The sequence below is a fragment of the Roseobacter sp. SK209-2-6 genome, from assembly GCF_000169455.1.
Classification (GTDB): Bacteria; Pseudomonadota; Alphaproteobacteria; order Rhodobacterales; family Rhodobacteraceae; genus Pseudophaeobacter.
In genome coordinates, this window is sequence record NZ_AAYC01000016.1 from 1 (window position 1) to 57,671 (window position 57,671).

At 55.0% G+C, this 57,671-nt stretch carries 51 protein-coding genes (1 of these 51 running past the window's edge); 17 read left to right on the top strand and 34 right to left on the bottom strand.

Annotated features, from left to right (window positions below; genetic code table 11):
* The 8 genes from RSK20926_RS19340 to RSK20926_RS19375 form a co-directional block, all read right to left on the bottom strand.
* Window positions 1-856: caspase family protein (locus tag RSK20926_RS19340; RefSeq protein WP_008209321.1), on the bottom strand; the 856-nt coding region annotated here is incomplete at its 3' end.
* 127 nt (window positions 857-983) lie between these two features.
* The gene (locus RSK20926_RS19345; protein ID WP_008209322.1) at window positions 984-1,310 is read right to left on the bottom strand and encodes a hypothetical protein; all 327 of its coding nucleotides are present in this window, start codon (window positions 1,308-1,310) and stop codon (window positions 984-986) included.
* A gap of 2 nt (window positions 1,311-1,312) precedes the next feature.
* Complete coding sequence (locus RSK20926_RS19350; protein WP_037255889.1) at window positions 1,313-1,699, bottom strand: response regulator; 387 nt, start codon at window positions 1,697-1,699, stop codon at window positions 1,313-1,315.
* Window positions 1,700-1,732: 33 nt separating this feature from the next.
* Window positions 1,733-2,599, bottom strand: coding sequence for a CheR family methyltransferase (locus RSK20926_RS19355; protein ID WP_008209324.1), 867 nt, complete (start codon window positions 2,597-2,599; stop codon window positions 1,733-1,735).
* Entirely contained in the window at window positions 2,599-3,084 is a 486-nt protein-coding gene (locus tag RSK20926_RS19360; protein WP_008209325.1) for a chemotaxis protein CheW, read from the bottom strand. Before RSK20926_RS19360 ends, RSK20926_RS19355 begins: the two co-directional genes overlap by 1 nt.
* Window positions 3,068-5,263: a chemotaxis protein CheA gene (locus tag RSK20926_RS19365; protein WP_008209328.1), complete on the bottom strand. Its 2,196-nt coding sequence runs from the start codon at window positions 5,261-5,263 to the stop codon at window positions 3,068-3,070. The genes RSK20926_RS19360 and RSK20926_RS19365 overlap by 17 nt, the downstream gene beginning before the upstream one ends.
* Before the next feature lies 1 nt (window position 5,264).
* Window positions 5,265-5,639, bottom strand: coding sequence for a response regulator (locus tag RSK20926_RS19370; protein WP_008209329.1), 375 nt, complete (start codon window positions 5,637-5,639; stop codon window positions 5,265-5,267).
* The gene (locus RSK20926_RS19375) at window positions 5,636-5,923 is read right to left on the bottom strand and encodes an STAS domain-containing protein (protein ID WP_008209331.1); all 288 of its coding nucleotides are present in this window, start codon (window positions 5,921-5,923) and stop codon (window positions 5,636-5,638) included. Before RSK20926_RS19375 ends, RSK20926_RS19370 begins: the two co-directional genes overlap by 4 nt.
* 415 nt (window positions 5,924-6,338) lie before the next feature.
* Here RSK20926_RS19375 and RSK20926_RS19380 point away from each other — a divergent pair, with 415 nt between their 5' ends.
* The 6 genes from RSK20926_RS19380 to modC all read left to right on the top strand — a co-directional run bounded on the left by RSK20926_RS19380 (window position 6,339) and on the right by modC (window position 13,096).
* Window positions 6,339-8,699 (top strand): methyl-accepting chemotaxis protein, encoded by a 2,361-nt coding sequence (locus RSK20926_RS19380; RefSeq protein ID WP_008209333.1) that lies wholly within the window; start codon window positions 6,339-6,341, stop codon window positions 8,697-8,699.
* A gap of 148 nt (window positions 8,700-8,847) precedes the next feature.
* Window positions 8,848-9,789, top strand: coding sequence for a CheB methylesterase domain-containing protein (locus tag RSK20926_RS19385; RefSeq protein WP_050773137.1), 942 nt, complete (start codon window positions 8,848-8,850; stop codon window positions 9,787-9,789).
* Between the two features lie 23 nt (window positions 9,790-9,812).
* Window positions 9,813-10,388 carry a chemotaxis protein CheD gene (locus tag RSK20926_RS19390; protein ID WP_037255895.1) on the top strand — a complete coding sequence of 192 codons (576 nt, stop codon included), beginning with the start codon at window positions 9,813-9,815 and terminating at the stop codon, window positions 10,386-10,388.
* A 161-nt stretch (window positions 10,389-10,549) separates the two neighbouring features.
* Window positions 10,550-11,296: a molybdate ABC transporter substrate-binding protein gene (gene modA, locus RSK20926_RS19395; protein ID WP_008209339.1), complete on the top strand. Its 747-nt coding sequence runs from the start codon at window positions 10,550-10,552 to the stop codon at window positions 11,294-11,296.
* Between the two features lie 4 nt (window positions 11,297-11,300).
* Window positions 11,301-11,996: a molybdate ABC transporter permease subunit gene (gene modB / locus RSK20926_RS19400; protein WP_037255897.1), complete on the top strand. Its 696-nt coding sequence runs from the start codon at window positions 11,301-11,303 to the stop codon at window positions 11,994-11,996.
* Window positions 11,996-13,096, top strand: coding sequence for a molybdenum ABC transporter ATP-binding protein (gene modC / locus RSK20926_RS19405; RefSeq protein WP_008209343.1), 1,101 nt, complete (start codon window positions 11,996-11,998; stop codon window positions 13,094-13,096). The genes modB and modC overlap by 1 nt, the downstream gene beginning before the upstream one ends.
* 24 nt (window positions 13,097-13,120) lie before the next feature.
* Here modC and RSK20926_RS19410 read toward each other — a convergent pair whose 3' ends face one another.
* The 8 genes from RSK20926_RS19410 to bhcA form a co-directional block, all read right to left on the bottom strand.
* A complete protein-coding gene (locus RSK20926_RS19410) occupies window positions 13,121-14,140 on the bottom strand; it encodes a transporter substrate-binding domain-containing protein (RefSeq protein WP_008209345.1) in 1,020 nt (339 codons plus the stop codon).
* Window positions 14,141-14,149: 9 nt separating this feature from the next.
* A complete protein-coding gene (locus tag RSK20926_RS19415) occupies window positions 14,150-15,232 on the bottom strand; it encodes a LysM peptidoglycan-binding domain-containing protein (protein ID WP_037255937.1) in 1,083 nt (360 codons plus the stop codon).
* 152 nt (window positions 15,233-15,384) lie between these two features.
* A complete protein-coding gene (locus RSK20926_RS22210) occupies window positions 15,385-16,215 on the bottom strand; it encodes a hypothetical protein (RefSeq protein WP_157133187.1) in 831 nt (276 codons plus the stop codon).
* 287 nt (window positions 16,216-16,502) lie between these two features.
* Window positions 16,503-17,375 (bottom strand): LysR family transcriptional regulator, encoded by an 873-nt coding sequence (locus tag RSK20926_RS19425; RefSeq protein WP_232281932.1) that lies wholly within the window; start codon window positions 17,373-17,375, stop codon window positions 16,503-16,505.
* A gap of 150 nt (window positions 17,376-17,525) precedes the next feature.
* Window positions 17,526-18,491, bottom strand: coding sequence for an iminosuccinate reductase BhcD (bhcD, locus tag RSK20926_RS19430; protein ID WP_008209354.1), 966 nt, complete (start codon window positions 18,489-18,491; stop codon window positions 17,526-17,528).
* Window positions 18,492-18,666: 175 nt separating this feature from the next.
* The gene (gene bhcC / locus RSK20926_RS19435) at window positions 18,667-19,830 is read right to left on the bottom strand and encodes a 3-hydroxy-D-aspartate aldolase BhcC (protein WP_008209356.1); all 1,164 of its coding nucleotides are present in this window, start codon (window positions 19,828-19,830) and stop codon (window positions 18,667-18,669) included.
* A 16-nt stretch (window positions 19,831-19,846) separates the two neighbouring features.
* Window positions 19,847-20,815 carry a beta-hydroxyaspartate dehydratase BhcB gene (gene bhcB, locus RSK20926_RS19440; protein WP_008209358.1) on the bottom strand — a complete coding sequence of 323 codons (969 nt, stop codon included), beginning with the start codon at window positions 20,813-20,815 and terminating at the stop codon, window positions 19,847-19,849.
* On the bottom strand, window positions 20,815-22,005 hold the full coding sequence (bhcA, locus tag RSK20926_RS19445) for an L-aspartate--glyoxylate aminotransferase BhcA (RefSeq protein ID WP_008209359.1): 1,191 nt from the start codon (window positions 22,003-22,005) through the stop codon (window positions 20,815-20,817). Before bhcA ends, bhcB begins: the two co-directional genes overlap by 1 nt.
* A 167-nt stretch (window positions 22,006-22,172) precedes the next feature.
* Here bhcA and bhcR point away from each other — a divergent pair, with 167 nt between their 5' ends.
* On the top strand, window positions 22,173-23,015 hold the full coding sequence (gene bhcR / locus RSK20926_RS19450) for an HTH-type transcriptional regulator BhcR (RefSeq protein ID WP_037255942.1): 843 nt from the start codon (window positions 22,173-22,175) through the stop codon (window positions 23,013-23,015).
* 214 nt (window positions 23,016-23,229) lie between these two features.
* Complete coding sequence (locus RSK20926_RS19455; protein ID WP_037255901.1) at window positions 23,230-25,323, top strand: molybdopterin oxidoreductase family protein; 2,094 nt, start codon at window positions 23,230-23,232, stop codon at window positions 25,321-25,323.
* Window positions 25,324-25,426: 103 nt separating this feature from the next.
* Here RSK20926_RS19455 and RSK20926_RS19460 read toward each other — a convergent pair whose 3' ends face one another.
* The 11 genes from RSK20926_RS19460 to RSK20926_RS19510 all read right to left on the bottom strand — a co-directional run bounded on the left by RSK20926_RS19460 (window position 25,427) and on the right by RSK20926_RS19510 (window position 36,982).
* Window positions 25,427-26,227 carry a hypothetical protein gene (locus RSK20926_RS19460; RefSeq protein ID WP_008209363.1) on the bottom strand — a complete coding sequence of 267 codons (801 nt, stop codon included), beginning with the start codon at window positions 26,225-26,227 and terminating at the stop codon, window positions 25,427-25,429.
* Window positions 26,227-26,610 (bottom strand): hypothetical protein, encoded by a 384-nt coding sequence (locus tag RSK20926_RS19465; protein ID WP_008209364.1) that lies wholly within the window; start codon window positions 26,608-26,610, stop codon window positions 26,227-26,229. Before RSK20926_RS19465 ends, RSK20926_RS19460 begins: the two co-directional genes overlap by 1 nt.
* A 70-nt stretch (window positions 26,611-26,680) precedes the next feature.
* Entirely contained in the window at window positions 26,681-27,643 is a 963-nt protein-coding gene (locus RSK20926_RS19470; RefSeq protein WP_008209365.1) for a dynamin family protein, read from the bottom strand.
* Window positions 27,640-29,733 carry a dynamin family protein gene (locus RSK20926_RS19475; RefSeq protein WP_008209366.1) on the bottom strand — a complete coding sequence of 698 codons (2,094 nt, stop codon included), beginning with the start codon at window positions 29,731-29,733 and terminating at the stop codon, window positions 27,640-27,642. The genes RSK20926_RS19470 and RSK20926_RS19475 overlap by 4 nt, the downstream gene beginning before the upstream one ends.
* A 64-nt stretch (window positions 29,734-29,797) precedes the next feature.
* Entirely contained in the window at window positions 29,798-30,997 is a 1,200-nt protein-coding gene (locus tag RSK20926_RS19480; protein WP_037255905.1) for a hypothetical protein, read from the bottom strand.
* Window positions 30,994-31,938 (bottom strand): PP2C family protein-serine/threonine phosphatase, encoded by a 945-nt coding sequence (locus tag RSK20926_RS19485; protein ID WP_008209370.1) that lies wholly within the window; start codon window positions 31,936-31,938, stop codon window positions 30,994-30,996. Before RSK20926_RS19485 ends, RSK20926_RS19480 begins: the two co-directional genes overlap by 4 nt.
* Window positions 31,922-33,271: an FHA domain-containing protein gene (locus tag RSK20926_RS22215; protein ID WP_008209371.1), complete on the bottom strand. Its 1,350-nt coding sequence runs from the start codon at window positions 33,269-33,271 to the stop codon at window positions 31,922-31,924. Before RSK20926_RS22215 ends, RSK20926_RS19485 begins: the two co-directional genes overlap by 17 nt.
* A 43-nt stretch (window positions 33,272-33,314) precedes the next feature.
* Window positions 33,315-34,442 carry a serine/threonine protein kinase gene (locus RSK20926_RS19495; RefSeq protein WP_008209372.1) on the bottom strand — a complete coding sequence of 376 codons (1,128 nt, stop codon included), beginning with the start codon at window positions 34,440-34,442 and terminating at the stop codon, window positions 33,315-33,317.
* A 487-nt stretch (window positions 34,443-34,929) separates the two neighbouring features.
* Complete coding sequence (locus tag RSK20926_RS19500; RefSeq protein ID WP_037255911.1) at window positions 34,930-35,736, bottom strand: metal ABC transporter permease; 807 nt, start codon at window positions 35,734-35,736, stop codon at window positions 34,930-34,932.
* The gene (locus RSK20926_RS19505; RefSeq protein ID WP_037255912.1) at window positions 35,733-36,503 is read right to left on the bottom strand and encodes an ATP-binding cassette domain-containing protein; all 771 of its coding nucleotides are present in this window, start codon (window positions 36,501-36,503) and stop codon (window positions 35,733-35,735) included. The genes RSK20926_RS19500 and RSK20926_RS19505 overlap by 4 nt, the downstream gene beginning before the upstream one ends.
* A gap of 2 nt (window positions 36,504-36,505) precedes the next feature.
* Window positions 36,506-36,982 carry a Fur family transcriptional regulator gene (locus tag RSK20926_RS19510; RefSeq protein WP_008209375.1) on the bottom strand — a complete coding sequence of 159 codons (477 nt, stop codon included), beginning with the start codon at window positions 36,980-36,982 and terminating at the stop codon, window positions 36,506-36,508.
* Window positions 36,983-37,090: 108 nt separating this feature from the next.
* On the opposite strand from RSK20926_RS19510, the gene RSK20926_RS19515 reads away from it, so the two are divergent.
* Window positions 37,091-38,128 carry a zinc ABC transporter substrate-binding protein gene (locus RSK20926_RS19515; protein WP_008209376.1) on the top strand — a complete coding sequence of 346 codons (1,038 nt, stop codon included), beginning with the start codon at window positions 37,091-37,093 and terminating at the stop codon, window positions 38,126-38,128.
* A gap of 77 nt (window positions 38,129-38,205) precedes the next feature.
* On the opposite strand, the gene RSK20926_RS19520 is transcribed toward RSK20926_RS19515, so the two are convergent.
* Together RSK20926_RS19520 and amaB are read right to left on the bottom strand one after the other, a co-directional pair.
* On the bottom strand, window positions 38,206-39,483 hold the full coding sequence (locus RSK20926_RS19520) for an NAD(P)/FAD-dependent oxidoreductase (protein ID WP_037255914.1): 1,278 nt from the start codon (window positions 39,481-39,483) through the stop codon (window positions 38,206-38,208).
* Window positions 39,473-40,975, bottom strand: coding sequence for an L-piperidine-6-carboxylate dehydrogenase (amaB, locus tag RSK20926_RS19525; protein ID WP_008209380.1), 1,503 nt, complete (start codon window positions 40,973-40,975; stop codon window positions 39,473-39,475). Before amaB ends, RSK20926_RS19520 begins: the two co-directional genes overlap by 11 nt.
* A 142-nt stretch (window positions 40,976-41,117) precedes the next feature.
* Here amaB and RSK20926_RS19530 point away from each other — a divergent pair, with 142 nt between their 5' ends.
* From RSK20926_RS19530 to RSK20926_RS19545, 4 genes are all read left to right on the top strand, one after another.
* Window positions 41,118-42,014, top strand: coding sequence for a LysR family transcriptional regulator (locus tag RSK20926_RS19530; RefSeq protein WP_008209383.1), 897 nt, complete (start codon window positions 41,118-41,120; stop codon window positions 42,012-42,014).
* A gap of 1 nt (window position 42,015) precedes the next feature.
* On the top strand, window positions 42,016-42,924 hold the full coding sequence (locus RSK20926_RS19535; protein ID WP_008209385.1) for a LysR substrate-binding domain-containing protein: 909 nt from the start codon (window positions 42,016-42,018) through the stop codon (window positions 42,922-42,924).
* 86 nt (window positions 42,925-43,010) lie between these two features.
* The gene (locus tag RSK20926_RS19540; protein WP_008209387.1) at window positions 43,011-44,219 is read left to right on the top strand and encodes a pyridoxal phosphate-dependent aminotransferase; all 1,209 of its coding nucleotides are present in this window, start codon (window positions 43,011-43,013) and stop codon (window positions 44,217-44,219) included.
* An 86-nt stretch (window positions 44,220-44,305) separates the two neighbouring features.
* Entirely contained in the window at window positions 44,306-45,451 is a 1,146-nt protein-coding gene (locus RSK20926_RS19545; protein WP_037255921.1) for a trans-sulfuration enzyme family protein, read from the top strand.
* 5 nt (window positions 45,452-45,456) lie between these two features.
* On the opposite strand, the gene RSK20926_RS19550 is transcribed toward RSK20926_RS19545, so the two are convergent.
* From RSK20926_RS19550 to RSK20926_RS19565, 4 genes are all read right to left on the bottom strand, one after another.
* Window positions 45,457-46,182 carry an aspartate/glutamate racemase family protein gene (locus RSK20926_RS19550; protein ID WP_008209391.1) on the bottom strand — a complete coding sequence of 242 codons (726 nt, stop codon included), beginning with the start codon at window positions 46,180-46,182 and terminating at the stop codon, window positions 45,457-45,459.
* A gap of 12 nt (window positions 46,183-46,194) precedes the next feature.
* A complete protein-coding gene (locus RSK20926_RS19555; protein ID WP_008209392.1) occupies window positions 46,195-47,442 on the bottom strand; it encodes an NAD(P)/FAD-dependent oxidoreductase in 1,248 nt (415 codons plus the stop codon).
* Window positions 47,439-49,658: a TRAP transporter permease gene (locus RSK20926_RS19560; protein ID WP_037255948.1), complete on the bottom strand. Its 2,220-nt coding sequence runs from the start codon at window positions 49,656-49,658 to the stop codon at window positions 47,439-47,441. Before RSK20926_RS19560 ends, RSK20926_RS19555 begins: the two co-directional genes overlap by 4 nt.
* A 137-nt stretch (window positions 49,659-49,795) precedes the next feature.
* Window positions 49,796-50,806 (bottom strand): TAXI family TRAP transporter solute-binding subunit, encoded by a 1,011-nt coding sequence (locus tag RSK20926_RS19565; RefSeq protein ID WP_037255924.1) that lies wholly within the window; start codon window positions 50,804-50,806, stop codon window positions 49,796-49,798.
* Window positions 50,807-50,959: 153 nt separating this feature from the next.
* Between RSK20926_RS19565 and RSK20926_RS19570 the strand changes: the two genes are divergently transcribed.
* Window positions 50,960-51,919 (top strand): LysR family transcriptional regulator, encoded by a 960-nt coding sequence (locus RSK20926_RS19570; RefSeq protein WP_008209396.1) that lies wholly within the window; start codon window positions 50,960-50,962, stop codon window positions 51,917-51,919.
* Between the two features lie 5 nt (window positions 51,920-51,924).
* Here RSK20926_RS19570 and RSK20926_RS19575 read toward each other — a convergent pair whose 3' ends face one another.
* Complete coding sequence (locus RSK20926_RS19575) at window positions 51,925-52,698, bottom strand: FadR/GntR family transcriptional regulator (protein ID WP_008209397.1); 774 nt, start codon at window positions 52,696-52,698, stop codon at window positions 51,925-51,927.
* Window positions 52,699-53,028: 330 nt separating this feature from the next.
* Here RSK20926_RS19575 and RSK20926_RS19580 point away from each other — a divergent pair, with 330 nt between their 5' ends.
* The 3 genes from RSK20926_RS19580 to dld form a co-directional block, all read left to right on the top strand.
* Window positions 53,029-54,081 carry a TRAP transporter substrate-binding protein gene (locus RSK20926_RS19580; protein ID WP_008209399.1) on the top strand — a complete coding sequence of 351 codons (1,053 nt, stop codon included), beginning with the start codon at window positions 53,029-53,031 and terminating at the stop codon, window positions 54,079-54,081.
* A gap of 164 nt (window positions 54,082-54,245) precedes the next feature.
* Entirely contained in the window at window positions 54,246-56,330 is a 2,085-nt protein-coding gene (locus RSK20926_RS19585) for a TRAP transporter large permease subunit (protein WP_008209401.1), read from the top strand.
* A gap of 18 nt (window positions 56,331-56,348) precedes the next feature.
* Window positions 56,349-57,671: the 5' portion of a D-lactate dehydrogenase gene (dld, locus tag RSK20926_RS19590; protein WP_008209403.1), read on the top strand. Its footprint extends 369 nt past the window's final position; only the first 1,323 of its 1,692 coding nucleotides appear in the window; its start codon is at window positions 56,349-56,351; the stop codon falls past the right edge of the window.

The window sequence follows — 57,671 nt, forward strand, 5'->3', positions numbered from 1 at the left end:
GTTCTTCCTGATCGGGCTTGAGTGCAGACCAGGCTTCGGAAGTCCCAGCAGGGAGTTGTTGACCGGTGGACGAGGTCAGATAGAAGGGAACACCAGTGAGAGAGCCATAGGTGTGAGGTTCCTGAAGGTTTCCGGTCTTCTGCAAAACGATGTCCCGGACCTGACGAAACATCAGACTGATTTCTAGGTTGGGTTGGACCATCTTTTGCATCAAGGCCTGGGCATAGGGGCTGTTGTCGCCTGTACCATCCAAGGCGACCTGTCCATCCCGAGCGGCAAAGGCTACGAGGGTGCCCCTGTCTGGGTCAACAGCGGCCATGCCTCCCCCACCGCCGCGCGTATCCTCTTGCGGGCTGCTTTGCGTTGATGTGCTTGACAGCGCGATGCTGTCCCCAAGAGGATTGTCGCGGCAGCTGTCCAAGATGACGATCCGCATTTTGCGTGCCCGATCCACCGCAGCCAACAACTGCTTTAAAGAGGCAGATTGGCGCTGAACATCCCTATTGGAAGTAACATTCGCATCAACGGGGATCAGAAAATTCTCACCCTGGACTTCGATACCGTGGCCCGCAAAATAGATTAGCGCAAGTTCGGCAACCTCGGAGTGGAAAGCAAAATCATCGAGAATCTGGGTCATCTCTGAGGTTGAGGCATCCAGCGAAAGTGTGACGTCAAAGCCTATTCTTTCAAGGGTACGAGCCATGTCAGTTGCATCATTGCGGGTGTTCTGCAGGGGGGGGAGATATTGATAGTCGCCCATCCCCATTACCAAGGCGATCCGGTCCCGCGCTGCTTCGGCAGTGCCAGGCAAGAGAAGATGGAGGAATAAGGCCAAAAAGGGAACGAAGCGGAACATGTTGATACCAGAAACATTTGAGAAAATCTTACTATAGACTAGCGCTCTCTTGCAGCAAAGAAAGAGAAAAAGCCGCCCTGAGGAAACAGGCGGCTTTAAGTCATTTTAGAACAGTAGGACTAGGCAGTCAGGAATCTACCAAATTACCGATTTCCTGCAGGCGCTCCCGGAGCTTTTGCAAGGTGACCGCTTGCGTGGCTTCGGCAATGTCTGGATGCCCATTGTCGAGGACCTGCGATTCAACCCGTTCAAAAAATCCAGCCAGTCCTGCCAAAGTCTGCATGACCAGATCAAAATCCTGAAGAGATTGACATTCTTGACGACTTGGCTTGGTGCCACGCTCGAAGATCGTGTGCACCACATCCTCTAGGGTCTGCACTTTGCTGTAAAGCTGACGCATTTCCCTGGCTGAGATGGCACTAAGGCCGGTGACGGTTTCGCGCAGATCTTCCATGATCAGAGCCGCCCGACGACCTGTTCGATCGCCTGTTTCATGGTTGCTACCGTAAAAGGCTTGCGAATGATATTGTTGAGGCCCAGCTTTTTGCCGACTTCGATGATCTCAGGGGTGGGCTTGCCTGTTACGAGGATAAAGCCGACACGCTGAGTCGTCTGGTGGCCTCGAAGTGCCTGCAATAGTCCAAGACCATCCATGCCAGGCATATTATAATCCGAAAGAACCAGGTGAACGGGAGTTTGGGTTAGCTTTTGGAAAGCACCCTGACCATTGTTTTCTACCATATAGTTCTTGATTCCGAGCTCATCCAAACACTGGGTAATGATGCCTCGGCTCGTAGACATGTCGTCAACGACCATGACGCGGAGAGAGTCTTTCAAGCTCATGATTTTTTCCTCGTGTTATTATGCCTGCTCGTATTACTGAGCGCCGCCCGAAGAGGGCGTGTGGATGTAAGTGGTAATGCCCGCGGCCTTAAGATGACGTTCCGCTGGACCAGACATACGCTCGGAATGTCCAATAAAGAGATAGCCACCGGGGGTCAGGGACCTTTGGAAGGCCTGCCAAACTTTTTGCTGCGTTGGCGTGTCGAAGTAGATTGCGACATTCCGGCAGAAAATTGCATCGAACTTACCCTTGAAAGGGAAGGGCTCAATCAGGTTGAGCACTCCAAAAGTGATCATCGAGCGCAGATGCTCCGGCATTTTTCCTCCAGCCTCTAGCTGGGGAACTAGTGTTTTGTATTCTGCTGGGATCTGAGCGATGTCCTCGGCGGGATAGGTCGCTGCTTGAGCAAAACTCACGACCTGAGGGTCGATATCTGTTCCCAGAATTTTAAAGTCGTAGCGCCCTACATCGGGTAACATGCTGTGGATCAACATAGCCATGGAGAAAGGCTCAGGTCCTTTCGAACAGCCAGCCGACCAGATACGTACCCGACCACCACTTTTCGCCTTGTCGATAAGCTTTGGAAGAACATCTGTTCGCAGTGTCTCAAAGTGATGCGGTTCCCGGAAGAAATGCGTGACATTGGTTGTGAGCAGGGACAAAAGGTCACTCCGCTCTTTTGCACTGTTCTTTCCATTCAGGCGATCCAGATACTCCTTAAAGTTGGTGACCTTTTGCTGACGCAACTGGCGAGCCAAACGCGCGGAGACAAGTGGCTTCTTGCTGCTCGACATGGACAAGCCAAAATGCTTGTAAGCAAAATCAGCAATTGCCTCAAAGTCGCTGTCTGTCAGCGTGAAACCGTCTGGATTGGCTTCGATGGAACCTGCCGTGATCATTAGAGCACCTGTTCCGGAACCGCGATGACAGCATCAAGATTGATGATCCGTACCATCGTGTCTTCGTGAGAGATAATACCTTGGATGTACTCCATGGTGTGGCGACTATCGACAGAGGGGGTCTCTTGGATCTCTTCCGGATTGATCGAGATGATCTCAGAAACGGATTCTGCGAGCAGTCCGACCGGTTTTCCGGCGGAGGCGACAACGATGACAACGTTGCGCTCGCTGGCCTCGGTCTGTTCCAGCCCGAAGCGGGCCGAAAGATCGTAGATCGGGATAACTGCTCCGCGCAGGTTCATTACTCCCAAAACGTCCGAGGGCGCATGGGGCAGAATAGTCACTGGTGACCAGCGCCGGATTTCCCGGATTTGGGTTATTTGCAGGCAGAAAGCCTGCCCAGCAACAGTGAAGCTGACAAACTCGCTGAACTGAGCATGTTTAACTTCCTGGTCGGTGTGTTGGACTTCAGCTTGCGATTGCATTGCTCATTCTCCGCTCAGTGTCAAAGGCGGCTGCCGAGGGCGCGGCCGCGAGGATGCTTTCCGGGTCAAGGATCATGGCGATCTTACCGTCCCCCAGGATGGTGGCCGCAGCAACGCCGGGGATTTCTCCGCAAACGCCATCGAGGCTTTTGATTACCACCTGGCGCTGATCGTGGATGTCGTCCACAGCCAAGGCGCTGCGCTGCCCGGTTTCTGTCTCAACCAATAGATAGACACCAGGTGGCTGATCGTTGTCTTCTTTTCGCAGACCCAGGGCACTGGCCACATCGCAGATCGGAACAAAATTGCCCCGGATCGATAGCAGCGTGCCATCAGCACCCAGATTGTTGATCATGTCGTCGCTGCCTCGCATTGTTTCCACAATCGATGTAATTGGAACAACCATGGTTTGATCAGCAACCGAGACCACCATCCCATCCATAACCGCGAGGGTCAGTGGAAGAATGATTGTAAAGGTAGATCCTTTGCCAGGGGTGGAAGAAATATTGATCCGTCCGCCAAGCCCTGCAACTGCGTTTTTGACAACATCCATGCCGACACCACGACCGGAGAGATTGGAAATCTCTTTGGCAGTGGAGAAACCTGGCAAGAACAGTAGGTTGTCAATTTCACTATCAGTCAGATCTGCATTCTCAGGAATGAGCCCCTTGTCGATGGCGATTTGTTTGACTCTGGAGCGATTTACTCCGGCGCCGTCATCTTTGATTTCGATGCAGACCGAACCTGATCTATGTGACGCAGTCAGTTTGATTTCGCCGAGCTTGGCTTTGCCAGCGGACTGCCGATCTTCTGGTTTCTCGATACCGTGGTCAACCGCATTGCGCAGAATATGAGTCAGCGGATCAGAAAGACGCTCGATGACCGTTTTATCGACTTCTGTATTTTCACCATCCGTCACCAGTTTGCAGGTTTTTCCGGTAGCACTGGAGGCCTCGCGAACAATTCGTGCCATACGCTGGAAGAGTGGTTTCACGGGTTGCGCGCGGATAGACATGACGCCTTCCTGAATGTCGCGAGCCAGATTCTTGAAACCTTCCAACTCTGTCTCGACATCCCGAACATCCGGTACATTGAGGTTGGCGATTTGCTGCGCCAGCATCGAATGGTTGATGATAAGTTCCCCAACAGCATTGATGAGCCGGTCCACCCGCTCGAGATCAACCCGGAGCGTCGGTTTTGGACCGCGCTGCTCTGATTTGGCGGTCTCGGCTTTGGGGGAGGAAGCCTTTGCTTCGACGGCTGCCGAAGGGACTTCACTTTCTGGTGCGGGGGCCGGTGGTTCAAAAGGGGCTGCTGAGGTCTCTTCTGTTGGCTCAGCTGTAGCCTGAACTGGTTCGTTTGATGGTGCTGGCATCTCTGGTGCGCCTCCAAAAGCGGCCTCCAAAGCAGCGAGTGCTTTGGCATCGGCTTCTGCGTCGCCATCCCCTTCGATGGACAATTCGCAGAGACCTTCGACAAATTCGAAAACGGCCTCGATTTTTGCACGGGGTTCTGAACTGACCAATGTCAGGTTCCAAGCGAGATAGCTTTCCGAGGTGTCAATGCCATCAAAGCCGGGCAGTTCGGTGTCGTCCAGCGTCACCTCAAGTTGGCCCAGTTCGCTGAGTGCTTGGAACAGAAAGAACGGTTCATTCCCAGTGCTGTACATATCCTTCAGCGGATGGAACCTGATGTTGTAGGTTTCCTCGCCTGCTGGTTCATCAGATTCGGGCAGATCCAATGATGCGGGCTCGAATGCGCCACCTAGGCCCATCGGCTCAAAGGTCAGATCTTCTTCTTCTTCCGGGATATACTTATCCAGGGCTTCGATCAGGACATCATGATGGGCCTGATCTGTTTCACCGCCATCTCGCGCGGTTGCGACCAGATCACATAGATGATCACAAGAGCGCAGCAGGAGCTGAATTAGTTTCTCGTCTAGGTCGAGACGGTTAGCGCGAACCTCGTCAAACACAGTTTCAAAACGGTGCGCGAACGCAACCAGTTCATCCAAGCCAAATGCTCCGGCGCCACCCTTGATGGAATGTACCGCTCGGAAAACAGCATTGACTACTTCAGGGTCGTGATCGCCTCCTTCGATGGCGGTCAAACCCTCATCCGTAGCTTCGAGGAGCTCTTCGCACTCCTCAAAGAAGGTATCCTGAATCGACCCCGACATATTATGCCGCAGCTCCGGTTACGCGCTTCAGCGCAAAGATCAGTGATGCATCATCAAAAGGCTTTGTGATCCAGCCAGTTGCGCCAGCATCGCGGGCCCGGGCCTTCATTTCTGGCGCACTTTCGGTGGTCAGAACCAGAATAGGCACCTTGGAATTGATTCCGTCGCCACGCAGCTCCTCGATGACACCAAAGCCATCAAGGTTTGGCATGTTGATATCGGTGATGACTACATCCGGAGCCACGTCTTCATACATATCGACGCCTTCACGGCCATCTACTGCGCTTACATATTCAAAGCCAGCCTCTTCCAGGGTGGCTGCAAGCAGATTCCGGATTGTGCGGGAATCATCAATTGCCAGAACTTTGGTTTTCATGCTGGTACCTCGTCTTCAAATCGGTTGGGCTCCAAACCCAATAGAGTCAGGGATTTACGGCAGGATTCACTGATTTTGGTTACAGAGAATTCCAGTTCTTCGGAGCGCCACTGCTGTTCTGCACTAAGAAGCAGCTGAAGGCAGCGCGACGGCATTGCTGCAACAGTGCTGCAGTCTATCTCCACTGCGGCAGAGCGAGCTCCGTGCAGGAAGGCAATCAACGGATCAAGCTCCGCGAAAGCATTGGGCAATTCCAATAGGTGTTTTTGCGTTTCCGTGGTCATCTTCCGCGATTCGCACCCCCGTTGTCGGCGACGTGTGTGTTGGATGAGTTCATCATTAGGGTGGGGGGCTTAACATTTGATTGCCGAAAGAGGTTTGGTGCCCCCTTTTTCGAATTTACTCGCGAGCTAAAGGGTGGATTTATTTAAACTTCGGTCAAATTGGGATGGCGATTAAAATAGGTGGCACAGGTGCCCAGCTCCTGAGTATGCAATAAAGGCGGCGATCTATACCTTATTATATATACTCTCTATGGGGTGCTCGAATTGTGCTAGAAATAAAGCGGGCAAGTTTCCTGAAAAAGATTCCCGAATAAGGGGATTTTATTTAGCGTGTAAGCCGCAAATTAACGTCTGTTCTCCAGTTTGGGTTCCATGAATTTCGCGGTGTTCCGCAACGAAGCCTCAGGAGGACGGAATGAAGGCTCTTAGCTCTCTCAAGATTGCGTATAAACTACCAGTGTTTGTGGTTGGTTTTGGCGTGCTGCTGACGGCTGTCATCGTTACAATTAGCACCTTAAATTTCCAGAAAAGTGCCTTCAACCAAGCGGAGGAACATTTCGAATCGTTGATTGCCGGCCGTAAGACGGCGTTGGAATCCCTGTTGATAGGGATCAATGCAGACCTACTGACGCTAGCAGCGACCCCCTCTACTGCCACTGCGCTTCAACGGCTTTCGGCTGCTTGGAGCAATCTGGGTGCGGATGCCGCAGCAACGGTTCGGCAGACCTACATGGATGACAATCCGCATCCATTGGGCGAACGCCATATCCTGGACCGGGGTAAAAAAACGATTCCCTATAACATCCACCACGCGAAGTTTCATCCCTCGTTCAGAACGCTCTTGGTGGCCAAAGGCTACTATGATGCCTTCCTGGTCAATATGTCTGGCGATGTCATCTACTCTGTTTACAAGGAGGATGACTATGGCACCAACCTATTGAAGGGCCCCTACCAGGATACCGATCTCGCCAATATGTTCCGTGACTCGCTTGAAGTTGAAGCGGGCAAGGTGATTTTCTCAGACATTGCCCCCTATGCTCCGAGCAACTATGCGCCTGCGGCTTTTGTTGCGACAAAGGTGGTTGCGGCATCGGGGCAGACCGTAGGGGTATTGATCCTCCAGGTCCCTGTGGATCTGATAAATTCTATCATGAATGATGATAAGGGTATTGGAGAAACAGTTGAGGTGTTCCTGGCTGGGCCTAATCTGCGCGCGCGTTCCAACTCGCGTTTCGAGGAAGGGCACGACGTGCTGGACCAACTTCCCGCCAGCCTTTATCTGCAAGAGGCTCTGGCTGACAATAGTTCCTTCTACCCCGATACGCTGGGATTGCGTGGGCAGCCTGTTGCCGCATATGCTGAACGTACCGCTACTTTTGGCACCAATTGGGTCATCGGGATCGAACAGGATCGTTCTGAGCTGCTGGCTCCGGTGGTACGGGATCGCAACCTGTTGTTACTGGCCTCCCTTGTGGGTGCTGCGATAATGTCTGTAGTGGGCTGGCTGTTTGCCCGTAGTATTACCAATCCTTTGGATCGTATTTGCCGCAGCATGGAATCCGTTTCCTCAGGAAACCTGGATGCAGACGTCCCGGAAGCTGTGCGCGGTGACGAAATCGGCAAGATTGGTCAAACTTTGGTCTCGATGCAAGAAGACCTGCAGTTGGCGAGAGAAGCCGAGGAGATTCGCGCCGAACAGCAACAGCAGCAGCAAGTTGTCGTTGAGAATCTGAGTGCCGGTCTCTTGCGCTTGTCAAAAGGCGACTTTTCTCAGCCAATTGATCAGGCCTTTTCGGGCGAGCATGAGAAGCTGCGGAGCAACTTTAATCAAACGATTGAAACGCTTAGCGGTACAGTTTCTCAGGTTATCGAGGCATCCAGTAGCATTCGCAGTGGTGCGTCCGAGATAAGCCAAGCTTCAGAGGATCTGTCTCACCGGACGGAAAGCCAGGCAGCAACGCTGGAAGAAACGGCCGCCGCCTTGGATGAGTTGACCGCATCGGTCAAATCCGCTGCAGATGGTGCCCGCCGGGTGGAAAACACCATGGAAGAGGCGCGTCAGGAAGCTGAAAACAGCGGTGAGGTTGTCCAGAGCGCGGTTACGGCAATGACCGAGATCGAGCAGAGCTCCTCCAGCATTGCGCAAATCATCTCGGTGATTGACGACATCGCCTTCCAGACCAACCTCTTGGCCCTGAACGCCGGGGTCGAAGCCGCACGGGCTGGTGAAGCGGGCAAGGGCTTTGCGGTTGTGGCCTCTGAGGTGCGTGCCCTGGCGCAGCGCTCCTCTGATGCGGCGATGGAGATCAAGACCCTGATCGGCGACAGCTCCAAACAGGTGGAGCGTGGCGTGGATCTGGTTGGCAAGGCGGGCGATGCGCTGCACAATATCGTGGAACGCGTCAGCCATATTTCCAAGCTGATCACCGGCATCGCCGAGGGTGCGGTGGAGCAATCCACCGGCCTGGGTGAAATCAACACCGGTGTGACCCAGCTGGATCAGGTGACCCAGCAGAATGCCGCCATGGTGGAAGAGGCAACCGCAGCGGGGCATACGCTCAATAGTGATGCTTCTAAACTCGCAGCTTTGGTTGCAGGTTTCAAAATCGCCGGGGTTACGCATAGTTTTGCTGCCCCAGCAGATGATGTGGATGTTTCCGTTTCTTCTGGTCCTTCAGCACATGGTGATGATGATTGGGAGATTGGCGAAGTCACCCCTGCACCCGCTGCAATGACTGAAGGCAGCGCTGCAAAGGATCTTTGGCAAGACTTCTAATTCAGGCCACTTCCCCGGGGCGAAAGTCCCGGGGCCGACCGTAACAATCGGTTCTGACCGATCAATATGACTGGGTGAAAAATTGCCTTCTCAGAAACTGCTGATCATTACCACTGACCGCACCTTTGCTCGCTCTTTACAGCGGCACATGGAAGCTAACTATCCAGGAATGCAGGTGCTTTTGGCGAACAACCTCATGATGGCCTACAATCAGGCCGAGGCTGCGCAACCGGTTTTCGCCTTCGTAGAAGATGGGTTTACCAAGCTTCCTGAATTCGAGATGATGTTGGCGCTATTCTCCGCACTTGATACCCGCTGGGTTGCCGTGATGGATGACCAGGCCGCAACGCCAGCTCGAAAATCCTCGCCTCTTTTGAATGTAGGCGCTGGTATTTTTGAGCTTACAAAAAGCGATCATCCCAGACAGTTTGCCCAGTACTTTGACATGATGGTCAAAGCACCACGCCGAGATAAACCTGGGCAGCGCAGAGGCGTTGGGGCCGTGGCGACAGGATCCACGGATTTCAAGAAGTTCATTCTTGTGGGGTCTTCAACCGGCGGGGTTGAAGCCTTGCGAAGTCTTCTGGTTGGTTTCCCGGCGCAATGTCCTCCGACATTGATTGTCCAGCATACCGGGAAAAATTTTGGTCACGGACTTGTATCCCTGCTGGATCGTGTATGCGCCGCTAAGGTTGTGGCAGCGGAAGAGGGAATGAAGCTGGAAACAGGGCGCATCTATGTCGCCGCTGGTCAGAAACGTCATATGGGTGTGAGTCAACGGAAGCCCATGAAGACGCGTCTGAAGGAGGGGCCCGCAATTTCGGGCCATACGCCTTCTGTTGACGCATTATTCACCTCTGCTGTGCCATATGGAAGGGACGCTGTAGCCGCCATTCTTACCGGCATGGGACAGGATGGAGCTAAGGGTTTGTTAGCCCTGCGTAAGGCGGGCGCTGCAACTTTTGCTCAGGATGAGAAATCCTCCGTGGTCTATGGCATGCCGCGTGTGGCCTGGGAAACCGGTGCGGCACAGAAACAGGTTTCCCTGGCGCGGATGGCAGGAGTTCTGCTGCAAGCCGCCAAGGGTTAAGGAATTGGGACAAGGAGACAGCTGTGGCAACAGTTTTTGACAATACGACATCAGTCACGGTTTTGCAGGGAGAGTTTCGTGTTTCCACAGATCCCAGCGTCGTGTTCTCTACCGTTTTGGGCTCATGTATTGCAGCTTGCATTTATGATGCCGAAAATGGTGTAGGTGGAATGAACCACTTCCTTCTGGCAAATGCTAATGGCAATGGTGTTAGTGCCCGCTATGGCATTCATGCAATGGAACTCCTAATCAATGGCATTATGAAAAAGGGGGCCAGCAGAGCGAACTTGAAGGCTAAAGTTTTTGGTGGCGCAAAAATGTCGGCCAATCTCTCTGATATTGGGGCTTCTAATTCGCATTTCGTGCAGCACTTTCTAAAAGATGAAGGAATTCCAGTTATTTCTTCCAGTGTTGGTGGTACGTCGGCCCGCCGTGTTCGCTTTCATTCCGTTTCAGGCAGCGCGCAGCAGACGCGCGTTGAAAACGATCGGAAACTGGGAGAGCAGGAAATGGCGGCTTCGCGTCCAGCACCCGCTCCAGCACCTGCAGCACCGGCGACTGCTTCTGCGAGCGATCCAGGTGGCATGACTCTCTTCTAAAGCACTTGCCAGCAATTCAGTTTGACCCGCTCACTTCGTGCAGCGGGTTCAACTTTGTCAGAAACCGGGCTATTGAGGGGAAACGCCCTGCGAAAGCCGGAAAACTGATGAAGTCACTTCAGCTCCTGAAAAAGCCAAAGGTAGCCTCGTTCCGTAGAGCAATGTGGAGCTTTGCTTCAAGCTTGGTTCTCTCGGTGCCGGTTCAAGCTGCAGATGTAACCATCTTTGCTGCCGCAAGTTTGAAAGAGGCCTTGGAAACGGTCCAAGATGAGTTTCAAGAAGCGACAGGGTATTCTGTTGTTGCTTCTTTGGCGGGGTCCTCCCTTTTGGCGCGCCAGATTGAACTTGGAGCCCCAGCTGACATCTTTATTTCAGCCAATAGTGCTTGGATGGACTACCTCGAAGGAAAAGAGCTGCTCGTTTCGGGTGCGCGAGAAGACCTGCTCAGCAACCGTTTGGTGCTAATTGCCCCTGCGGGGAAAACGCTCCCTATCAAAAGTGTCACAAATGCAGAGATCCTTGCCCTTCTCGGAGAAGGGCGCCTCGCCATGGCTCTTGTAGAGGCGGTTCCCGCTGGAATTTATGGCAAAGCGTCTTTGATCAATCTTGGTCTTTGGCAGCAGGTTGAACCGCAGGTTGCCCAGACCGACAATGTTCGGGCTGCACTTGCTCTGGTTGCTGCTGGCGAAACGCCACTTGGCATTGTCTATGCATCAGATGCACGCGCAGAACCGAGAGTGACCATCCTCGCTGAGCTTCCTTTGGAAAGCTACCCACACATTAGATACCCGGTTGCCCTGCTCAACGAGGAAAGCCAGGCGGCACAACGGTTCTTTGACTTTTTGGCTGGTCCACAGGCGAGAGCCGCTTTTGTTAGTGCGGGCTTTAGCCTCATTTCGTTGGATTAAGCTGATGACGGAATGGCTTGGCCCCCAAGAATGGCAAGCAGTGTCTTTGTCGCTTAAAGTTGCCTTTTGGGCCGTGGCTCTTTCGTTGCCCTGTGGAATATTGGTCGCCTACGCGCTTGCCCGATGGGAGTTTCCTGGCAAGCAGTTACTCAACGGCATAGTACACCTCCCTCTCATACTGCCACCGGTTGTGACCGGCTATTTATTGCTATTGCTGTTGGGGACACAGGGTGTTCTGGGCTCCAGATTGCAGGAGATAGGTGTCGTATTTGCCTTTCGTTGGTCTGGCGCCGCTTTGGCTGCTGCTATCATGGCATTCCCGCTGATGGTTCGTGCGATACGGCTCTCCATCGAAGCAGTTGATCCCAGACTTGAGGAAGCGGCAGCGACGCTTGGGGCGGGGCCTATTTGGGGTTTTGTTACGGTGACCTTACCGCTTGCGCTGCCTGGAATAATTGCAGGTGCGGTTCTGGCCTTTGCAAAAGCGATGGGAGAGTTTGGAGCAACGATTACTTTTGTTTCGAATATTCCTGGGCAAACCCAGACTTTGCCTTCTGCGATCTATGCCTTTCTACAGGTTCCCGGGGGTGAGGCTTCAGCGCTGCGACTGGTTGTTGTTTCGGTTTGTATCGCCATGTCTGCTTTGTTGGTTTCAGAAATCTTGGCGCGCCGAATTGCCAAACGCATGGGGGCGGAGTGATGCTGGAATTGAAACTGCGCCATGACCTGTCATCGTTTACGCTGGATGTTTGTTTTGAAACCCCTTCGGGAACTACCGTGTTGTTTGGGGGGTCTGGTTCGGGAAAAACGACAGTTATCAATGCTGTAGCGGGACTGTTTAAGCCCGCTATTGGGCGTGTCGTTTTGGACGGGCGGGTTTTGTTTGACACTGACTCGGGGATTTGGCTTCCTCCGCATCGCCGTCGGATCGGGTATATCTTTCAAGAAGGCCGTTTGTTCCCGCATCTCACCGTTGAGCAAAACCTTTTGTTTGGCCGTTTCTGGTCTCCCAAAGGGGCTAGGCGAGAAGATATGCCAAAGATAGTGGAGATGCTTGGAATAGGACCTTTGTTGAATAGGCGACCTATCGCGCTTTCAGGGGGGGAAAAACAGAGGGTCTCAATTGGCAGGGCTCTTCTATCCAGTCCTGAGTTGTTGCTTGCTGATGAACCGCTTGCTGCTTTAGATCAACCTCGTAAAGAGGAGATCCTTCCCTATTTTGAACGCTTGCGTGACGAACTGAACATTCCCGTCCTTTATGTTACCCATTCGGCCGCTGAGGTTGCGCGCCTGGCGACAAGCGTTGTCGTTTTGAAGGATGGCAAGATGCAGCGACAAGGTGAGGCCGCGGATGTACTGGCAGATGCCTCTGTTCTGCCGACAGGTGTCAGGGCTGCAGGGGCTCTAATCGAAGCGCGTGTCAAAGAGCATCATCAAGATGGGTTGAGTGAGCTGGATGCGGGCGGGCTGCCCCTTTTTCTGCCGCGTGTTCAGCAAGCGGTCGGTCAGTCGGTCCGACTTCGGGTGCAAGCGCACGATGTGATTTTGTCACGTGAATATCCAGAGGGGCTATCTGCGCTGAACATTCTTCCCGGCAACATCGTGAAGATCCATCAAGGCAGTGGGCCAGGGGTCATGATCTCGCTGGAGACACCGGCTGGTCCCATCTTGGCCCGTGTTACGCAGCGCTCTGCCAAGGCCATGGGGCTCCAAACGGGTATTGCCTGCCATGCTGTCATGAAGTCAGTTGCAATCGCGCCTTCGAACATCGGCACCACGGCAGGCCAGCCCAGAGCATGACTGCTCTGGGCGACAATGTTGAAACTATTGTAGTTTGCTCCAAAACGTCTCTAGATGACGCGCCACAATGGTTTCAAAGCGGCCATCTTTCTTGAGCGCTTTCAAACCTGCGTTGATCCGATAAAGGTGCGATGTGCCACGCCAATGCCGCTTTGAAATTACCACATGGAGCCCCTCTTCGGAGAGGGGGCGTTCAACGGGGAGAATGCGGTCCCTTAGCCCCTCTTTGATCAAGGTGTCCGCGCCCAGAAACAGATTTACTGTAGCCGCATCTGCCCGGCCATCGGCGACCATGTGAAAGCAGGCAGCAGGCGTATCTGCTTGAACGAGTGTGATCTTGTCCTCACTGAGCCAACGACGACCAGGGCGATCCAGATCATGGGTGAAGTAACCCTTGGGACGGCAGAGTGTTTTCCCGAGTATGTCGCTGTCATCGTTAAAGATGAGCGGGGCTTCAGCTCGGGTGAAGAGCATAATCGGGATTGTGATCAGGGGTTCTGAGAAGTGGAAATTGATACAGCGTTCATCCTTTGGCGTGGTCTCACAATCTGGTTTGAACCAGGGAAAACCCATATCGAATTGCTTGTCGTTGAGCATTGGAAAGAGATGCTGAGACCAGTCATCTTCCCATGTGAGCGAGTAGGAAACCGGTGAGGGCATCAGCTCCATCGCCGCGTTCACCAACTCGGTGATCAACCCCTGACCAGGTAGGGCAGGATCCGTGAAAGGAGCAAAGCCGCCACCGGTTAGCAGTTTCAGCTCCGCATTATCTTTGCGCAGAGGAGTGGCATCAGGGATGCTGGCGCCCTTTGCGCAAGGAATGTAAAGGGTCTTGCCGGGTTCCGCGACAGGTCCTGTAAGACGGCTCTGGTTGCCATAGTAGATCAGGGTCCAACGTCCGCGATCCCCATAGTGTTGCTCAGCGATGGAGAACAGGGTGTCGCCGGATTGAACCCGATAATCAACATCGCATATTGCCCAGGCCGCCGCAGGGCTGATCAGCCCCAGAACGAGAAAAACAAGTGAAGAGAGTTGCTTAAACATTGCGCCCTCCTAGAACTCAGCCCAGATGCGCGAGAGGTGGTCTTCGATAATCGCCTGATAGGTGCCATCGTCGCGGATTTCTTTTAGACCTTTGCTCACCAGCGCCATCATCTCTTCGGCGCGAGGGTGCGTTTTGTGGACTACAGCATGGATCGGCAGAATTGAGAGAGGCTGGGGCAAGACATTGAACTTGTCTCCATAGCCGTTCTCTTTCATGACCGAGCGGCCAGTGAATTCATTAATAGCAACAAAATCTGCATCCCCCGCAAGAACCATGTCAAAACAGTCTTTGACGGTGTGCGGCGATTTCAGGGTGATTTTCTGATCTGCAAGCCAGCGACGACCGGATCCTTCGAGATCAAAAGTCAAATAGCCATTGGGGCGGCAAAGAGTCTTGCCAACCATGTCTGCATCACTTTCAAAGGTGAACGGACGGTTCTTGTCCACAAAGAGTAGCATAAGTGTCTCGAACATTGGTTCTGAGAACAAGAAGTTCACACAACGATAGCTGTCGGGCATGGTGTCGCAATCAGGGCGATACCATGGGAAGCCGACATCCAATAGGGCGTTGGAGAGAAGGGGATCGAAGTGAGAACCCCAATCATTGACCCAGTGGATGGCGAAACCTTCAGCAGGGTTTGCCTTGGTCATTGCAGCCTGTAGTACGTCAGTGATCAGGCCGCCGTTATGGGAGGACTTGGACGTAAAGGGCGCATAATCATCCCCTGTCAGCAGGTTGATCTTTTGGCGGACTGAGGCATTGCCAGGGCTCACGGTGATCGGAGCTGCAACAACAGGGGTCGCGCTGGTAATCTCCTTGCCACCGGGTAAACCTGTGGGAAGCCCATTGATACAAGGGAGTTGCAGCTTCATGCCGACGCGGATGGCATTGGGCTTGGGTCCAATGGCGCCGATATTCTGGCTGTGGATAGTGCTCCAGGCGCCGGCGTTCTTGTAAAGGCGATCCGCAATAAGCGAAAGGCTGTCGCCAGCTTGCACGCGGTAGTGTCCACCGCAAGTTTCAGCGGAGGCGGAATGCGCGCTCAGAAATCCGGCAATGCCGATTGCGGCAGCGGTAAGTAGTGTCTTCATTTGTCCCCCTGAGGTACCCGGTCTGGTTGTCCAGAGATGCAGAAAGCTCTGAACCGGTTTTATATTTATTTTGTTGGTTGATCCGCTTTTGGCAGCGGCGTCGCAAAAGGTTTTGAATGCAGCCAGCATCCAACCCCGAAAATTCCTGGCTCTTATTGGCCGGTGAAGAGTGTCAGTAGCGCCTGGGTGTCGACCCGATTGTTGTCTGTAAGAAGCAAAGCGGGGACTGTCACCGATTTGTTCTGGTGGGCTTCATTGATCATGCGGTCAATGTACTGAACCGATTGCCCCTGCTCGATGGCCTGCAAAACCATATTGTAAAGAGCATTCTTTGCAGTCGACCCGCCCGCGGTGGTCGGTTCTGCCGACGCCAAGGTTGCCTGCGCCGTTGCGGATTCAGCGTTTTTGCGCAGGGCGGCCAGTGTACCCGCGGTGATCTGAGCTACCAGATCATTGCCATCGGAATCCAACACACCAGAAGCCGCAGTTGGTCCCGTTGGAGTGCTAGCGACTGCTGCAGTCACCACAGGATTGAGCGGTGCCGCGGCATTTTCGACGGTCTGTGCCGCTTCGTCTACATCCGAGAACTGCAAGAATGCAAGTGCAATCGCGGTCACTCCTAGAGCCGCAGCGGCGGCAATCAGCTTAATTAATTTCATGGGCGATCCGTTACTGGTTTGAATTTGCTCCAGTTGTTGATCCTCAATCGCGATTTTTTCGACGGGTGCCCAGGTGATAGCATCGCTTGGTTCTACGACTTTCGGCGATGCAGCAGGCGGTATTGTTTCAACCTTGTGGCTCAAGCTTTCATCGGTGGGTTCCGGTGTTCCGCCTGAGGCAACAACCTGCAATTTGCGGTGGGGGGAAACACGAATGCTGCCCTTGGCCACGACTGTGTTGACCTGGAAAGAGGGACTGGCCTGTTGGAGCTGGTGGGTGCTCGCCTGATCGTTATTTTTTGTTTTCAACACTGAACTATTCACTTCTTACCCTGCAACACAGGCATGCCCGCAAGGTAAGAACTCCAGTAATTTCGCCTGTATTAATCATTTATTAACGAATCGCTGATTCGCCGTCAACAATTTGAACAGTCCTGAGGTTGCCTTTTCCGACTTGGATCTTCTTTGAGCTGAAGGGCTTGTTTAACAATTTGAAAAATATAAACAAAATATGTCGTGTGCTTACTATTTTCATTGGGGTCTTGATCACGAACGCGGCACGCGCTGACTGTATCTCATCAACCTTGGGCGAGGGGGAACCGGTTCCAGGGTTAGGGTAGAGACTGGTAGAGTGCCTGAACCCAGGTGCAAAACGCTCTCACTTCCTCTCGTTTGCTAGACGGGCCATTGATGACCAAATAGTGGGATCTCCGCTTTGGCAAACGGTAGGGCGTTGGTGCCACAAGCAGGCCCAAATCCAGGTATTGCTGGGCAAAATTCTCCAATACCATGGTGAAGCCTTCTCCCGCAGCGGCGGTTTGAAGCGCAATCAGCGAGGAGTCTACGCGCATCCAATCCACCATAGGAGGCAGGTTCAGTCCATGCATGGCAGAGAGTTTGCTCCAATCCGTTTCTGACCCGAGTATCCGGATCAGCTTAGCGTTCGATAGGTCGCGTGAGGCTATGCTGTGGGAGAGGTGTTCTGCGTACTTTTGATGGCAGACAGGAACGGCCGTTTCATGTCCCAGATGCAGGATCTGCCCTTCTTGCCAATTGCCGAGACCAAATCGAATATCAACATCCAATTTGTCTTCGTCAAAGTGGTCTGCCCAGACAGAGGTGGTAACCTCTAGCTGCACATTTGGGTGTTTTAATTTGAAATCAACTAGTCTTGGGGCCAGTACTAGTGCTGCACAGGAGATCGACGCACGTACACGCACGATGCTATTGCGCTCATTGTCAAAGAGCCCGTTGGTGGCAAGTAGAATGTCTTCAAAGGACTTGCTGATCGTTTGGGCATAGGCTTGCCCTTGGTCAGTCAGGTTCACGCCCCGTGGCAACCGGCGAAATAGCTGTGCGCCGAGATGCTGCTCCAAGTTTCGGATCTGTTGACTGACCGCTGCTGAGGTGAGGTTCAACTCTTCAGCAGCGGCAGCAAAGCTATTGTGTCGCGCGGCCGCCTCAAAAGCCCGCAGCCAGGTCACATGGGGTAGTTTTGGCAAGCTATACTCAATCTGACTAAGGGTAATGGTTGTTTGGCCTTTGTCAGATTAGCCATGGCCTAGCTTTGGGCAAGCGGAAACAACTGAGGTGGCTCATGAGGCACCTCAGTTGTGCCACTGCAGAAGCGGTACTTAGAAATCGACCTCGATGGCGATGCCGGTTTTTACCGCTTGATCGACAACGGCGCTGGCGACCGCCAGATCCTGCAGCCCGACGCCAGTGCCATCGAAAAGGGTCACTTCCTCGTCCGACTGGCGGCCCGGATGCGCCTTGTTGATCACCGCGCCCAGCTGGGCAATATCGCCCTCACCGATCAGCCCCTGGGCGATGGCATGCTGGGCTTCGCCGATCGAAATGGATTGCGCCACCTCATCGGTGAAGACGGTGGCTTTGACCAGCAGCGCCGGATCTACCTCCTGCTTGCCCTTGGTGTCGGTGCCCATGCAGGCAAGATGGGTGCCGGGGCTGACCTGATCCGCGCCGAGGATCGCGTCAAAGGACGAGGTGATCGAGATGATCACATCCGCCTCGCGCATGCCGTCCAGCTCGACCGCCTCAAAGGGCAGTCCGGCCTCATCGGCAACCTCCTGCAGGTTCGGCAGCATCTCCGGGTGCAGGTTCCAGCCGATGACCTTTTCAAACTCGCGCTGCTCCAGGGCCGCGCGCAGCTGGAACTTGGCCTGATGGCCGGCACCGATCATGCCGATCACCTTGGCATCCTTGCGGGCCAGGTGGCTGATCGAGACCGAAGAGGCGGCGGCGGTACGCAGGGCGGTCAGCAGGTTGCCGCCCACCATGGCGCTCGCCTTGCCGGTATCGGGGTCAAACAGGAAGACGGTGGACTGGTGGTTGATCAGCCCGCGTTTTTCCAGGTTGTTGGGCCAGTAGCCGCCGGCCTTAAGGCCCAGGGTCTGGCCTGCACGGTCAAAACCGCCTTTGAAGCCATAAAGCGCATCCTCATGGCCGATGGCTTCGCGGATCACCGGGAAGTTATAGGCGTCTTTGGCGGCCATGGCGGCAAAGACCTTTTCGACGGCCGCAAAGGATGCTTCGCGGGTCATCAGCCCGGCAATCTCGCGTTCGGGAACGATATACATCTCTGTGTCTCCTTGGGAGCTCTTGGATCAGCCTGATCTGCCAAAGGGCAGCGGTCGACCCTGGGAGGAAGCGTAAGCGCCCTCCCTTGGGAAGGGGCGGGCGCCGGGGCGAAGTTATTCCCAAAAAGCCGGCGGAGGGCGCCAGGCGCACCTCCGCCAGTCGGGGAAGGGTTACTTAGTAGGCCTTGCCGCGGGCCGAGATCGGCCAGACGCTCTCAACCTTGCCGTTCCGGACGCCGACGTACCAATCGTGCACATTGGCGGTCGGGTCGCAGTGACCGGGCACCAGGCGCAGTTTTTCGCCAACCTTCAGAGCGCCGTTCGGATCAGAGACCACACCGTGCTCGTCCGAGCATTTGATGTATTCCACATCATTGCGCCCGAAGATGAAGGGCAGGCCGCTGTCCACCGACTGCGCCTTGAGGCCTGCGTCCACGATGGCCTTGTCGGCCTTGGCGTGGCTCATCACCTGAGTGAACAGGAAAAAGGCGTTTTCCCATTCGCCCTGGTCGATACGGTTGCCATCCTTGTCCAGGATGCGGCCGTAATCCGCGTCCATGAAGGCATAGGAGCCGCACTGAAGCTCGTTATACACACCCGAGTTCGACTCGAAGTAGTAGGAGCCGGTGCCGCCGCCGGAGACCAGCTCGCATTCGATGCCTTCGCTCTTCAGGCCTTCGACCGCATTGGCCACCTGGGCGATGGCGATGTCCAGCTTCTCTTTGCGGCCTTCGTAGCTGTCGATGTGCTGCATCGCGCCCTGATAGGCCTGGATGCCGGAGAACTTGAGGTTTTCAGCCGCGTTCACCGCCTTGGCGATTTCGACAACGGCTTCGGTGGTGGTGACGCCGCAGCGGCCGGCGCCGCAGTCGATCTCGACGAATACTTCCAGCTCGGTGCCGTGTTTCTGGGCGGCTGCCGAGAGATCCGCCACATTGTCCAGATCGTCAACGCAGACGATGGTCCGGGCGCCGAGCTTGGGCAGGCGGGCTAGGCGGTCGATCTTCTGTACGTCGCGCACCTGGTTGGAGACCAGAACGTCCTTGATGCCGCCGCGGGCAAAGACTTCGGCCTCAGAGACCTTTTGGCAGCAGACGCCAACAGCGCCACCCAGGGTTTCCTGCAGCTTGGCCACATCCACTGATTTATGCATCTTGCCATGCACCCGGTGGCGCATGCCATGGGCCTTGGCGTAGTCGCCCATCTTCTTGATGTTGCGCTCCAGCGCGTCTAGGTCCAGCACCAGTGCCGGGGTCTGGATGTCAGCTTCGTCCATGCCCGGAACGGCGGGCACGTCATAGCCGACTTCGAGCTCGTCGAAATTGATTTGTACGTTCATGTTTCTATTCCCCTTATTAGCTGTTCATCCAGGGCAGCTTGTCGAGATCGACATTGCCGCCAGTGACGATCAGGCCCACGCGTTTGCCCGCGAAGGCGTCTTTGTTTTTCAGAATGGTGGCCAGCGGCACCGCTGAGGAGGGCTCCATCACGATACGCAAGTGTTTCCAGATCAGCTTCATCGCCTCGATGATCTCCGCATCAGACGCGGTGTAGATCTCGCTCACGTGGTTGCTGACAAAGTGCCAGGTCAGCTCTTTCAGCGGCACCAAGAGGCCGTCCGCCACGGTTTTGGGTGCATCATCGGCAATGATGTAGCCGGCCTTGAAGCTGCGGTAGGCATCATCGGCCTGCTCCGGCTCTGCGGCGATTACCTGGATTTCCGGCGCCAGGGTCGAGAGTGTGAGGCAGGTGCCCGAGATCATGCCGCCGCCGCCGATGGGGGCCACAACCATATCGAAGCCATCGCTCTGCTCGACGAACTCTTTGGCGCAGGTGCCTTGGCCCGCGATGACGCGGGGGTCATTATAGGGATGCACAAAATCGCCGCCGGTTTCCGTCTGCACCTTGGCAAAGGTTTCTTCGCGCGACGATGTTGAAGGCTCGCATTCGGTGATGCGCCCGCCGTAGCGGCGAACGGTGTCCTTTTTGGCCTGCGGCGCGGTGCGCGGCATCACCACGTTGCAGGGAATGCCCCGCAACATGGCCGCATAGGAGAGGCAGGAGGCATGGTTGCCCGAGGAGTGCGTCGCCACACCCTTGGCTGCCTGCGCGTCATCCAGGCCAAAGACCGCATTGGCGGCGCCGCGCACCTTAAAAGCGCCCGGCTCCTGGAAGTTTTCACATTTGAAGAACAGCTCCGCCCCAGTGAGCTCATTCAGGAAAGCGGAGGTGCGCACCGGGGTGCGGCGGATATGAGGCTGGATGCGCTCATGCGCCGCCAGCATGTCCTCATAGGTGGGGATATACATTGCGGTATCCTTCATTACGCAGCGACTTTCGAGGCCGAGACCTCGTGGCCGCGGTAGTAATCCTGTGCCGCTGCAACGCCCGAGCCGAGCGGGATATCCAGACCCAGATCGGCCATGACCATCTCAGCGGTTGCAATGCCGGAGAGCGCCATAACGTCGGTCAGGCTGCCCAGGTGGCCGATGCGGAAGACCTTGCCCGCGACCTCACCCAGCCCGGTACCGAATGCGACGCCGTATTTCTCAGCTGCGAGGCTAACGAACCTATTGGCGTCAAAACCCTCAGGTGTGCGGATGGCGCTGACGCTGTTGGAATAGACCTCCGGCGATGCTGCGCAGAGCTCCAGCCCCCAGGCACGGACTGCGGCGCGCACGCCCTCGGCGATGCGGTGGTGGCGGGCAAAGACATTCTCCAGCCCCTCGTCCAAGAGCATGCCGCAGGCCATGTTCAGCCCGTTCAGCAAGCCGACTGAGGGTGTGTAGGGATAGGCGTTAGCGGCATAGCCATTGGCCATGTCTTTGATATCAAAGAAGGTGCGCGGCAGTGTGGCGGTCCCGGACGCCTTCATCGCCTTGGGCGAGAAGCCCACGATGGCAAGGCCCGGCGGCAGCATAAAGCCCTTCTGCGAGCCAGTGACGGCGATATCGACATCCCATTCGTCCATGCGGAAATCCATCGAAGCGATGGAAGAGACGCCATCCACAAACAAAAGCGCCGGGTGGCCGGCTGCATCCAGCGCGCGGCGGACGGCGGCGATGTCGGATTTCACGCCAGTCGCTGTCTCGTTATGGGTGGCCAGAACCGCTTTGATCTCGTGGTTTTTGTCGGCGGTCAGGATTTCCTCGTAGCGGTCCGCGGGCAGGCCTTCACCCCAGGGGGTCTCAACCACCTGCACGTCCAGGCCGTGGCGCTGGCACATGTCGATCCAGCGGTGGCTGAACATGCCGTTGCGTGCCGCCAGGATTTTGTCGCCGGCATTCAGCGTGTTGGTGATCGAGGTTTCCCAGCCGCCGGTGCCGGTGGAGGGGAAGACAAAGATTTCTGCGCTCTCGCTCTTCAGAACCTTCTTCACCCCTGCCAGTGCCGGGTGCAGGATCTGGCCGAACAGCGGCGAACGGTGGTCGAGCGTCGGCATGTCCACCGCCTTGCGCAGCGCTTCGGGCATATTGGTCGGGCCGGGAATGAAAACCGGATTTTGAAAACTCATCTTCGTCTCCTTGAGTCGATAAATCCAATCTAGGCCCCTCCCGCAGGGGAGGACATTTTTTTGAAATTGGATTTGGGATCGGAGCGGGGCGGAAAAATACATATTTGCCAAAGCCTTGTATTTTTCATATTGTGAAAGTGAGTTTCATTGAAAATCAGAGGCATCTTTTGGAATCTCAAGATAATCCCTCAAAATCCCCCCGCCGGGCGCGCGGGCGACCCCGGGACTGGGAGGATAAGACTGCCCAGAACACCATCAAATCGCTGGACCGGGCGATGATGGTGCTGGAGTTTCTGAGCGAGGGGCAGGGCAAGCCGCTGTCGGAGCTGGCACAGGATCTGCAGCAGTCGCCGGCCACGCTTTACCGGGTTCTGACCACGCTGGAGGGACGCGGGCTAGTGGAGTTCGAGACGGAAACCCAGGCCTGGCACATCGGGGCTCAGGCCTTTGTGATCGGCGCGCGCTTTCTGCGCCGAACCAGCCTGGTGGAACGCGCCCGCCCCATTCTGCGGCGGCTGATGGAGCAGACCGGAGAGACCGCAAATCTGGGCGTAGAGAAAGGTGGCATGGTGCTTTTTCTCAGTCAGGTGGAAACCCACGAGAGCATCCGCGCCTTTTTCCCACCAGGCACGCTTTCGCAGATGCATGCCTCAGGTATTGGTAAAGCGCTTTTGGCAGAAATGGAGCCCTCAAGATTGGAGCGTGTACTGAAAGAGCATCCTCTTGCCGAGTTCACGACGCAAACAATTACTGATGCGGGCCATTTGCGGCAGGACCTCTTGCTCATCCAAGATCGAGGTTATGCGATTGACGATGAGGAGAAGAATTTAGGCATGCGCTGCATTGCTGCCCCCATTTTTGACATGCATCAGGAAGCAGTTGCAGGCCTCTCCGTTTCCGGGCCGACCAGTAGAATTTCCAGAGATCATATCAGCGAGATTGGGGCGGTGGTTATTGAAGCAGCAGCCGAGGTTTCCAGCGCCATCGGGGGGCAGGCCTTGCGGCGGTAGGGTAGGTTTGTCCGTGCGATCTAGGAGAACGCCTGGTCCCAGGCTGCCGCTAGGGAAGTTGCCTTGTGGCTGATATTCCCCACTTTCTGAGGAAGTAACGTCCAGTCAGAGAACCAAATCGCTGGGTTTCACACCTGCACAGATGATCTTTGCTGTTCTAGGCTTCCAATTGAAAAGGACGAAAAGCAAAAACAGCTAGTCGAGGACCGCAGCCATGAGCCACGAAAAGACCCAATTCAGGACATGTAACATCTGTGAGGCCATGTGCGGGCTAGTTGTAAGATACAATGACAGCGATGTTGTCTCCATCAAAGCAAATCCCGATGATCCTTTGTCACGCGGACATATTTGCCCTAAGGCGGTTGCACTTCAGGATTTTCGAACCGATCCGGATCGGGTTACACAACCACTGAAAAAGGTCGACGGTGTTTTCCAGCCTGTGAGCTGGGAAGAAGCTTATGATTTTGCGGTGGAACAACTCACAGCGGCGCAGAAAACCCATGGTAAGGACGCTGCTGCAATTTATCTGGGTAATCCCAATGCGCATAAGTTTGGTAATCTTCTGAACCTACCAAAGCTGGTTAAAGCGCTTGGGACCGTGAACCGGTATTCCTCTGCAACTGCGGATCAAATCCCACATCATGTCACGTCGATCCATATGCTTGGGCATCCGATGCTCATTCCAGTTCCCGATGTGGAGCGCACGGATTTTATGCTGATCTTGGGAGGCAACCCTGTTGTCTCCAATGGTTCGATGATGACGGCACCCGGCTTTGGTCGTCGCATGGATGAGATCAAAGCCCGTGGCGGCCGTGTCGTGGTCGTAGACCCTCGCCGGACTGAGACGGCAAAAAAGGCCGGAGAACACCTGCCGATAAGACCAGAGACTGATGCTTACCTCTTGTTGGCGATGATACATGAGGTTTTTGCTTCAGGATTGGTGGACCTTGGTGCGCTAAATGACAATGTAAAAGGGATTGAAGCCCTCCAGGCAGCGGTTTTGCCCTTTACCTGTGAGGTTGCAGCCCAAATGACCGGGCTTGAAGCATCGCAAATTTCGCAACTCGCGCAGGACTTTTCCAAGGCGGGCTCCGCAGTGAGCTATGCTAGAATGGGCGCCTCAACCCAGAGTTTCGGCTCCCTCTGCCAATGGGCCAGCAATGCGCTCAATATTGTTACGGGTAATTTTGACCGAGCTGGTGGTGCGATGTTCACAACACCGGCCCTCGACTATGTTGGTATGACCAGCCGTAAGGGGCAACAGCGGAGTTATCCTGAAAAACGCTCACGCGTTTCTGGGCAGCCCTTGTACAATGGCGAATTCCCAATTTCTGTGATGGCAGAAGAGATGGAGACGCCCGGAGAGGGCCAAATCAAATCCCTGATCACCGTTGCTGGCAACCCGGTGTTGACGGCCCCCAATGGTCAACGGATCGCCAAGGCTTTGGAGGGGTTGGATTTCATGATGTCGATCGATATCCACATCAATGACACCACACGCCATGCAGATTTGATCCTGCCTGCCACCGTCGCCTTGGAAGAGGTGGTCTATGACATGGTCTTTCATAGCTTTGCGGTGCGCAATACTGCGGCCTTTGCTGAAGCTATCTTTGAGCCCCCAAATAACAACCCACAGGAATGGCAGGTGATCGCGCAACTAGCAGCCCGTCTGAGTGGTGCCAACAGTATCGGGCCATCACCCAGGCAGGTGCTGGAGATGCTTCTGCCACAGGGCTTCCACGGCAAGGATGTCTCGGTCGATGGACTGCTGACGGCACCTATAGGAGCTGTGGATCTTGGCCCCTTGGTTCCGAATATTCAGCATCGGCTAGAAACCCCTGATGGACTAATTGATCTGGCGCCGGATGTATTCCTGGAAGATCTGCCTAGGCTGCTTGCCTTTGAACCACAGGAGAATGAAGCGTTTCCGCTTCTTATGATTGGACGCAGGCAAGTACGTAGTCATAACAGTTGGACTCAGAATAGCCAGCGGTTGGTCAAAGGGCGCAATAGATGCACGTTACAGCTGCACCCGAAGGACGCTTATCGTCTGGGTATCTCAGATTCACAAGATGTAGAGGTCGCGAGCAGGGTCGGGGAAATCACCCTGCCTGCTGAGGTCACAGACGAAATGATGCCTGGTGTGGTGTCGATCCCGCAAGGGTGGGGCCAAAGCAATACTACGATGGGGAATGCCACAAGGGAATTAACGGTTTCAATTAATGACCTGACTGATGATAGCCGAATGGACCCAGTTAGCGGCAACGCGGCTTTCAATGGTGTTCCGGTTCGTGTGCAACTGGCTTGAAACCTTTGATTTCTGAAGACAGTGAGCCGGACGACATGCAGCCCGGAAAACTTGTCTCATTTTCCAGGAGCTGTGTTCTAGCTGCAAAAAAGTTTCTAGGAACTCACCGTGCTTGTCTGGACCACTCTTCCAGCAGCGCTTTGGCACTTTCCTTGGAGTGAAGAGACAGAAAGCGCCCGTTTTGATCCGTGGTGACAAGGATTTTTTGTTCCGAAGAGATCGGCAGGAGCAGACATTCCGGCTGTGAAGGAGGCATCTTGGCTGGAAGAGACTGTGTGGCACTGGAGGAAAAGGCGTCTCTCACGGCTTTTAACTGATGGAGCAGGGGTTCCTGACCAGATGTCTCCAATACTGTGTTCTGTATATCGCAGCGCATCCAGCAGTCAGCATGTGCCTGTGCCAAGGCATGAAAACTCTCAATTGGTTGCTGATTTCCAATTCGATCCAGATGAGATGCGAGCATATCAACGCTGCAGCTTCCGGTATTGCTTGGCATAGTGCATGGAGAGCGAGAAATGGTGTAAGGTTGCCCCTTGATCAGCTCCTCCAGACGTTTCAAACGAGTAGCAAAAATCGTAGCAGCTTCTTCCGGATGCTCAGGTTCACCACCAATAATCCCTTCCACATTTTCACCGTTGCAGAGAGCAAAATAGGAAAGTCGGCGCTGCGCGACGCAGAGATCGGCGACAATTTCGTGGTCTATTTGAACGGAGAGATGGCGGGGCAGCACAATTTCGCGAATTTCCTGCAAGATCGTTGCACTCAGAGTGGTGGGGCAAAGCCGTTCTGGAAGAGCACCATTCTTAGGTCCTTCAACAGGTTGGGCAAACTGATGCATGATCCGAAGCAGCTCATTCGGTCCCAGGCTTGTCTGCGACATCTGTGTCAAGGCCGCTTCCGCCATTAGCTAAAGCCCTCAATCTGTGTGATCAGGTTCCGTGCGGCCAGGCTGAGGGCTTCGGTTTCTATGATCTCTTCGCAAACGCATAGAAGTGTGTCATCTGCGTGATCTGAACCCCGAAAGAAAATACGCTTTTCACCCGCTGACAGCATCAAAATCTCTTCGGAGGCGGAAGAATGCTCTTGATTGCCTGCATTCAGCGCCGCATCCAGCAAAAGAAAGCTCTGTTGGGCCTGTAAGCACAAAGCGTCGAGGTATTCCTGAGGGTAGCTTTTGGCACTGCTGCTACGCAAAACCAGGCCGGTCACCAGATCACCATAGGCCGCGAGCTGGCAACCTGGCACCGCGAGCCGGAGTGCATCGAGCTGTTGCGATAGGTCAGGCATTGCTCCTCCACCACTCAGAAGAGTTGAACCGAACGCGTGGTTGCGCAGGATATCTCGTCACCTCAATCATTCACTTTCTCTCAAGTTGGGTTTCCCGTTGCTCTCTCATTGGGCGCCCATTTGAGCGTTCAGCGATCGCAACCCGTCGCGGCGTTATTTTGTGAGACTGTTGATCGAGATTGTGTGTATTGGTTTCATTCCCACCGCAGTGCACCATCTGCTTTTGCTCCAGCCGAAGGATTTCTGCCTCAGGCTTTGTGGAGGTGGGGGAAACCAGGTTTTCGGCTACGGTTTCAGGGCCTTTAGGCGAGTTTTCAATACAGCGAGGCCAGTTCAGAAGTGTGTCGACAAGATGTTCGGCAAAAGCTTCGGCGCCACTGTCTTTCCAAGCCTGCTGATCCTCCTCCGCAGCAATCGCCTGGCTGAGCGAAAGAGGAAAAATCGAATTGAAAGCACCACCGGTTTCTTTCTTCAATCGACGCAAGACACGTTCTCGATCGCGCGTGTTGTGCAGCTTGTCAAAATGCGTGACCAACAAAGTGCTGGGGCCGGTCAGACTATCTGAAATCTGCTCCCAGACGGCCGCTTCTGATTGACGCCAAGCTTGGGTGGCGTGGGTACACCAGATCACGGCATCGACCTCTGGCAGCAAGTTCTGCCAGATGCTGGCAGACATATTCGGGTCCGAGATTCCTGGCATATCAATCAGATCGCAAAGCTCCAGTGCTTCGGATGGTAGTTTCAGGCGAATTAGAGCCGCCTGATCCAAGGGAATGGTTGCAATATCCTCTAGTGCAACCTGGGTTTCGTGACCGTCATGGCCTACGACTCTAGCCTCCTCACTTCCATGAGACATCCAGACCGGCGGCAATCGTGTCGCCGTAACGCGTACTGGGAGTGGCTGTTGCTCTATCAAAAGATTGGAAAGTGTGCTCTTGCCGGCACTGAATTCCCCCATCAGCGCCAGACGGGGTTTGCGCTGCGGGGCTTCGGATTGCAAAGCGGCGTTGGACATAGTGCTTTCCTGTGTCATTCGATAAAGCTTCTTAGGGTCTGCAATGCGCCTTCTGCGGCCTCTCTCTTCTGGGTTTCTGTTTTATCGTGGTAGATATCTCGGAGGTCATCTTTGCTGAGACTTCGGCTACTGATCTCTTCCAAAATGTCCTGCTGTTCAGTTAAGAATTCCTGCAACCTAGTGAGAACTGCTAGGCTTGCTTCAGGGGCCTGCACCATTTTCAACTGCGTTAAAAAATCTTCGGTTTCCCTTTCAATCAACTCCCGGAAGCGCTTTGCAAATGCCTTGTAACCTCGCGTGCGGCGCCACCAAGAAGCCCACCATCCATCGTTAAAATCCAAGGCAATACTCTGCCCCAGCACAATTGGTGACGCAGCAGGCGGGATGGAAGGAATTGCAAGCTGGATACCTTCGACAGCGGGTCCAAAACCTTCGTAGAGAAGCTCTGCAATGTCCTGCACTGCTGCTTCGTAGTGGGTTTCTGCGGTGCTCGTCAGGCCGCTCGACATCACTGAATAAGCTGAGCGAAGCAGCATTCTTAGCCCGGTCGCATCATATTCCCAAGGGGCGTCCTCTCCATTTGTCTCTAAATGTTGGATCAGCGCATGGGTGGCGCGTTCAATGAAAGTCGCATGGGCGCGGTCAACACGTTGCTGAAAGTTTCTTTCGACCTGTATGGTAGCGTTCTTGAGTTCAGCTAGGTGGAAGTCAGACAGTTTTTCAAAGGACAGCAGAATTTCTTCGATACGGCCGGGGTCGCCATGATCTTCCCCCTCTACCTGGACTGCTTCAGCGGCGAAGTGTCCGGTCGCGGCTGTTGCTGCAGAGGAGGCCAAACGTGTAAGCAATGGTTTGCCAAGGTCTTGAACGATACGTTTGGAAATCGCTTTGTTTAACTTCGGTAGTCCTGAAAGCTCCCAGACCATATTCTGTGCAGGTTGCTCCGCGTGAGAGGCAGTCACTGCGGTTTCGGCCCAATTAATAAGCGCATCCGCACTGGCTGTATCCATGTTTTCCAAGGACCCGGTCAGAGCCTTGGTGGCCCAATAGGCGCTGCCAAAGATAATCTCTGCCTTTTCTGGACCGTGGTGTGTCTTCAAGGTTTGGCGGATACTGTCTTCGATCTCGGGTATCTGAGTAGAAGGATCAGCAAGTTCGTCGATCCGGTTGACAAAAATCACGATTTCGCGGGATTTGAGGTTTGAGATCATTCGGATCAAACCCATATCAACCGAGCTCAAGGCCTGACCAGCGGATAAAACGACAATGCAGATGCGACTGTCACGGATCGCCTGGAGGGTGATCTGTTCGCGCATCATAAAGGTATCATTGACGCCGGGCGTATCCCGTAGGCAAAGCCGATGAGGCAGGGTTTTGCTGTTCAGATATAGGTCCGCAGAACGGGTTATATCCGCAAAACTCCCCTGTTCAGCGGGGCCAGTGACAGCCTCAGCCTCAGCCTCAGCCTCAGCCTCAGCCTCAGCCTCATCGAAATCATCCCCAAGACAGATGTAGCGTTCAATCAGATTTTTATCGAAATACCCATAGTCATGCTTTTGACCCATCAAGAGTTCGAACTTCCGGCCTAACCGTCGACGAGACCGGTCTCGCATCTCTTCGATTTGGCTCCGGATCTTGTGTAACTCACCCTCGGCTCCGGCGCGCCCCGCCAATTCGCCAATTCGGCCACCTTTCTCCAGGAGCCTTCCCCATTCCCCTTCGGTCATGAACTGGAAACAGGCCTTTTTCTCGATCTGCCTGTGACCGGCTTCCAAATGCAGAGAGGTGACAACCGAAGTCCAAGGGTTCACATCAGAAGGCAGCAGGTCTGCCCAACCTGCCATTGCATTGACCAAAGAGGTCTTGCCGGCCTTAACCTGACCCAGCAAAGTCACGCTTGGCTCAAACTCTGAAATTTCTGTCTTGAGGCGCAGCAGGCTACGCTGAACCTTTTCTCCGGTCACTTCGGAAAGATCGCTCAAAGCTTCCTCAAGTGTTTGGGCTTGCTGGGCAAAATAGACTAGGGTCTCCAACCCGGCATCCAGATTGGAGGGGCGCGATGAAGCGCAAATGTCGGTGGCCTTTTCGATTTGTGTTTCCATATTCATGGAGGAACCTGCAGTCTTTCGTTATTTTGTGTCTGCCGCCAATGATTTGTGGCGAAAGGGAGGGCTATCTGAGGCTTTCGGTAGAGAGCTCTTTCTTCAGTTGAAACAAGAGCGTAACAGCGTCGATCGCAGCGTTCTCATCCTCTTCCAACTGGCAGAGCAGAAGCATCTCTTCTCCTTCTTGAACCGCCTGTTGCGCGGATGTGGACAGCTCGCTGACCGGCAAATCTTCTATTGAATTGGATAGGTTCTGGATCAGTTGCATGCATTGTTCCAGGACGGGACCCACCTGCGGGCCATCCTTTGCATTTGCCTGCGCCAGCATATCCTCAGCCCCGCTTTGTAGCTGAGCAATCGCATGTGCCAGGCCCGAGGTGACTGATGATTGACGCGGGCGAGTATCACAAATGGGGTCTTGTGGTTGGTCAATTTGTTCAGCGTAGACAGCACCATATTGCTGGACGAACATCTGCGCCTGATCCAAATCTGATGCGCGGCCCAACTCAATCTGATGTTGGACATCTTCCTGCAGTCTCTGACCACCGCTGGAACGCCAGAGATCCGGAGCAGGGGGCAGGGTCTTTTGTGCTGTCAGCCCCTGGATTGCGGCAACTGGATAGACACCCAAAAACTCTTCGGCGGCCGTTGTTTCGGCGGTTTGCAACAAACCCGTCAATGTCCCACGCATGATTTGCCGATCTGCCATCGTGAACACTAAAAAACTGTGGTCTTTGCTCCGGTCAGGCACTGAAGCCCAAAGGGCTTGTTCGTGTGGCAGAAATTCCTGGCTACACCACAATATGACATCTGAGGTCTGAGCAATTCTGTGAAGCGCTGCTTCTTGCTCTTCTCTTTGCCCCAAAAGGGGCAGCTCGCAATAGGTTTGCCACTGAAGATGCGCCTCAGGCAGGAATTGTCGTGCCAGTATAGTGTTTTCAGGCAGGTCTAGATCAGCCAGAACGCCTTGGTACCGCAGATGCTCTCCTTCGGCGGTTTCCACCACAACCTGCGGATGGGTTCCAAAGCACACTTCGACCTGCCAATTTGTCGGCTTTCGTCCAAGCGCCACGTGGCCCAATAGCATATCCATCACGGCGGATTTTCCGGTTTCTGGCAGCCCGGTTACAGCAATACGAACAGGCCGACATAGGCGCTGTAGCAGCTGTGATCCCCAACCCGCGGGTTTAGAAGGGAGATCTCCTTGATCTAATGTGTAGCGCAGTTGTCCCGCAACAGGTTCCAGGTCTTTGTGGTGTAGGCTCATAAGGAAGTTCCCTTCTCTGGTGAGCCGGGGGTGGAATTTGGGAGGTGCTTCACTGAGGCAAGAAGGGTGATGATGCGACGCCCTCTTTGCTGTTGGCTGTGCGAGAGTTTCGTCTTGCGCAAGGCGAGCTCTGCATCAGTTGTTTTTGCGGCGCTCTCAAATGGTTTGATAACGCAGATAGAGATATTGTCTTGTTCAGGCTGGCCCATCGTCTCCAGCTGATGCATCAATGCGGTTCCAATTCGAGCGCTGCTTTGATTGCGCTCCGTGGCCAGCACAGAGGCGATTTCCATTTCGGAGAGTGTGAGCAGCCCATCACTGGCGGCCAGCAAAATATCACCTTCTGCGAGATCGACCGGAACCTGGCGGCAATCCACGCGTGGGACCGGCGTTCCGCTAAGCACAGAGGTGACACAATGACGGTCTGGGTGTTCTGCGGCATCATTCGGGCTCAGCCGACCTTTTGCGACCAAGGCATCGATTTCTGCCGCCATTGAATGGTCTGCGTTCAAGCGGCTCAACTGACCAGACCGGTATAAATAGAGAGGGGAATCTCCAATAGAGATCCAATACAATCGGTTCGAGAACAGGACCGGTGCCAGCAACGTGGCGCCCATCCCCTGGAGCGCTGGGTTGAGTTCGATGTATTCGCTTAGACAGGCATTGGCGCCCGCTGCGGCCTGTAGCAGAGCTCCCTGCAACTCTGCTTCAAGCTGCTTGGAGTCGCCAACCCGAAGTTTTAATTCAGTAAAAACCTCGGTTACTACGATACGACTGGCAATGTCGCCGCCGACATGCCCGCCCATACCATCTGCCAAAACCGCAAATCCAAAGCCGCTTCCGGCCAAGAAATCCGTCGCTAAAGCATCTTCCTGACGCTCGCGGCCGCCAATGTTTATGACCGCCGCCGTATCATATTCGAAATCAACGCTGTGCTGCATGAACTCTGTCACCTGTCGTTGGCAGATCCCACTGGAATTCCGCATCACAAAGGGGAACGAAGCGGAGGGTGGTTTCTCCGATCCGAATTCGATCTCCAGCGGTTAGTTTTTCAGTGCTGAGAACAGGCTGGTTATTCAGCCGCACAAGATTGGCTTTCCCACCATGCCCCACAAAGAAGCTATTCTGCTCTGGGTCAAAGGCCACCGCGGCGTGATTGTCACGGGAGATACTATTGTCGCCGAAATCCAGCCGAAGGGTTTGACCTTCCCCACGCCCGATCACAGTGATGCCGGAATAGAGCGCGAAGGTCGCCCCACGGCCAGGGCCTTCGACGATTGCAAGCCAGCCAACCGGAAACTGGTTGTAGCCCTGTTCTGTTGCCACCTTGTTTTTTGACAGGGGGCTCATTTCTTCGGCCTGGGCGGGGTTGAAACCCAAGAGCCGCGTTTTTACCCGACCAGCACGGCTGGCATTGCGACCGATGGAAGGGGAAGGAACGTCAATTGCAGAGGGTTCTGGCAACTCTGTTGTGAATGATGGGTCTTGGGGAACTCTCTCCGGAATTGGCACGGATCTTGATTCATGAGCGCTTCGTTCGCTACGTCGAGTTTCTACCTGATCCCGATCCACATCCGTCTTGAGCGCGAGCGATTCCGGCGATGCATCTGGTGAGGGCACTTCTATTGAGTGGCGTGCTGGGTCTGCGGCTACAGTGGAGTGTTCGCGCATATTGCTCCTGCGTTTGAACGCGCGATAGGGAGGCTCTGGGTCGGTGTCCGCGTCTTCCAAAATACCTGCAATCGCATCCACGTCTTGCGTGGCTTCAATCGCGTCCTCAGGAGAAGTTAGACCCGCACTGTGATCGGGAAGTTTCGGTCCCGTTGCCGTTGTCTGCACCTCTGACGGTGCCGAATCGGAAGAGGATTCCACTTGGTTGAGGTGATCCAACTCCTTTGTGCGCGCCAGGAAAGCTGCGATGTCATCGTTTTTCTCAGCTGTCGATGGATCCGGGTACAGAACCGCTTTCTTAGTGTCTTCAGTTGGTTCCGTCGGGGATTGGAACTCAGATTTTAGAATACTGAGATCGACCGGTTTTTCCTTGTCGTTTCGCTCCTTAGCGATTTCAAGAGAAACCGGTTCCTGCTCTGTTGTCGGTTCAAGCAAGAAGCTGCGGTCCAAGTTGAATGGGCTGGATTTCTCGTCTTCCGCTGGCGTACTGCGGATCTTGGTTCCATTTTCCTGGGATTCCAGGGCATCTGTTTGGAATTGGTCAACGAAATGCTGCCGGTTCCGCTCACGCTTTTCGCCAATGATATCTTTGATGAATTTCATAGCCGCTTCCTTTAATTCCTAGCCAGCTGCGGGTGACAATCTGTCATCCAAAAATTTTGCGAAGGCGTCCTGTAATGGTTGTGCTTTGCCTGTTGGGAGCTTTGTCTACCGGGACTGGAGCCACATTTGTCTTTGCCTTCGGAGGTGCGCGCTTTGGTTTATCTGTCTGCGCATCTTGATCGTCGAGCCAAGCCTCAAGATCGCCAATTGGCTCTCCGAAAAGGTTGAACATCTGACGCGGACCTTTGGGTTTTTCTTTGGGCTGAACCCAGCTCAATTGTGCTGACCGCGGTAACCCCTGGGTCAAGTCGTCATTGGTTTGAGCGACAAGCGTGGCGATTGTGCTGTTCAGGTCAGCGTCCAGCGCGGGTAGCTCTTGTGTCGCACTGCTCCGTGGTGCTTCGCCAGCCAACTGCGGAGAGGCGAGGGGCTTGGGGGCTACTTCCCTGAGCGCTTCTGTCCATTCGGCCGCGCTTTGAAAACGTACTCCCGGTAAAACAGACATAGCCTTGTCAACAGATGCCAGAAAAGCGGCGGAAAGTGCCCAGTTGCCCTCTTCAAGAGGGGTGCAAGGATCTGGATTTCCGGACAAAATAGCATTCAACCTGTCACGGCTATTGGTCGGCGCCTCACCCGTGATGAGGAAGTAGAGCGTTGCCCCAAGCGAATAGAGGTCGCTTGCGGGGCGTTGTGGCAGGTTTGGATCATATAGTTCGTGAGCGGAGTAGCCATCTTTGACGGCAAACATTGCAGGGAAAACACTGTCTCTGCTGTTCTCGAAGTTACAGGCTGCCCCAAAGTCGACCAACGTGAGGGTCCCTTGGCCATCCAGAAGAAAGTTGTCTGGTGAAATGTCACGATGCAGGATGCCAAGGTCGTGTAGATACCCCAAGGCGCAAAGTGCCTGCTCGAGAATGGAATGAAGCATCTGATCGGAGAGTCGGTTGCTTTGCTCGTCTTGAACCGTTTGCAGATCCAAGCCATCTACGAAATCCATTGCAATATAGGCTGTTTGGTTTTCTTTAAACACCTGATGAACACCAACAACTCCCTGATGTTGGGCCTGAGCCAGAAGATGCGCTTCACGCAGAAAATTACGCAACACATTCCGGCAGGAACGATCGTGCTCTGTTGCTATAGGTTCAACCACCGCTCCAATGCGTGCGCACATTCCAGCTGGAAAACACTCCTTGACGACGACGCGGCGCTCCAGGCTATCCCGCGCTAGGTAGGTTATTCCAAACCCTCCACAGATGAGCGGGCGCTCGATCTGATACTGACCTTGCAACAGCTTAAAACCGCTTGGCAGCTCGCAATCTGATGCTGGCTTTGCAAAATTTGTATCATGAGGCACTGCTTTTTGAATCCTCTGACAACCTGAAACTTGCGAGAAGTTTGTCCTGAACTGTCATGTTGTCGGCGGATTGCGGAGAGTTCACGGCTAGATTCGGGCAAAAAAGGCAAACCTGCCTTATTGCTGCCTCAAATCATCGTAACTAGCTGTTTAAATTGATTTAAAGCGAGTAAAGGACTTGCTCTCAAGTTAGTTAAACTCGTCTCTTTTCAAGAGCTGCTGAAATTCTGAATTTTCTGCCCCCACCGCAACCTGCCTCTTTGCGTGTGCGTATTTAGTTCCGAGAATGCGGCTCGGAATCGCCTCAGCTCTTTCGATCGATCAGGGTTTTCCCAATACTGCTTAAGGCAAAAAGCACTGCGGCGAAGCAAACAATTGTGGGGCCCGTGGGAGTGTCGAGCTGAAAGGACAGATGCAAACCGCCCAATGCGGCTAGAGCGCCAATAACAACCGCCGTTGCTGCCATTGTTTCTGGCGTTTTGGCAAAAGTTCTGGCTGCGGCTGCGGGGATCAATAGCATGGCTGAAATTAACAGTACCCCTACGACTTTGATAGCAACTGCAACAACAAGAGCGAGGCAAATGGTCAGAGCCAACTGCTCTCGCTTGGGATTGATCCCGGCTGCATGGGCGAGATCCTCACTCAGTGTTGCGGTAAGTAAGCTGGACCAACGAAACCAGAGCAGCACAATCACAAGACAGGCACCGCCCCAGATAATCAGCAGATCCATGCGGCTCACTGCAAGGATGTCGCCAAAGAGATAGGCCATAAGGTCAATTCGGACGCCATCCAGAAAAGAAACCGCAACCAGGCCAAAAGCCAGTGCCGAATGGGCCATTACACCAAGAAGTGTGTCCATGGCAAAGCCGCGCCCGCTTAGTGAACTGATCGCAGTCGCCATCAAAAGGGAAACGACAAGAACACCAGCAAAAATAGGGGCTTGAAAAGCAAGGGAGAGAGCGACCCCAAGGATAGAGGCATGGGCGGTTGCATCGCCGAAATAGGCCATGCGTCGCCATATCACAAAGCACCCCAAGGGAGCAGCAGCAAAAGCAACGCCGGTGCCGGCTAACGCGGCGCGGACGAGAAAACTATCTAGCAGAGCAATCATGATCTAACCTCAGCTTGGCCTTCTCTCGGGGCATGGCTGTGATCGTGACCGCAATCATGGTCATGACTATGATTGTGCTCATGTCTGTAAAGAGCAAGTGCGCCTTGGGTCCCGGATCCAAAGAGCGCACGATATTCTGGGGCTGATGCCACTTGTTCGGGCTCACCTTCGCAGCAGATATGGCCATTCAGGCAGATTACCCGGTCGGAAGCTGCCATTACGACATGCAATTCATGGCTTACCATAAGAATGGCGCATCCCAGCGTTTGTCGCAGCTGCTCGATTTGTCGATAAAAGGCAGCGGAGCCCGGTTGATCCAGCCCCTGCGTAGCTTCGTCTAGGATCAGGAGATGCGGGTCACTCAGCAAAGCTCGGGCAAGGAGAACACGCTGAAACTGCCCGCCGGATAGGGCAGACATTTGCCTCTTGCCTAGGTTATCGGCCCCGGCTTGTTTCAAGGCGGACTGCGCGCGCGCGACAGAAACCTTTTGAGGAAGGCTTAGGAATCGCTGGACGGTGATTGGCAGGGTTGGATCAATGTGGAGCTTCTGCGGAACATAGCCAATACGCAACCCGTCTTGGCGTTTGACAACCCCAGTCGAGGGTTTCTGTGCGCCAATGATGCTGCGCAGAAGTGTCGATTTCCCAGACCCATTCGGACCGACAATTGTCACAATTTCGCCGGCGGAAATTTTCAGACTCACACTGGACAACACGGTGTTGCCTCCGTGCGCCACGGAAAGCCGATCAAGGGAAACTAAACTCATGGTTACGTATCAGCCCGACAGCTAGGGCATAGACCCTCTGCCTCTACGACAGTCCGCTCGATCTGAAAGCCAGCTTCACTGGCTGCCTGGTTCAATGCGCCGTTGCGGCTGCCTGACTTTGCCTCAGCGACCGCACTGCAGAGACGGCAGATCATAAACACTGGTGCATGATTTTGCCCGGGATGAGTACAGGCAACGAATGCATTCAAGCGTTCGATCTTATGCGCGAAACCGTTTTTGACCAGAAAATCGAGAGCCCTATAAGCGACCGGTGGCTGTGATCCCAAACCCTCTTCGCGCAAGCGGTCAAGGATCTCATAGGCGCCCAAAGCACGATGCTCTTGCAAGAGGATTTCAAGAACCCGTTTGCGTACAGGCGTAAATTGCAGGCCCAGCTCGCGACAACGGGCGTCAACTGCTGTGATACAGCTGTGGATGCAGTTGTCATGATCATGGCTTTCAAAGCCGATACTCGCCATCGGATTGCGCCTCCGCCCGGTTCTTGCCGATTTTTGAACTTGGCACTTGATATGTAATGTTATGACATCTATCAACCCGCTATGTTATAAAATCACACGGAGAGCCTGATGTTGAAATCCACCGTTTTCGGAGTTTCGGCAAGTTTGACAATTGCCATCGCTGCCCAAGCAGAGGTTCCCCGTGTTGCTACGGATATTGGACCTATCCACGGGTTGGTTTCCCGCGTGATGAAAGATCTGGGTGAGGCAGATGTGATAATCCCGCCAGGGGCTTCTCCTCATAGCTACTCAATGCGCCCATCAGAGGCCCTGGCCCTTTCCAAAGCGGATTTGGTTGTTTGGGTTGGTCCGGCCTTGACCCCTTGGATGGAAGGTACAATAGCAGAACTCGCCAGTAGCGCATCCGTTGTTTCCTTGCTGCAAACGGAAGGGTCCAAAACTCTGTCGTTCCGCGAAGGTGCAACCTTTGGGTCGCATGATCATGACGATCACGATGACCACGCTGATCATGACGATCACGACGACCACGCTGATCATGATGATCACGATGATCACGACGATCACGCTGATCACGACGATCACGCTGATCATGACGACCACGCCGGTCATGATGACCATGCACATGATCATCACGGTATAGATCCACATGCGTGGCTGTCACCTGAGAATGGAAAGCACTGGCTTTCGATCATCGCGAGTGAATTGTCTCACATAGACCCAGAGCACGCAGAACTGTATCAGGCGAACGCCAAGGATGGTATTGCTGAAATCGAAGCTTTGGAGGCAAGGCTTGCACAACAGCTCTTGCCCTTGAAACAGCAGCGGTTCATCGTTTTTCACGATGCCTACCAGTACTTCGAACAGGCTTTTGATCTAGAAGCTGCAGGTGCGATCTCACTTGGGGATGCCTCTGATCCTAGTCCGGCGCGGGTTGCAGAGATCCAGGAAACCGTCAGGGAGCACAGCATTTCCTGCGTCTTTTCAGAACCACAATTCAATCCGGCCCTTGTTGCAACTGTCCTGGAAGGTGTTGATGCCAAAACAGTTGTGATCGATCCGATTGGTGTGGATCTGGAACTTGGTCTGAGTTTTTATACTGCACTTCTCGACAAACTCGGCACCTCGATGGCCTCATGTTTGCAATAGGGTTGTTTTGATCACCCGATAGTAGCAGGGCTAGGCGTGATCAAATCGCCTAGCCCCTTCGTTGCCCTCTTAAGGGTCTAAATTCTGTCTTTGACCAAATGGGTTAAGGTTGCTCCTGTCTCATAGTAGAGACTACGCAACCCAGCGACTGGGAGTTGGTGGTCGCGACTTGTTGGGATTGGTAGGACATCCTTGTTCCCTGTAATCAGCGCTTCTGCCATTGCAGAGCCAAAAACAGTTCCTGGACCGATACCGCGCCCTGAATAGCCAAAGCAGGCCAAACCCTCATCAATTTCCAGGATCTTGGGAAGATACTCTCCAGTCATTGCAATGCGCCCGGACCAAAGGAATTCAAAATCCGGGTCTTTTAAGGCGGGGAAAAGAGTTGAGGTTTTGCGATTTAGCCAGTTGGTATGGATACCGCTGGCGAAATGCTCAAGTGCGCCCATTGCTCCGATCACCAAACGCCCTGCTTGATCCAAGCGCCAGGAAGACATGACTAGGCCTGTGTCCCAGCACCCTTCCAGTCCCGGAAGAATGTACTCCAGCTGAGCGGGAGTAAGGGGTTTTGTGGCGGCCTGGAAAAAATGCACGGGCACAACGCTGGGATTGGCAAATCCTTTGATTGGCCCGGCATAGGCATTGGTCGCCACAATAAGCTTTTTTGCACTCACCCGCCCCCCATTGGCGGTTGTTGCCTGCCATGCTCCCCCATCGCGGGAAAGTGCCACCACGGGGCTGCTGCAGTGCAATCGGGCACCGGTCTGAGCCGCGGCCCGGGCCAGGCCTTTGGCATATCCTAAGGGTTGGATTGTACCAGCGCGCGGATCAAAAAGCGCACCGTGGATTTGATCAGTGCCAACGCGTTTTTGAGCCTCGTCAGCAGGCAAAAGCTCAACCGGTGCCCCGTTGGCGCGCAATTGATTATAGCGCTCTTCCAGATCCCGCATTCCGGCAGAGGCATGGGCGCAATGAAGGGTGCCTTGGCGGGTGGCCTCGCAAGAAATCTTGTGTTTCTCGATCAACCCATAAACAAGATCAGGAGCTGCAGCCAATTCAGTCGAGAGCCGCGAGGCGTGCTCGGTGCCCAGTCGAGCTTCAATTTCGTTTGGGGGCAACCAGAGGCCAGCATTGGCAAGGCCAACATTGCGGCCAGAGCCGCCGTAACCAAATTCCTCGGCCTCCAAGAGGCAAACCTCGGCACCGAGTTCAGCAGCCTTCAAGGCCGCCGAACATCCCGTATAACCACCGCCAATCACCAATAGATCTGCAGTGGTTACACCAGTAAGAGGCTTCGTCGCTACAGTTTCCTGGCAGCTATGCTGCCAGAGACTGCTATCCTGACTAGATGTCAAACTTGATACCCTGTGCCAATGGCAGCTCTCGTGAGTAATTCACGGTATTGGTTTGACGACGCATATAGCCTTTCCAGGCATCAGAGCCGCTTTCCCGTCCGCCGCCGGTTTCTTTTTCCCCTCCAAAGGCGCCACCAATTTCCGCGCCTGATGGGCCAATGTTCACATTTGCAATACCGCAGTCAGATCCTGCTGCCGAGAGGAAATACTCTGTCTCGCGAACATCCGTTGAAAAGATGCAAGAGCTCAACCCCTGTGGCACAGCATTTTGCATCTCAATGGCTTCATCAAGATCACGGTATTTCACCACATAGAGGATTGGTGCAAACGTTTCCTGGTGCATGATTGCGCATTGAGCGGGCATCTCAACAATCGCGGGATGGGCATAAGCCGCATCCGAGTGGCTCTCGACCAGGGCTTGGCCGCCGCCGTGGCAGATGCCACCTTCTGCTTTGGCTTGTGAAATCGCACTTGCCATTGCGTCCAGTGCGTTGCGATCAATCAAAGGGCCAACCATGGTCCCTGGCTCGAGTGGGTCTCCGATCGGCAGGTCTGAGTAGGCTTTCTTGAGGCGCGGAAGCAGTGCCTCGTAGACATCTTCATGCACGATGAGCCGCCGCAGGGAGGTACACCGTTGGCCTGCTGTACCGACGGCTGAAAACACGATTGCGCGCAAAGCCATCTCCAAATCCGCAGATGGTGCGACAATCATGGCATTGTTGCCGCCCAATTCCAGAATGGTGCGACCCAATCTCTGAGACATATCCGCTGCGACCGCTTTGCCCATTGGCACCGAACCCGTTGCGGAAATGATGGCGACATCTGCGGACGCGGTCAGAGCCTGCCCCAGATCGCGTTCACCAACCAAGGTTTGGATGAGGCCCTCTGGCGCGTCGGAACCGAATTCAGCGGTCACTTGATCGCAAATCTTTTGCACAGCGAGTGCCGTAAGCGGTGTCTTCTCTGAAGGTTTCCAGATCACCGGGTCGCCGCATACCAATGCAAGTGCTGCGTTCCAGCACCAGGGCGCAACAGGGAAGTTGAAAGCCGTAATGATGCCGCAGGTCCCCATAGGATGCCAGGTTTCACGCATCGCATGACCCGGCCGCTCTGAGGCGATCGTCAGACCATAGAGTTGCCGTGAAAGACCAACCGCAAAATCGCAGATGTCGATCATCTCCTGAACTTCGCCCAAACCTTCCTGATAGATCTTGCCACACTCCAAAGTGACAAGCCGACCAAGATTTTCCTTCTCGGAACGCAAAGCCTCACCCAAAAGACGCACGAATTCGCCCCGGCGAGGGGCAGGGACCATGCGCCATTGTTTGAAAGCTGCTTTTGCTGTGGCGATGCTGGCTTTTGCATCTTCCGTGTTATGCATTGCGAGGCTTGCAATTTTACTGCCATCAATCGGTGACGTGACAGCGAGAGGGCCGGCATTCAGTTCGGTTTCAGAGAAACCTGAAGCGGATAAAGTTTCTGAAAATGACATCTAGATTTCCTCATCCAATGGCAGAAGCCATGAGTTCTTCACGCAGGCTTGTGCTGTTGGGGTTTCTGTTACATTCTAAATTCGCACTGTTTTGACGAAATTGCACTTGAAACAAAATCCTAAAGATATGAGGTAATATCATATGATCGCGCCTAGGCGGTTTTTGCCTTCGATTCCTTCTCTGCTTGCGCTTGAAGCCTTGGACCGTTTGGGGAGTGCATCGGCTGCGGCAGAGGACCTTTCTCTGACACAAAGTGCGATCAGCCGCCAACTCAAGCAGCTGGAAGAGCAAATGGAAGTCGATTTGATCTGTCGCGAACAGATGCGCTTGCAGCTCACCCCGGCTGGGATCGGTTTTGCCAAGGAAGCGCGCACCATCCTGACGCATTTGGCCCAGGCCTCGGTCAATCTGCGCGCCAATCCAGATGGTGGCAGCCTGAACCTATCGATCCTAGCCTCGTTTGGGTTGCATTGGCTGGCCCCAAGGTTGAAGGATTTCGTTGGTAGTTTTCCTGGGGTCACTGTGAACCTACAAACCCATAAACTGCCTTTCAGCTTTGAAGGTGGGACAGCGCAGGCGGCTATCCATTACGGCAGTCGGGATTGGGCAGGTGTCGATTACTTACCCCTGATGCCTAAGCATGTGCTACCAGTTTGCGCCCCGTCGCTGATGTCAAATGCCGCCGAAGAGGCAGATGAACTGTTACAGTTCCCCCTCTTGCATCTGGAAACCCACCCTGACAGTTGGGAACAGTGGTTTGCCCGTCACGATGTCTCTGCCCAGCGTTTGAAGGGCATGCTGTTTGATCAGTCCTCGGCCATGACCCAAGCGGCGGTTCATGGGCTAGGGATAGCCCTACTACCTGATTTCCTTGCCGAAACGGAAATTGCCGCAGGCCGCCTGATCCTCGCATTAGAAGGCCCGCCCGAAACTCTTGGGGAGTATTTCCTTGTTTGGCCCCCTGAACAGGCAGACTACTACCCACTGATCAAATTCAGAGAGTGGCTGCAGGTGCAAATCCAGGAAGGGGCAACTTAACATGCGTTTGCCGAGCTTGACACATCTGCGTTGTTTTGAAGCTGCCGCAAGGCATCAGAGTTTCACCTCTGCGGGGGAAGAATTGGGACTGACTCAGAGTGCGGTGAGCAAAAAGATCAAGGAGCTGGAAACGGACCTAGGGTTTGACCTCTTCCAACGGGTTGGCCGTGGTGTCGTCCTGACCAGCGCAGGGCAGGGGTTGGCAGCAGATTTGGCGCAAAACCTGGGTGCGCTGCGGAACTCTTTGCAAAAAGCGGTTGCAGCCGGGGCCGGTAAAAGCGCCTTGCGGATTGCAGTGTTGCCGACTTTTGCCAATCGCTGGCTTATCCCACGGCTACCTGATTTCTTTGATCAGCATCCGGAAATAGAACTCAACCTCTTGACCCGGCTGGAACCATTTGACTTTACCCGTGACCCATTTGACCTGGCTATCCACTATGGATTTGACAATTGGCCCGGCGCCCAAATGTCACCGCTATTTGGTGAGCAGATGGTCCCAATTGCCGCGCCCGCGTTTCTGGAGCGCCATGGCCTGACGGACCCTGGGGGATTGCCGCATGTGCCGCTACTGCATCTGGACAGCCGTAGTGACGCTTGGGGCGACTGGTTCAAAAGCGCGGGTATTTCCAGACAGATGCGTCAGGATGGGCGCTATTTTGACCAGTATTCCATGGTCATTGCGGCAACAATTGCGGGGCTTGGTGCCGCAATCGTACCGATTGATATGGTGGCCCAGGAGTTGGAGGCAGGCATTCTTGTCCAAATGCAAGGTCCCGCTCTAGTTTCCAACAAACGGTATTTCTTGGTGCGCCCACATGGGGTCGCTTCCGAACCTGCGCAGCAGTTTGAACTATGGCTGCGCAAACAACTGCGCAATCTAAAGCGATCAGCACATGAAGAAATGGAATGAGTGCTTTCCTATCCAGCTGTTTTGTCGCGCACCCACTCCTTCTAACATAGAGGTGTCATTCCCCACGCACCCGTAGGAGTAGCGCCGTGTCGCGTTTCAGAAAAGCCAGCAGAATTGAAACCATTCAGGTCTCCGAGATCCTTCAAATCGGCGCCAGAGCGGCAGAGCTGCGCAAGCAAGGTCGCTCCGTCATTGTCCTTGGCGCGGGTGAGCCTGATTTCGACACGCCGGATCACATTAAGGAAGCCAGCATCGAAGCTATTTGGGCTGGTGAGACAAAGTACACTCCCTTGGGTGGCACTTTGGAGCTGAAATATGCAATCCAGAAGAAGTTTAGCCGTGATCACGCTTTGGACTATGCGCTGGATGAGATTATCGTTTCCGCCGGCGCGAAACAGATCCTCTACAACGCCTTTATGGCAAGTCTGGAGCCGGGGGATGAAGTGATCGTGCCCACACCGTTCTGGGCATCCTATGTTGATATTGTTGCCTTGGCGGGTGGGAAGCCTGTTCTTCTTCCCTGCTCCGAAGAGAACGGCTTTCGACTAACGGCAGGCCAGTTAGAAAGCGCGATCACTCCCAGGACCCGTTGGGTGCTTTTCAACTCCCCATCCAACCCTTCGGGTGCGGCCTATAGTGCGGCGGATTACACGCCTTTGCTGGAGGTTTTGAAGGCGCACCCCGATGTTTGGATCATGGCTGATGATATGTATGAGCACATGACATACGATGGGTTTGAGTTTGCGACCCCGGCCTCGGTAATGCCAGAGCTGAAGTGCCGTTGCCTGACCATAAATGGCGTTTCAAAAGCCTATGCCATGACCGGCTGGCGCATTGGTTATGCTGGCGGTCCCAAAGAGCTCATTTCAGCTATGGCGGTCATCCAGGGGCAGTCGACCTCCTGCGCGTCCTCAGTTTCGCAAGCGGCGGCCACTGCGGCGCTGAACGGGCCTCAGGATTTTCTGAACACACGTCGAGCGAGTTTTAAGAAGAGGCGCGATCTGGTTGTCGAAGGGCTGAACAAGATCCCGGGTCTGTCTTGCCCCAACCCAGAGGGAGCATTTTACACCTTTGCGAGCTGTTCTGGTTTGATCGGGAAAACAACACCTGCGGGGGCAGTTCTCAATAGCGATGCAGATTTTTGCACCTATGTGCTGGAAGCACAGGATGTGGCGATCGTGCCAGGTCGCACCTTTGGCCTCTCACCGTTTTTCAGGATCTCCTATGCGACCTCGGAAGCAGAACTAGAGGAAGCACTGAGCCGGATTGCCAAAGCAGTTGCAGCACTGGAGTAGCTTGTCCGCCACTTGAGCGCCTTTATCGAATTGCAAACCCTACCCAACCGCTCCAAAGATACGTGACGAAGCGGAAAGGGGTGAACATGAAGCGCAACGATCTGAAACCAGCGACCATAGCAGCGCAGGCCGCAGGAGCTATTGATCCTGCGAGTGGAGGCGTTGTTCCACCTATCCAACCTTCGACAACTTATGTCCGTGATCGGGACTATGAGCTTGTCAACTCCGACAATGTCTATCTGCGTTCTCACAATGAACCGGTACGACTGGGAGAGGCGATCCTATCAGAGTTAGAAGGGGCCGAAGCAACTCAACTCTTCCCTTCAGGTATGGCGGCAATCGCTGCGGTTTTTAGAACTGTGCCAAACCGTGGCCGCGTCATCGTTCAATCTGGGATCTACTGGGGGACAACCAAGTGGATTCGTGATTTCTGCACCCGCCGTGACATCACATTGGTTGAAGTGGAAGCCAGTGATGCTGCCCTCTTGCGCCGAGCCTGCGCGGAAGCTCCCGCCCAGTTGGTATTTGTAGAAACCCCCTCCAATCCCTGGCTTAAAACCGTTGATATTCACGCCGCGCGAGAATCTGCTGATCTCTCTGATGCCACACTTGTGGTTGACAGTACCGCAGCGACCCCTTTGCTTTCTAAGCCTTTGGCCTTGGGCGCAGACATCGTGATGCATTCTGCGACCAAAGCTATCAATGGCCACTCCGACGTTCTGGGCGGCGTGCTAAGCACGCGCAATAAGACCAGCCCGGTTTGGGAGGCAATCTGTATTGATCGCAACGAAGCAGGGGCCGTCATGGGGCCCTTTGAAGCTTGGCTCTTGGTGCGTGGGATGCGCACGCTTCCATTGCGCGTGGAACGTATGTCCAGAAATGCGATGAAAATTGCTGAACATCTGGCCCAGCACCCTCATGTCGAGCAGGTGTTTTACCCTGGCCTCCCTTCGCATCCCGGTTTCGAATTGGCCCAGGCACAGATGCAGGGCGGCTATGGTTTCCTGCTTTCTGTTCTGGTGCGAGGCGGACGAGAAGCCGCTCTCGCAACAGCAGGCCGGTTGAACCTGTTCCATCGCGCAACTTCACTCGGTGGGGTTGAAAGCCTGGTCGAGCATCGCCACACCATCGAACCCGATACCGGCATCCCTGAAAATCTTCTACGGCTTTCCATTGGCATCGAAGATGTCGATGATCTGATCGCCGACCTTAACCAAGCCCTTTTGGGGTAACGGGTTCAGATGAACCCTGGATAGGGCTGCCTAAGCACAACAGAGGACATCATTGTCGTAAGTGTTGTGAGGTCAAAGACCGGCAGGCCTATCTCCTGTTGTAGACGATGCGCATAGGGCGGTAGATCGGTGCATTCGAGCACAATCGCACCGATCTCTGATTGCCGTTGCAGCATGTTCTTCGCCGCTACAAGAAGCTCTGCTTCAACTTTGGACAGATCCATTGCAGTTCGTTCATTGCGCAGGATGACACTGGCAAACTCCTCTGTATCGTCGAGACCCTGCACTTCGGTTGGGACTGTTTCAGCTCCAACCCCTTTTAGATGCGCAGGGGTCAGACTGCTGGCAGAAGCAGTGATGACACCAACTGGTTTGCCGGTCATCTGAAAGGCCATTGGCACCTGCACCAAGGAAGAAACAAAAACCGGGATAGATACCGCCGCTGCAATGTCCTGCTGAAAAATGGCGAGGAAGCCACAGGAACCGGTTATGGCGCGCACCCCTTTGGCTTCCAGGCGCTGTGCCGCCTCGATCAGGCGTGTTTTCATTTCCCTTGTTGGGTTCCCCAGCAGCGCTGGCACAGTAATCCCATCCAGCATCTCATACATCACCGCGAAGGGTAGGCTTGAGGGGTTTTTGATATGGCCTGGCGGTTTTGGGAAATAGCTCTCCAGAGATAGAACACCAATGGTGACGCCACAGATGTTTTGCCCGCCTGGGTGAATAGTCATATGCAGGATCCTTTAGAATCTCAGAGGGTTGAACGGGGTGAGATCCAGGTTGGCTGAGGTGTTTGAGGCAATGTCCGCCACCAGCCGCCCTGTCTTGGGGGCCATCATCAACCCGTAGTGGCTATGGCCAAAAGCTGCGATCAGATCCGGGAAACCCGGGATCTCGCCTATGCAGGGAAGACTATCTGGCAAGCTTGGCCGCTGTCCCGACCAGGTGGAGAACTGCCCGGATTGAAGATCTGGAAGCATCCCGGAGGCAAGCCGGACCAGGCCCTCCAACCGCTTTTGGTTGATGGGGGCATCAAGCCCGGCAAATTCGGCGGTCCCGGCAACACGCAGCCCTTCCTCCATGGAGGAGGCGACAAATTTCATGTCCATATCCATCACTGAATGATTGAGGGAGACCCCCGGGGCGGTGAAGGAGACGTGGTAACCGCGCTCTGCCTGCATCGGGATTTTGATACCCAGAGGTTTCAGAAGCTCGGCGGACCAGACTCCCATTGCCAGAACCAGTTTGGGTGTCCAGCCGCTATGTTCAAGGCCGTTGTAAAGCCAGCCGCCGTTTTGATGCGGCAGGATTGCCTTGATGGAAAGGCGCTGAAAGAGCCCGCCCTGCTTTTGAAACTTCGCAGCCAGGACGGTTCCCAAACGCCCGGGCGACAGGCACCGGGCCTGGCCCTTGATCAGCAAGGCGGCTTGAAACTCTGCCGAAAGGGCGGGCTCAAGCCGGTGCAGTTCTTCGGCGCCAATCCGTTCGATATCGGCACCTTTGTCCCTCCGCATTAAGTAATCTGTGCTGTCCGGGTCTGCCTCTGCCGGGTTGCGGAACGCATGCACATAATAGCTGTTGCGGATGATCTCTTCTTCGCCTGTGCCTTGAAGATGCTGGCGGTAGAGTGCGATGCAATCCCGGTTTAGCAGGTCCATGGCCTCCGAAATCGGGCCGATCCGGGTGCTGCGCCCTTCGTAAAGAAAACGCAGCCCCCAGCCTGCGACCTGGGGCAGGTAGCTGGGTTTGATAGTGACCGGCCCAAGCGGATCCAACAGCCAGCCGGGCACCTTTTTCCAAAGCCCGGGCATGGATTGCGGTACAACGGACCAGGGAGAGATGATTCCGGCATTGCCAAAGGAAGTGGCCTGCCCGGGATCGTCGCGATCTATCAGATGAACCCGCAATCCTTTCTCCTGCAGAGCCAGGGCTGTGCAGAGGCCGACAATGCCGGCCCCCAGAACAGTGACATCGGGCTCATTGCTGCTCATGCCAGGGCCTTGCTGTTGCGCTGCTGGAGCATCTGCTGCGCCAGGGCAGGGGCCATTATCAGCAGGGCTGCGGCATCAGAGCCAAGGCTTGGTGCCACCAGCAACAGCCCGCCGATGGCCATCAGGAGGCGCCAGACCCCGTGCAGCGGCGCCAGGAAATAGGCCGAAACAGAAGTCGCGATGGCAAAGACCCCAAGGGCACAGGTCACGCTCACCTGGAGGAAGCTCAGCAGTGTGAAATGCTCTGGCAGCACGATTAGCATGGTTGGTGCGTAGACAAAGACCATCGGTACCATCAGTTTGCCTAAGCCTAGGGTGAAGGCACTGATCCCAGTGCGGAAGGGATTGGCCCCGGCGATACCGGCCGCGGCATAGGCCGAGGCACAGACCGGCGGAGTGATCTCGGAAATCACACCATAGTAGAGCACGAACATGTGGGTCGCGAGCGCAGGGACCCCCAGCTGTGCCAGTGCGGGCTGCGCCACGGCCACCAGCATGATGTAGAGGGCCGTGGTCGGCAGGCCAGCCCCCATCAGAATGCAGGCGATGGCGATCAGCACCAGCGACAGGAACTGCTGGATCGAGGCCTGGGCAAAGACATCAAGCGAGGTCCACTCCAAGAGAGGAGCCAGGGCTGCGGCCATATCTGCAGCACCGCCAGTCACCATAAAGCCAAGGCGGAAGCCAACGCCGGTGGTGTTGATCACGCCCACGACGATGCCGACAGCTGCGGAGGCGGCGCCAACAGCCAGCGCATATTGCACACCGACATGGAAGCTGTCGAAAAGATCCCGGAAGCTCTGCCTTTCGTTCCTGTGAATACAGCCAATCAGGGTCAATGCTGCAAGCATGCCCGCCATCACGGGCGTATAGCCCTCACCGGAATAGGGGGAGGCCTTCCAGAAGATGAAGCCAAGCAGGGCGAAGGGAATGATCATCGTTGCAGGCTTGCTGAAAGCGCAGAAACCGACGACGACGCAGAGGCTGAGCCCGATGAAGGCGGCCATATTGGGCGAGTAGCCGGAAAACAGCACAAGGAGCAGAGCGATCAGCGGGATGATTGTGTACCAGCCGTCTTTCCACACAGCCAGAACCTGGGGCAACTGATCCTTGGGGTAGGCATTCAGACCCAGGCGCTTGGCGGTGAAATGCACGATCGAAAGCACACCGATATAGTGCATCAAGGCCGGCACAATCGCGGCGATGACGATGGTGGTGTAGGGCACCTCGAGGTACTCGGCCATCAGGAAAGAGGCCGCCCCCATGATCGGCGGAGTAATTTGGCCCCCGGCCGATGCGGCAGCTTCGACACCACCCGCAAAATGCGCCGGATAGCCCAGGCGTTTCATATTGGGGATGGTCAGCGATCCGGTGGAGACCGTGTTAGCGATGGAGCTGCCCGAAATAGTGCCGAAGAAGGCGGAAGAGACCACGGAAACCTTTGCAGGTCCGCCGGTATAGCGCCCTGCCAGGATCATGGCGTTGTCGACAAAAAACTGCCCCAGCCCCATGCGCTGCGCCACAACGCCGAACAAGACAAAGTGGAAGACAACCGTCGAAACCACCCAGAGGGTCACACCGAAAATTCCCTCGGAGGGGAAATACATATTGTTGACGAACTGCTGCCAGTTGACGCCTGGGTGTTTGAGGATCTGCGCGGGCATATAAGGGCCGAACAGCGCGTAGATCATGAACACAAGGATGATCAGCGGCAGCACAAAGCCAATTGTGCGCCGGGCGATCTCCAGCACGGTCAAGATCAGCATGGTTCCGAAGAATACGTCAAGGCCGGAGGGATTTCCCTGCCGCAGGGCCTGCTCAGGGATGTCAAAGCCGAGGCCGCTGAATCCGCGCCAGCTGAGCCAAAGGAACAGGGCTGCAACAATGCCCAGCCCGGCCAAGGCCCAGTCATAAAGCGGCACGTTACCGGGGCGCAAAACACTGGGGCCGCGCCATTCCAGGCTGCGCGCCGAGCGGATAAGCGGGAAGCCCACAAAGATAAAGAGGAACAGCCCGGCGAGATGAATGCCCATGTGAACATGGTCCACAGGAGTGCCAAACCCAGCGGTCCAGAGGTGATAGAGGGCAAAAACGATGCTCGCCCAATAGAGAGGACCCGTTAGCCTGGGGCCGTTGTCGCGCGTATTCAGGGCGGAGTCGTATTTTTTCTCCAGCTCCTCAAGCGCTTTGTTATCAAGATGCGAATTCACGGACATTGAGGCAGGCCTTTCGGGCAACTTCACGTCAGTCCGCGCCAGGAGGCGGACAAGAAGCTTTGTTTCAGCAGAATGGTGGCTCAGCAGAAAAAACAGGCGGCAGGTCACGCAACCAGCCGCCCATTGCTGTGGTTTGCTTACTTCAGCATTCCAATTTCACGATAGAAACGCTCTGCACCTGGATGCAAAGGCACACCGATACCTTCAATCCCCTCCAAAGCAGTTTCAAGCGTGATTGCTTTGCCTTTTGGATGGCCATTGTCCAAAAGTTTGCGTGCGGTATCTGACCACATCGCTTTGGTGATCTCATAGATCAGATCGTCGCTCATATTGGCATTGGTGACCAGCATGCCGGAGACTGCCACGGTATTCACGTCATACTCGACACCTGGATAAGTGCCTGCAGGAATAGTCGATGGGATGTAATATGGCACGGTGGTATTGGCCATTTTGACCTCTTCCGCCGTCCAATTGTGCAGCTCCATGCCTTTGGTGTTGTCTAGCTGGATCATCGCAGCGACTGGGGTGCCTGCCGCATAGAAATAGGCATCAAGCTGGCCGTCGGCGATACGCTCTGCGCTCTGGCTGTTGTTCAGTTCTGCTTCATCAATATTGTCACGATTGACGCCGTGATCACCCAGGATCAACTCAACCGCGATCTGAGTGCCAGAACCCGCCTGCGCGATACCCACGCGCTTGCCTTTGAGGCTAGCCAAGCTATCGAGCTTATGACCCTCGGGCAGCACTAGGTGGAGGTCTTCTGGGTAGAGGTTTGCGATGACGCGTAGATCCGGCTTTGCGTTGCCCTCGAACTTACCTTTGCCGTGATAAGCAAAATGCAGCGTGGCGGCCCCGGAAAGACCTGCCTCCATCTGGCCGGCCTGAATGGCATTCACGTTATGGGCAGAGGCATTGGTCGACTGCGCCATGGCTACCAGACCAGGCACGCCGCAGTTTCCACCTTCGCCGCAGGCACGGGATCCGGGCGGGTTGGAAATAGCATTGGCAATAATCCCGCCGATCGGGAAGTATGTTCCGCCAGCCCCGCCGGTGCCGATGCGGAAGAAGGTCATGTCCTGTGCCGCGGCCATGCCGGTCAGCATAGTGCAGGCCAGCGCTGCACCGGTGAGTTTGTTAAATAGTCCCATTTACTCTTCCCTTGTCTGTGCGCCGGGAGACTTGCTTCTCCTCCGCTCCGGCGGCGCTGATGATTATGAAAAGCTATGATAGGTCAGTGATATATAAATACAAATTTGAAATATTACTGTATCAATAGATTTGTTTTATATTAATGGTGACCCATGAACAGTCAGCAGCTCATTGTGTTCCGGGAGGTCATGAAGACCGGCTCTGTCAGCCAGGCGGCCCGGAATCTGCATCGCACCCAGCCAGCCGTCAGCGCTTCCATCCGCACGCTGGAGGTCGATCTGGGCTTGCCGCTCTTCCTGCGCGAGGGCCGCCGCATGGTGCCAGTGCCAGAAGCGCACTACCTGATGCAGGAGGCGACCGAAATCCTCGCCCGTCTGCAGACGGCACGCCAAAACCTGAGCAATATGCGCGACAGAACCAAGGGCAGTTTGCGCATCGTGGCGATGCCGGGCCCCTCCAGCACCCTGCTGCCGGTCTTTGTCAGCCGGTTCATCGACAGCAACGAGGATATTGCTGTGACGCTGGCGACGCGCAGTTCACCGCAGGTGCGCAGCTTGATTGCTGCGCAAAGCTTTGACATCGGCTTTAGCGATATCTCTGGCGCGCCCGAAGCAAAGGATGATTACAACAGTGAGGCGATCGAGTGCCTTTCGGTCTGTGCCTTGCCCGCCGGGCATCCTCTGGCTGACCGGGAAACGGTTGATGCCAAGGACCTGAGCGGTGTTCCCATGGGGGCGCTACAGCCTGAGCATTCTACCTTCAAAGAAACCCAGCGAGCCTTCCGGCAGGCCGGGGCGAACTTCAACTTGAGGATCGAAGCCCAGTATTTCCTGCCGCTGTTTCATTTTGTCGAGAAGGGGCAGATTTGCGCTGTGGTGGATGTCCTGAGCGCCGCGAGTTACATCCAGACCCAGAGCAATCCGCCGCCGGTGGTTTTCCGTCCGTTCCGCCCTGAAGTGCCTTTCAGCTATGCGGTTCTCACGCCGCACGAACGGCCGCTGTCGCAGCTGACGGCGGAGTTCTACCGCCTTTGGTGCGACTGGGTGCGGCAAACCATTCTGCGGTTCCCGGAGCCGGTGCCAATGCCAAAGCGGAGCAGGAGCCAAAGCTGAGTGGCTCAGGCCGAGAGTTTCCGGCGTTTGGAGGCACGCTCCTCGCGCATCTGCTGCTCTTGTCCCTGCCGGAAGGAATCTTCAACAAAATCCATATGCGACCGGGCGGCGGCCTCGGCGCGCGCAGGGTCGCCATCAATGATGGATTGGGCGATTTCCTTGTGTTGCTCCAACAGCTTTTCGCCGGTGCCGTCCATGGTGCGCAGGAACTGACGGTTGTAGAACACGCCCTGGCGGGTCAGGTCGTAGACCGAGGCCATCATGTGGATCAGCGTGGTGTTTTGGCTGGCGTCGACAACGGCGACGTGGAGCTTCAGATCTGCCTCCTGACTGGCCTCGGCGTCATCTTCTTCCCAGGCGCGCTGCATCTCGCCAATAATGTCTATCAACCGCTCCTTGTCTGACTGCGTGGCGCGTTCCGCTGCCAGGCGGGAGGCAAAAGCCTCCTGTTCGCGCCGGTATTCAAGGTAGTCATAGAAGGCACGGCCGTAACGCGCATAAAGAGACAATAGTGCAGGCGACATGGCGCGGCCGGTGAGCGAGGCGATAAAGCTGCCCTCCCCGTGGCGCACCTTGATAAGCCCGCGGTCTTCCAGCGTTTGCAGGGCCTCACGCAGTTTGGGCCGGGAGACGCCAAGCGCCTCTGCAAGCTCGCGTTCAGAGGGCAATTTGCGGCCCTCTTTCAGAATGCCGTCCACGATCATTGTCTCGATCTGCTCGACGACAGCCTCGGCAATTGATTCGTGACCTACCGGGTCAAAAGGGCTGGTATCATTCACGCTTCACCTCGTTCCCTTCGCTGAGCAACTATGTTGGGTTGTCTTTTTAGTTTACCACCGTATTGAGCTTTTTCAAGGGCCTGTACCCAGAAATACGGAGGTGTGTGCCTCCTGTTACCCGTTAAAAATAAAAGGAAAAGGGAAAAGCTCTTGAAAATATGGCTGCAAATAGCCGACTCGGGACGGGTTCTACCAAGCGGGTCAGAGTGTCTCAGTGGTAAATAAAATTATTGACTGAAATTTGTGGTCAATAATATTTACCAAACAAGCTGTGCAAACGGCGTGACCTGCAGCCGTAGGAGCGGCTGATGTGCTTTTGGAGGAGACACCATGAAAAAGACCCTGACCTCATTGGCCCTGGCGGCCTCTTTGATGACCGCTGCAGCGGTTGAAGCCGGCGACAAGCTGTTGCTGAAAACCCCGATCGCCTTTTCGACCTCGCTTCCTGGCCTCGGCTCGCCGATCCCGCGTGTGGCGGAACAGCTGGGCCTGATGTCCGGCGGCACCCTCAAAATGAAGGTCTATGAGCCTGGCAAACTGGTGCCACCCTTTGAGATCTTAGACGCGGTGTCTTCCGGCAAGATCAACTCCGGCTACACAACGGCGGGTTACTGGGCCGGCAAAATCCCGGCCGCGCCACTGTTCTCAGCTGTACCCTTTGGCCCGGAAGCAGGCGAATACATGGCTTGGCTCTACTATGGCAACGGCCTGACCCTGTACCAAGAGATGTATGACCAGGCCGGCTTCAACGTCAAAGTCCTGCCCTGCGCGGTCATCGCCCCGGAAACCTCTGGCTGGTTTGCCAAGGAAATCAATGCGCCGGCAGACCTCGAAGGCCTGAAGATGCGCTTCTTCGGTCTTGGCGGCAAGGTGATGCAGAAACTGGGCGTTGCGACCTCGCTGCTGCCCGGCGGTGAGATCTTCCCGGCACTGGAGAAGGGCGCGATCGATGCGACCGAATTCTCCATGCCAGCGATTGATGCCCGCCTCGGCTTCCACAAGCTGGTAAAGTTCAACTACTTCCCCGGCTGGCACCAGCAGGCCACCGTGTTTGAGCTGCTGGTCAACAAGGATGTCTGGAATGGCGCCAGCGAGCAGCACCGCGCCATCATCGAAAACGCCTGCAAGGCCTCGATGACCGATAGTTTTGCCGAAGGCGAAGCGATCCAGCACGCCGCGCTGATCGACAATGTTGAAAACAATGATGTGCAGATCAAGCAATGGAACCAGGAGATGCTGGATACCTTCCGCGCCACCTGGAACGAGGTGGCAGAAGAAGAAGCCGCAAATGACACCTTCTTTGCCAAAGTCCTGGGAGACATGAACGGCTTCCGCGACGGATACGCCATCTGGAAGGAAAACGCATTCCTCCCGCGTAAATAGCCCCTTCCGGAATATTCCGGGGCGGCTCTTCTTTCCTCGCCGCCCCGGCATTTCCAGCCATGTGATTTTCACAGATTTCAGAACCTAATGCCCCGCGGGATTGCCCCCGCGCCCAACCACCCGTGCCACGACCCGGGTGAGACCAGCGTCCTGAGGAGGAGCCGATGGCCAGCAATCTTTCCCAAAGTCAAAACACCCGCGGCAATGACGATCCCGTAGATGTCTATGAGCATATCCTCGAGCATGAGGACCAGGACACGCAGGGTGTTGCGGTTGCGCTTGACCGCGTGATCAAAGGCATCGGCTGGCTGGTCATGTGGGCAAACCTGCTGCTGGTTCTGGCCATCGTTTCGCAGGTCTCCATGCGTTATCTGCTCAACCAGAACTACCCCAAACTGGATGAGATCCAGTGGCATTTCTATGGGCTGGTGACCATGATCGGCATTTCTTATGCCCTGGTGACCGACAGCCATGTGCGGGTGGACCTGCTTTATATGCAGCTGAGCCGGCGGGCGCAGCGGGTGATCGAGGTCATCGGTATCCTGACGCTGCTGGTGCCCTTTATCTATCTGATGGTCGATCAGGGCTATGACTATTTCTACGAAAGCTGGCGGGTGGGCGAGCGTTCGGACAGCCCCACTGGCCTGCCGGCCCGCTGGGCCTTGAAAGCGGTCATACCAATTAGTTTTGCCCTTTTGGCCCTGGCGGCTCTGGCGCGGATGCTGCACGATATCCACGCGCTGTTTGCCAAGGGCAGCGCAGAGCGCGAAGGCAAGGATCTGCGTCTGATCCTTTGGGCTCTGGTGGGTTTTGCGGTGGTGGCAACTGCACTTACTTTCCTGGTCGAAACCACCGAGGAAAAGCTCGTCATCGCGATGTTCCTCACCTTTATCGGCCTGCTGTTCACCGGTTTCCCCGTTGCCTGGACGCTGGCCGGAGTAGGTGTTGCTTACTGCGGCCTGGCTTATCTCTTTGACAACGACCTGATGCTTTGGACGGGGCTGGAAAGCACCTTTACCGGGCTTGACTACCTGACCCTTGGCGCCGTGGTGAACCGGGTCTATGCCACCATGTCCAATGCGGTGCTGGTGGCGCTGCCGATGTTCATCTTCATGGGACTGATGCTGGATGAAAGCGGCGTGGCAGAGCGGCTGATGACCTCGATGCAGCGGCTTTTCGGCACCGTGCGAGGCGGGCTGGCCATCACGGTTACTATGATCGGCATCATCCTGGCCGCTTCCACCGGTATTATCGGAGCATCCGTTGTCCTCTTGGGCGTGCTGTCGCTGCCCTCGATGATGGAGCAGAAATACAGCCCCTCGCTGGCGGCCGGTGTTGTTTCGGCCAGCGGCACCCTGGGGATCCTCATTCCTCCCTCAATCATGCTGGTGATCATGGCGGATCAGATGGCGCTTTCTGTCGGCGACCTCTTTATGGCGGCGGTATTTCCTGGCGTTATCATTGGCGGGCTGTACCTCACTTATATCTTTGTCATCGCGCTGATAAAACGTGATGTGGCACCGGTGCCGGAGGGGGCCAGGCGTCCCGACTGGGCCGCAGTCAAAGATGTCTTGGTCGCGGTTCTGCCTACTCTAGCGCTTATTCTGGCTGTTCTGGGGTCGATCTTTGCGGGCCTCACCACACCTACCGAAGCCTCTGGCGTGGGTGCTCTGGGCGCAACTCTGCTGGCGCTCGGCTACCGGAAACTGACATTTGCGAAACTGGTCAACGTGCTGAAGGCCACCTTCAACACCACCGCCTATATCTTTGCCATCTTCCTCGGCGCGACGGTCTTTTCCTACGTGCTGCGTGAACTTGGCGGCGACGCTTTGATCGAAGACATGATCCACGGCACCGGCCTTGGCCCCAACGGCACGGTCTTTATCATCCTGTTTATCGTCTTCCTTTTGGGCTTTGTGCTGGACTGGATTGAGATCACCTTGATCGTGCTGCCGCTGATGCGCCCTATCGTCAACGGTCTGGGTCTGGATATTCCTGGCTTTGGCGCCATTGACGAGCCCGCGCTGGTTTGGTTTGTGATCCTGGTGGCCGTCACGCTGCAAACCAGTTTCCTGACTCCTCCTGTCGGGTTTGCCTTGTTCTACCTGAAGGGCGTTTGTCCGCCGGAGATCCGCCTGACCGATATCTACAAAGGCATCATTCCCTTTGTCATTCTGCAGCTCACCGGATTGCTCTTTGTCTTCCTCTGGCCTGCGCTTGCAACCTGGCTCCCTTCGGTGGCTTATTAGGAAATAGCGGAGGCCGTCATGAACGATGCAGAATTGATCAATAGACTTAAGGCCATCTGTGGCCGCAGGCACGTCCTGACCTCCCATCGCGCGACCCTTCGCTTTCGCAAAGGATTTCGCTCAGGGGAAGGAGAGGCTCTGGCCGTGGTCCGTCCAGCGACGCTCTTAGAACAGTGGCAAGTGCTGGAGACCTGCGTTGCCGCGGATAAGATCATCATCATGCAGGCTGCGAACACTGGTCTGACCGAAGGATCAACCCCCAAGGGGCGCTATGATCGAGACGTTGTTTTGATCAATACGCAGCGTCTCGACCGTCTCCAGCTTTTGGACGGAGGAAAACAAGTGATCAGCTTTCCTGGGACAACGCTATTTGCCCTGGAAAAGGAACTCTCTCCCCTTGGGCGTCAACCTCACTCCGTCATTGGTTCGTCCTGTATTGGCGCCTCGGTTGTGGGCGGCGTTTGCAATAACTCTGGTGGTTCTCTGGTGGAGCGCGGCCCGTCCTACACGGAGCTTTCACTCTATGCTCGCATCACCGAGAAAGGCACTCTCGAACTTTTGAACCATCTCGGCATTCAGCTTGGGAAGACGCCAGAGGAGATCCTGACCCGACTAGAGGCGGGAACCTATTCCGCGCAGGACGTTGTGCAAGACAATCGCAAGGCATCTGATACAGATTATGCCCGTCGTGTCCGTCAAGTGGACGCGGAGACGCCAGCACGCTTTAACGCCGATAAATCGCGCCTCTATGAAGCGGCGGGTTGCGCTGGCAAGCTTGCGGTTTTTGCTGTGCGTCTGGATACCTATGCGAAAAATCAGGAAGAGCGCACATTCTATATCGGAACCAAAGACACTGGCGCCCTGACTGAATTGCGTCGCCGTATCCTGTCAGAGTTCTCTTGTTTGCCGGTATCAGCGGAATACATGCACAAGGACGTCTTTGACCTCTCTGACAAGTATGGCAAAGACACGATGGTGATGATCGACAAGCTCGGAACAGATCGCTTGCCGATGTTCTTTGCTCTGAAAGGGGCAATGGACGCCCGGCTTGCCAAAATCCCTGGTCTCGGCAGTTTTACCGATCTTTTTATGCAAGGGCTCTCTCGCATTTGGCCTGACATCTTGCCAAAAAGGATGCGGGATTTCCGCGCAAATTACCCGCATCACCTGATCCTGAAAATGCGGGACGCTGGCATCCAAGAGGCTCGCGCACTGCTTCTGGAAATGTCCATGGAGCACAAATTGGATAGCTTTGAGTGCAGCGCACGCGAAGCCAAGATCGCGGGTCTGCACCGTTTTGCTGCAGCAGGCGCAGCCGTGCGTTATATGGCCGTACACAGA

Bases quoted from the DNA above. Each gene is read 5' to 3' on its own strand.
- bhcC (WP_008209356.1), bottom strand. From the start codon at position 19,830: ATGAACGTACAAATCAATTTCGACGAGCTCGAAGTCGGCTATGACGTG.
- RSK20926_RS19485 (WP_008209370.1), bottom strand. From the start codon at position 31,938: ATGCAGCACAGCGTTGATTTCGAATATGATACGGCGGCGGTCATAAAC.
- RSK20926_RS19380 (WP_008209333.1), top strand. From the start codon at position 6,339: ATGAAGGCTCTTAGCTCTCTCAAGATTGCGTATAAACTACCAGTGTTT.
- RSK20926_RS19410 (WP_008209345.1), bottom strand. From the start codon at position 14,140: ATGTTTAAGCAACTCTCTTCACTTGTTTTTCTCGTTCTGGGGCTGATC.
- RSK20926_RS19545 (WP_037255921.1), top strand. From the start codon at position 44,306: ATGAAGCGCAACGATCTGAAACCAGCGACCATAGCAGCGCAGGCCGCA.
- RSK20926_RS19550 (WP_008209391.1), bottom strand. From the start codon at position 46,182: ATGACTATTCACCCAGGCGGGCAAAACATCTGTGGCGTCACCATTGGT.
- RSK20926_RS19385 (WP_050773137.1), top strand. From the start codon at position 8,848: ATGGAAGCTAACTATCCAGGAATGCAGGTGCTTTTGGCGAACAACCTC.
- RSK20926_RS19455 (WP_037255901.1), top strand. From the start codon at position 23,230: ATGAGCCACGAAAAGACCCAATTCAGGACATGTAACATCTGTGAGGCC.
- RSK20926_RS19355 (WP_008209324.1), bottom strand. From the start codon at position 2,599: ATGATCACGGCAGGTTCCATCGAAGCCAATCCAGACGGTTTCACGCTG.
- RSK20926_RS19500 (WP_037255911.1), bottom strand. From the start codon at position 35,736: ATGATTGCTCTGCTAGATAGTTTTCTCGTCCGCGCCGCGTTAGCCGGC.
- RSK20926_RS19345 (WP_008209322.1), bottom strand. From the start codon at position 1,310: ATGGAAGATCTGCGCGAAACCGTCACCGGCCTTAGTGCCATCTCAGCC.
- RSK20926_RS19375 (WP_008209331.1), bottom strand. From the start codon at position 5,923: ATGACCACGGAAACGCAAAAACACCTATTGGAATTGCCCAATGCTTTC.
- RSK20926_RS19585 (WP_008209401.1), top strand. From the start codon at position 54,246: ATGGCCAGCAATCTTTCCCAAAGTCAAAACACCCGCGGCAATGACGAT.
- RSK20926_RS19370 (WP_008209329.1), bottom strand. From the start codon at position 5,639: ATGAAAACCAAAGTTCTGGCAATTGATGATTCCCGCACAATCCGGAAT.
- RSK20926_RS19555 (WP_008209392.1), bottom strand. From the start codon at position 47,442: ATGAGCAGCAATGAGCCCGATGTCACTGTTCTGGGGGCCGGCATTGTC.
- bhcA (WP_008209359.1), bottom strand. From the start codon at position 22,005: ATGAGTTTTCAAAATCCGGTTTTCATTCCCGGCCCGACCAATATGCCC.
- RSK20926_RS19535 (WP_008209385.1), top strand. From the start codon at position 42,016: ATGCGTTTGCCGAGCTTGACACATCTGCGTTGTTTTGAAGCTGCCGCA.
- RSK20926_RS19570 (WP_008209396.1), top strand. From the start codon at position 50,960: ATGAACAGTCAGCAGCTCATTGTGTTCCGGGAGGTCATGAAGACCGGC.
- RSK20926_RS19480 (WP_037255905.1), bottom strand. From the start codon at position 30,997: ATGAGCCTACACCACAAAGACCTGGAACCTGTTGCGGGACAACTGCGC.
- modB (WP_037255897.1), top strand. From the start codon at position 11,301: ATGACGGAATGGCTTGGCCCCCAAGAATGGCAAGCAGTGTCTTTGTCG.
- RSK20926_RS19515 (WP_008209376.1), top strand. From the start codon at position 37,091: ATGTTGAAATCCACCGTTTTCGGAGTTTCGGCAAGTTTGACAATTGCC.
- modA (WP_008209339.1), top strand. From the start codon at position 10,550: ATGTGGAGCTTTGCTTCAAGCTTGGTTCTCTCGGTGCCGGTTCAAGCT.
- RSK20926_RS19565 (WP_037255924.1), bottom strand. From the start codon at position 50,806: ATGGGACTATTTAACAAACTCACCGGTGCAGCGCTGGCCTGCACTATG.
- RSK20926_RS19360 (WP_008209325.1), bottom strand. From the start codon at position 3,084: ATGCAATCGCAAGCTGAAGTCCAACACACCGACCAGGAAGTTAAACAT.
- RSK20926_RS19475 (WP_008209366.1), bottom strand. From the start codon at position 29,733: ATGAATATGGAAACACAAATCGAAAAGGCCACCGACATTTGCGCTTCA.
- bhcD (WP_008209354.1), bottom strand. From the start codon at position 18,491: ATGTATATCGTTCCCGAACGCGAGATTGCCGGGCTGATGACCCGCGAA.
- RSK20926_RS19415 (WP_037255937.1), bottom strand. From the start codon at position 15,232: ATGAAGACACTACTTACCGCTGCCGCAATCGGCATTGCCGGATTTCTG.
- amaB (WP_008209380.1), bottom strand. From the start codon at position 40,975: ATGTCATTTTCAGAAACTTTATCCGCTTCAGGTTTCTCTGAAACCGAA.
- RSK20926_RS19580 (WP_008209399.1), top strand. From the start codon at position 53,029: ATGAAAAAGACCCTGACCTCATTGGCCCTGGCGGCCTCTTTGATGACC.
- RSK20926_RS19460 (WP_008209363.1), bottom strand. From the start codon at position 26,227: ATGGCGGAAGCGGCCTTGACACAGATGTCGCAGACAAGCCTGGGACCG.
- RSK20926_RS19495 (WP_008209372.1), bottom strand. From the start codon at position 34,442: ATGTGCGCACGCATTGGAGCGGTGGTTGAACCTATAGCAACAGAGCAC.
- RSK20926_RS22215 (WP_008209371.1), bottom strand. From the start codon at position 33,271: ATGAAATTCATCAAAGATATCATTGGCGAAAAGCGTGAGCGGAACCGG.
- bhcB (WP_008209358.1), bottom strand. From the start codon at position 20,815: ATGAAGGATACCGCAATGTATATCCCCACCTATGAGGACATGCTGGCG.
- RSK20926_RS19505 (WP_037255912.1), bottom strand. From the start codon at position 36,503: ATGAGTTTAGTTTCCCTTGATCGGCTTTCCGTGGCGCACGGAGGCAAC.
- RSK20926_RS19560 (WP_037255948.1), bottom strand. From the start codon at position 49,658: ATGTCCGTGAATTCGCATCTTGATAACAAAGCGCTTGAGGAGCTGGAG.
- RSK20926_RS19365 (WP_008209328.1), bottom strand. From the start codon at position 5,263: ATGTCGGGGTCGATTCAGGATACCTTCTTTGAGGAGTGCGAAGAGCTC.
- RSK20926_RS19470 (WP_008209365.1), bottom strand. From the start codon at position 27,643: ATGACACAGGAAAGCACTATGTCCAACGCCGCTTTGCAATCCGAAGCC.
- RSK20926_RS19465 (WP_008209364.1), bottom strand. From the start codon at position 26,610: ATGCCTGACCTATCGCAACAGCTCGATGCACTCCGGCTCGCGGTGCCA.
- RSK20926_RS19350 (WP_037255889.1), bottom strand. From the start codon at position 1,699: ATGAGCTTGAAAGACTCTCTCCGCGTCATGGTCGTTGACGACATGTCT.
- RSK20926_RS19510 (WP_008209375.1), bottom strand. From the start codon at position 36,982: ATGGCGAGTATCGGCTTTGAAAGCCATGATCATGACAACTGCATCCAC.
- RSK20926_RS19530 (WP_008209383.1), top strand. From the start codon at position 41,118: ATGATCGCGCCTAGGCGGTTTTTGCCTTCGATTCCTTCTCTGCTTGCG.
- modC (WP_008209343.1), top strand. From the start codon at position 11,996: ATGCTGGAATTGAAACTGCGCCATGACCTGTCATCGTTTACGCTGGAT.